The sequence below is a fragment of the Leucobacter sp. wl10 genome (assembly GCF_003569785.1).
Taxonomy (GTDB): Bacteria; Actinomycetota; Actinomycetes; order Actinomycetales; family Microbacteriaceae; genus Leucobacter.
The window spans coordinates 1-56,698 of record NZ_KZ984004.1; the positions used below are offsets into that span (position 1 = coordinate 1).

54 protein-coding genes, 1 tRNA gene, 1 pseudogene and 1 riboswitch (1 of these 57 cut by a window edge) are annotated in these 56,698 nt (G+C 71.7%); of the genes and pseudogenes, 22 read left to right on the forward strand and 34 right to left on the reverse strand.

Features of this window, described 5'->3' with window-relative positions; genetic code table 11:
• Positions 1-444: 444 nt before the first annotated feature.
• The gene (locus D1J51_RS13910) at positions 445-681 is read right to left on the reverse strand and encodes a hypothetical protein (RefSeq protein ID WP_119076155.1); all 237 of its coding nucleotides are present in this window, start codon (positions 679-681) and stop codon (positions 445-447) included.
• Between the two features lie 132 nt (positions 682-813).
• Here D1J51_RS13910 and tgt point away from each other — a divergent pair, with 132 nt between their 5' ends.
• Entirely contained in the window at positions 814-2,109 is a 1,296-nt protein-coding gene (gene tgt / locus D1J51_RS13915) for a tRNA guanosine(34) transglycosylase Tgt (RefSeq protein WP_119076157.1), read from the forward strand.
• 7 nt (positions 2,110-2,116) lie between these two features.
• Here tgt and D1J51_RS13920 read toward each other — a convergent pair whose 3' ends face one another.
• The 5 genes from D1J51_RS13920 to D1J51_RS13940 are packed head-to-tail and all read right to left on the reverse strand — an operon-like array spanning position 2,117 to position 7,614.
• Positions 2,117-2,863, reverse strand: a complete 747-nt coding sequence (locus D1J51_RS13920; RefSeq protein ID WP_240423293.1) for a queuosine precursor transporter — start codon at positions 2,861-2,863, stop codon at positions 2,117-2,119.
• 19 nt (positions 2,864-2,882) lie between these two features.
• Complete coding sequence (locus D1J51_RS13925) at positions 2,883-3,875, reverse strand: NAD(P)/FAD-dependent oxidoreductase (RefSeq protein WP_119076160.1); 993 nt, start codon at positions 3,873-3,875, stop codon at positions 2,883-2,885.
• Positions 3,872-5,407: a glutamate--tRNA ligase gene (gene gltX / locus D1J51_RS13930; protein WP_119076162.1), complete on the reverse strand. Its 1,536-nt coding sequence runs from the start codon at positions 5,405-5,407 to the stop codon at positions 3,872-3,874. Before gltX ends, D1J51_RS13925 begins: the two co-directional genes overlap by 4 nt.
• A gap of 6 nt (positions 5,408-5,413) precedes the next feature.
• Positions 5,414-6,667: an MFS transporter gene (locus D1J51_RS13935; protein ID WP_119076164.1), complete on the reverse strand. Its 1,254-nt coding sequence runs from the start codon at positions 6,665-6,667 to the stop codon at positions 5,414-5,416.
• Positions 6,664-7,614, reverse strand: a complete 951-nt coding sequence (locus D1J51_RS13940; RefSeq protein WP_119076166.1) for a LysR family transcriptional regulator — start codon at positions 7,612-7,614, stop codon at positions 6,664-6,666. The genes D1J51_RS13935 and D1J51_RS13940 overlap by 4 nt, the downstream gene beginning before the upstream one ends.
• 65 nt (positions 7,615-7,679) lie before the next feature.
• Between D1J51_RS13940 and D1J51_RS13945 the strand changes: the two are divergent.
• Positions 7,680-8,156, forward strand: a pseudogene (locus tag D1J51_RS13945) (aminotransferase class V-fold PLP-dependent enzyme); the annotation flags it as partial.
• A gap of 121 nt (positions 8,157-8,277) precedes the next feature.
• On the forward strand, positions 8,278-9,177 hold the full coding sequence (locus tag D1J51_RS13950) for a hypothetical protein (RefSeq protein WP_119076168.1): 900 nt from the start codon (positions 8,278-8,280) through the stop codon (positions 9,175-9,177).
• Positions 9,178-9,207: 30 nt separating this feature from the next.
• On the opposite strand, the gene rlmN is transcribed toward D1J51_RS13950, so the two are convergent.
• The 11 genes from rlmN to D1J51_RS14005 all read right to left on the reverse strand — a co-directional run bounded on the left by rlmN (position 9,208) and on the right by D1J51_RS14005 (position 21,485).
• Positions 9,208-10,524 (reverse strand): dual-specificity RNA methyltransferase RlmN, encoded by a 1,317-nt coding sequence (gene rlmN, locus D1J51_RS13955; protein WP_119076274.1) that lies wholly within the window; start codon positions 10,522-10,524, stop codon positions 9,208-9,210.
• 45 nt (positions 10,525-10,569) lie between these two features.
• Positions 10,570-11,400 (reverse strand): aldo/keto reductase, encoded by an 831-nt coding sequence (locus D1J51_RS13960; RefSeq protein ID WP_119076170.1) that lies wholly within the window; start codon positions 11,398-11,400, stop codon positions 10,570-10,572.
• A gap of 34 nt (positions 11,401-11,434) precedes the next feature.
• Positions 11,435-11,923, reverse strand: coding sequence for a DUF779 domain-containing protein (locus D1J51_RS13965; protein ID WP_119076172.1), 489 nt, complete (start codon positions 11,921-11,923; stop codon positions 11,435-11,437).
• A complete protein-coding gene (locus tag D1J51_RS13970; protein WP_119076174.1) occupies positions 11,923-13,446 on the reverse strand; it encodes an acetaldehyde dehydrogenase ExaC in 1,524 nt (507 codons plus the stop codon). The genes D1J51_RS13965 and D1J51_RS13970 overlap by 1 nt, the downstream gene beginning before the upstream one ends.
• 85 nt (positions 13,447-13,531) lie before the next feature.
• Complete coding sequence (locus D1J51_RS13975) at positions 13,532-14,851, reverse strand: sigma-54-dependent transcriptional regulator family protein (protein WP_240423295.1); 1,320 nt, start codon at positions 14,849-14,851, stop codon at positions 13,532-13,534.
• Between the two features lie 115 nt (positions 14,852-14,966).
• On the reverse strand, positions 14,967-16,058 hold the full coding sequence (locus D1J51_RS13980) for a carboxylate-amine ligase (protein WP_119076176.1): 1,092 nt from the start codon (positions 16,056-16,058) through the stop codon (positions 14,967-14,969).
• A gap of 90 nt (positions 16,059-16,148) precedes the next feature.
• Entirely contained in the window at positions 16,149-16,952 is an 804-nt protein-coding gene (locus tag D1J51_RS13985; protein WP_119076178.1) for a fumarylacetoacetate hydrolase family protein, read from the reverse strand.
• Positions 16,949-18,064: a branched-chain amino acid aminotransferase gene (locus tag D1J51_RS13990; protein WP_119076180.1), complete on the reverse strand. Its 1,116-nt coding sequence runs from the start codon at positions 18,062-18,064 to the stop codon at positions 16,949-16,951. Before D1J51_RS13990 ends, D1J51_RS13985 begins: the two co-directional genes overlap by 4 nt.
• A 32-nt stretch (positions 18,065-18,096) precedes the next feature.
• A complete protein-coding gene (locus D1J51_RS13995; RefSeq protein ID WP_119076182.1) occupies positions 18,097-19,161 on the reverse strand; it encodes a 3-isopropylmalate dehydrogenase in 1,065 nt (354 codons plus the stop codon).
• 654 nt (positions 19,162-19,815) lie between these two features.
• Positions 19,816-20,391, reverse strand: a complete 576-nt coding sequence (locus D1J51_RS18210) for a hypothetical protein (protein WP_205547913.1) — start codon at positions 20,389-20,391, stop codon at positions 19,816-19,818.
• Positions 20,392-20,471: 80 nt separating this feature from the next.
• Positions 20,472-21,485 carry a helix-turn-helix transcriptional regulator gene (locus D1J51_RS14005; RefSeq protein WP_119076184.1) on the reverse strand — a complete coding sequence of 338 codons (1,014 nt, stop codon included), beginning with the start codon at positions 21,483-21,485 and terminating at the stop codon, positions 20,472-20,474.
• Between the two features lie 60 nt (positions 21,486-21,545).
• Between D1J51_RS14005 and D1J51_RS14010 the strand changes: the two genes are divergently transcribed.
• Together D1J51_RS14010 and D1J51_RS14015 are read left to right on the forward strand one after the other, a co-directional pair.
• Positions 21,546-22,688, forward strand: a complete 1,143-nt coding sequence (locus D1J51_RS14010; protein ID WP_119076186.1) for an epoxide hydrolase family protein — start codon at positions 21,546-21,548, stop codon at positions 22,686-22,688.
• Between the two features lie 54 nt (positions 22,689-22,742).
• Positions 22,743-23,396 carry a hypothetical protein gene (locus D1J51_RS14015; RefSeq protein ID WP_162903850.1) on the forward strand — a complete coding sequence of 218 codons (654 nt, stop codon included), beginning with the start codon at positions 22,743-22,745 and terminating at the stop codon, positions 23,394-23,396.
• 359 nt (positions 23,397-23,755) lie between these two features.
• Here D1J51_RS14015 and D1J51_RS14020 read toward each other — a convergent pair whose 3' ends face one another.
• Complete coding sequence (locus tag D1J51_RS14020; protein ID WP_119076190.1) at positions 23,756-24,466, reverse strand: hypothetical protein; 711 nt, start codon at positions 24,464-24,466, stop codon at positions 23,756-23,758.
• 107 nt (positions 24,467-24,573) lie between these two features.
• Here D1J51_RS14020 and D1J51_RS14025 point away from each other — a divergent pair, with 107 nt between their 5' ends.
• Positions 24,574-24,786 carry a hypothetical protein gene (locus tag D1J51_RS14025; RefSeq protein ID WP_119076192.1) on the forward strand — a complete coding sequence of 71 codons (213 nt, stop codon included), beginning with the start codon at positions 24,574-24,576 and terminating at the stop codon, positions 24,784-24,786.
• Positions 24,787-24,901: 115 nt separating this feature from the next.
• Positions 24,902-25,927: a tyrosine-type recombinase/integrase gene (locus D1J51_RS14030; RefSeq protein WP_119076194.1), complete on the forward strand. Its 1,026-nt coding sequence runs from the start codon at positions 24,902-24,904 to the stop codon at positions 25,925-25,927.
• Positions 25,928-25,992: 65 nt separating this feature from the next.
• Here D1J51_RS14030 and D1J51_RS14035 read toward each other — a convergent pair.
• From D1J51_RS14035 to D1J51_RS14060, 6 genes are all read right to left on the reverse strand, one after another.
• A tRNA-Glu gene (locus D1J51_RS14035) sits at positions 25,993-26,065 on the reverse strand.
• A gap of 150 nt (positions 26,066-26,215) precedes the next feature.
• A complete protein-coding gene (locus tag D1J51_RS14040) occupies positions 26,216-27,763 on the reverse strand; it encodes a hypothetical protein (protein WP_162903851.1) in 1,548 nt (515 codons plus the stop codon).
• Positions 27,760-28,428: an ABC transporter ATP-binding protein gene (locus D1J51_RS14045; RefSeq protein ID WP_162903852.1), complete on the reverse strand. Its 669-nt coding sequence runs from the start codon at positions 28,426-28,428 to the stop codon at positions 27,760-27,762. Before D1J51_RS14045 ends, D1J51_RS14040 begins: the two co-directional genes overlap by 4 nt.
• An 11-nt stretch (positions 28,429-28,439) precedes the next feature.
• A complete protein-coding gene (locus tag D1J51_RS14050) occupies positions 28,440-29,633 on the reverse strand; it encodes an AI-2E family transporter (protein ID WP_119076198.1) in 1,194 nt (397 codons plus the stop codon).
• 96 nt (positions 29,634-29,729) lie between these two features.
• On the reverse strand, positions 29,730-31,160 hold the full coding sequence (gene thrC / locus D1J51_RS14055) for a threonine synthase (RefSeq protein ID WP_119076201.1): 1,431 nt from the start codon (positions 31,158-31,160) through the stop codon (positions 29,730-29,732).
• 125 nt (positions 31,161-31,285) lie between these two features.
• Positions 31,286-32,791: a GMP reductase gene (locus D1J51_RS14060; protein ID WP_119076204.1), complete on the reverse strand. Its 1,506-nt coding sequence runs from the start codon at positions 32,789-32,791 to the stop codon at positions 31,286-31,288.
• Positions 32,792-32,963: 172 nt separating this feature from the next.
• On the opposite strand from D1J51_RS14060, the gene D1J51_RS14065 reads away from it, so the two are divergent.
• Positions 32,964-33,518, forward strand: a complete 555-nt coding sequence (locus D1J51_RS14065; RefSeq protein ID WP_162903853.1) for a hypothetical protein — start codon at positions 32,964-32,966, stop codon at positions 33,516-33,518.
• 41 nt (positions 33,519-33,559) lie between these two features.
• Positions 33,560-34,003 (forward strand): large conductance mechanosensitive channel protein MscL, encoded by a 444-nt coding sequence (gene mscL, locus D1J51_RS14070; RefSeq protein WP_119076208.1) that lies wholly within the window; start codon positions 33,560-33,562, stop codon positions 34,001-34,003.
• Positions 34,004-34,064: 61 nt separating this feature from the next.
• On the opposite strand, the gene D1J51_RS14075 is transcribed toward mscL, so the two are convergent.
• Both D1J51_RS14075 and D1J51_RS14085 read right to left on the reverse strand, forming a co-directional pair.
• Entirely contained in the window at positions 34,065-35,510 is a 1,446-nt protein-coding gene (locus tag D1J51_RS14075; RefSeq protein WP_119076210.1) for a dipeptidase, read from the reverse strand.
• Between the two features lie 265 nt (positions 35,511-35,775).
• A complete protein-coding gene (locus tag D1J51_RS14085; RefSeq protein ID WP_119076212.1) occupies positions 35,776-36,813 on the reverse strand; it encodes a YihY/virulence factor BrkB family protein in 1,038 nt (345 codons plus the stop codon).
• 139 nt (positions 36,814-36,952) lie between these two features.
• Between D1J51_RS14085 and D1J51_RS14090 the strand changes: the two genes are divergently transcribed.
• From D1J51_RS14090 to D1J51_RS14110, 5 genes are read left to right on the forward strand one after another with little or no spacing between them, the layout of a single operon-like run.
• Positions 36,953-38,548 (forward strand): ABC transporter transmembrane domain-containing protein, encoded by a 1,596-nt coding sequence (locus D1J51_RS14090; RefSeq protein ID WP_119076214.1) that lies wholly within the window; start codon positions 36,953-36,955, stop codon positions 38,546-38,548.
• Positions 38,545-40,293, forward strand: coding sequence for an ABC transporter ATP-binding protein (locus D1J51_RS14095; protein WP_119076216.1), 1,749 nt, complete (start codon positions 38,545-38,547; stop codon positions 40,291-40,293). The genes D1J51_RS14090 and D1J51_RS14095 overlap by 4 nt, the downstream gene beginning before the upstream one ends.
• Positions 40,290-41,183, forward strand: a complete 894-nt coding sequence (locus tag D1J51_RS14100; RefSeq protein WP_119076218.1) for an ABC transporter ATP-binding protein — start codon at positions 40,290-40,292, stop codon at positions 41,181-41,183. The genes D1J51_RS14095 and D1J51_RS14100 overlap by 4 nt, the downstream gene beginning before the upstream one ends.
• 56 nt (positions 41,184-41,239) lie before the next feature.
• A complete protein-coding gene (locus D1J51_RS14105) occupies positions 41,240-42,244 on the forward strand; it encodes an ABC transporter substrate-binding protein (protein ID WP_162903854.1) in 1,005 nt (334 codons plus the stop codon).
• Positions 42,241-44,331, forward strand: a complete 2,091-nt coding sequence (locus D1J51_RS14110) for an iron ABC transporter permease (protein WP_119076222.1) — start codon at positions 42,241-42,243, stop codon at positions 44,329-44,331. The genes D1J51_RS14105 and D1J51_RS14110 overlap by 4 nt, the downstream gene beginning before the upstream one ends.
• A 41-nt stretch (positions 44,332-44,372) precedes the next feature.
• Here D1J51_RS14110 and D1J51_RS18010 read toward each other — a convergent pair whose 3' ends face one another.
• The 6 genes from D1J51_RS18010 to D1J51_RS14135 form a co-directional block, all read right to left on the reverse strand.
• Complete coding sequence (locus tag D1J51_RS18010) at positions 44,373-44,591, reverse strand: hypothetical protein (RefSeq protein WP_162903855.1); 219 nt, start codon at positions 44,589-44,591, stop codon at positions 44,373-44,375.
• A gap of 51 nt (positions 44,592-44,642) precedes the next feature.
• Positions 44,643-45,155: a mycothiol transferase gene (locus D1J51_RS14115; protein WP_119076224.1), complete on the reverse strand. Its 513-nt coding sequence runs from the start codon at positions 45,153-45,155 to the stop codon at positions 44,643-44,645.
• Positions 45,156-45,253: 98 nt separating this feature from the next.
• On the reverse strand, positions 45,254-45,469 hold the full coding sequence (locus tag D1J51_RS14120) for a cupin domain-containing protein (protein ID WP_119076226.1): 216 nt from the start codon (positions 45,467-45,469) through the stop codon (positions 45,254-45,256).
• Positions 45,466-46,245 carry an ABC transporter ATP-binding protein gene (locus tag D1J51_RS14125; RefSeq protein ID WP_119076228.1) on the reverse strand — a complete coding sequence of 260 codons (780 nt, stop codon included), beginning with the start codon at positions 46,243-46,245 and terminating at the stop codon, positions 45,466-45,468. The genes D1J51_RS14120 and D1J51_RS14125 overlap by 4 nt, the downstream gene beginning before the upstream one ends.
• On the reverse strand, positions 46,242-47,048 hold the full coding sequence (locus D1J51_RS14130; protein WP_119076230.1) for an ABC transporter permease: 807 nt from the start codon (positions 47,046-47,048) through the stop codon (positions 46,242-46,244). The genes D1J51_RS14125 and D1J51_RS14130 overlap by 4 nt, the downstream gene beginning before the upstream one ends.
• Positions 47,048-48,085 carry an ABC transporter substrate-binding protein gene (locus D1J51_RS14135; RefSeq protein ID WP_119076232.1) on the reverse strand — a complete coding sequence of 346 codons (1,038 nt, stop codon included), beginning with the start codon at positions 48,083-48,085 and terminating at the stop codon, positions 47,048-47,050. Before D1J51_RS14135 ends, D1J51_RS14130 begins: the two co-directional genes overlap by 1 nt.
• Before the next feature lie 30 nt (positions 48,086-48,115).
• A riboswitch (TPP riboswitch) is annotated at positions 48,116-48,225 on the reverse strand.
• Positions 48,226-48,278: 53 nt separating this feature from the next.
• On the opposite strand from D1J51_RS14135, the gene D1J51_RS14140 reads away from it, so the two are divergent.
• The 7 genes from D1J51_RS14140 (at position 48,279) to D1J51_RS14165 (ending at position 54,008) form a co-directional block, all read left to right on the forward strand.
• On the forward strand, positions 48,279-48,947 hold the full coding sequence (locus D1J51_RS14140; protein WP_240423297.1) for a Ykof family thiamine-binding protein: 669 nt from the start codon (positions 48,279-48,281) through the stop codon (positions 48,945-48,947).
• 4 nt (positions 48,948-48,951) lie between these two features.
• Positions 48,952-49,617: an LLM class flavin-dependent oxidoreductase gene (locus tag D1J51_RS14145; protein WP_240423299.1), complete on the forward strand. Its 666-nt coding sequence runs from the start codon at positions 48,952-48,954 to the stop codon at positions 49,615-49,617.
• Positions 49,614-49,889 carry an LLM class oxidoreductase gene (locus D1J51_RS18460; RefSeq protein ID WP_240423301.1) on the forward strand — a complete coding sequence of 92 codons (276 nt, stop codon included), beginning with the start codon at positions 49,614-49,616 and terminating at the stop codon, positions 49,887-49,889. Before D1J51_RS14145 ends, D1J51_RS18460 begins: the two co-directional genes overlap by 4 nt.
• A gap of 81 nt (positions 49,890-49,970) precedes the next feature.
• Complete coding sequence (locus D1J51_RS14150) at positions 49,971-51,074, forward strand: type III polyketide synthase (protein WP_119076236.1); 1,104 nt, start codon at positions 49,971-49,973, stop codon at positions 51,072-51,074.
• The gene (locus D1J51_RS14155) at positions 51,071-51,784 is read left to right on the forward strand and encodes a methyltransferase domain-containing protein (protein WP_119076238.1); all 714 of its coding nucleotides are present in this window, start codon (positions 51,071-51,073) and stop codon (positions 51,782-51,784) included. The genes D1J51_RS14150 and D1J51_RS14155 overlap by 4 nt, the downstream gene beginning before the upstream one ends.
• On the forward strand, positions 51,781-52,989 hold the full coding sequence (locus tag D1J51_RS14160) for an FAD-dependent oxidoreductase (protein WP_119076280.1): 1,209 nt from the start codon (positions 51,781-51,783) through the stop codon (positions 52,987-52,989). Before D1J51_RS14155 ends, D1J51_RS14160 begins: the two co-directional genes overlap by 4 nt.
• Before the next feature lie 113 nt (positions 52,990-53,102).
• Positions 53,103-54,008, forward strand: a complete 906-nt coding sequence (locus D1J51_RS14165) for an SDR family oxidoreductase (protein WP_119076240.1) — start codon at positions 53,103-53,105, stop codon at positions 54,006-54,008.
• A gap of 40 nt (positions 54,009-54,048) precedes the next feature.
• Here the strand turns inward: D1J51_RS14165 and D1J51_RS14170 are convergent, their stop codons facing one another.
• Entirely contained in the window at positions 54,049-55,329 is a 1,281-nt protein-coding gene (locus D1J51_RS14170; protein ID WP_162903856.1) for a nucleotide disphospho-sugar-binding domain-containing protein, read from the reverse strand.
• A 50-nt stretch (positions 55,330-55,379) separates the two neighbouring features.
• On the opposite strand from D1J51_RS14170, the gene D1J51_RS14175 reads away from it, so the two are divergent.
• Positions 55,380-56,075 carry a TetR/AcrR family transcriptional regulator gene (locus D1J51_RS14175; protein ID WP_119076244.1) on the forward strand — a complete coding sequence of 232 codons (696 nt, stop codon included), beginning with the start codon at positions 55,380-55,382 and terminating at the stop codon, positions 56,073-56,075.
• 72 nt (positions 56,076-56,147) lie between these two features.
• Here the strand turns inward: D1J51_RS14175 and poxB are convergent, their stop codons facing one another.
• Positions 56,148-56,698: the end of a ubiquinone-dependent pyruvate dehydrogenase gene (gene poxB, locus D1J51_RS14180; protein WP_119076247.1), read on the reverse strand. The gene runs 1,174 nt beyond the window's last position; the window shows 551 of its 1,725 coding nt (coding positions 1,175-1,725); its start codon lies beyond the right edge, outside the window; its stop codon occupies positions 56,148-56,150.

Here is a 56,698-nt window from a genome sequence, read left to right on the forward strand (position 1 = left end):
CCCCCGGCACACACCGAAAGACCCCGAACAGCAACCTGCCTAACTTACCACTCTGATTCGCTCTCCGCAAATCCGCTCACCCGCAACGAGTGAGCGCGAGAAACCTGACCTCTTCGAGGAAGTGTCTCAGTGGTGAGATCGAGAGTCCCACTTTACCCACCAGGACAGAACCTTTCAAGCCCCATCCGGGTGATCTTCGTGAGATCCGATTCGCAACCGATCCGGGCCGCTTTCGCGTCCCGCTTCGTCGCGCTGACAAGGGAATACGTTACGCGGATCCAGACCGCCCCGCAACACGGGGCGGGATCCCGGGCGTGTCCCCGCAGAATTCAGCAGATCCAGCGATCCAGCGTCTTCACACGGGGTCGCCGAGATCGCTCACTCGCCGTACTCCTCGGGCCCCGGTCCGCCCGCAGTCGCCATCGCGCTCTTCATCACGGCGCCTCACCCCCTCCGAGCTTCACGCGCGCCTCGCCCGTACTTCTGATGCGCGGCCTGCTTCGAGACGCCGAGCACCGCCGCGATAGCGACCCAGCTCTCCCCCGCGTTGCGCGCCCGCCGCACCAGCACCGCCTCCTGCCGCTCGAGCTCGCGTCGCATCCGCATCACCGCGTCGAGCGCGATGAGCACGTTCTCCTTCTCGCTCGCCTCCGCGAGTTCCCGCAGCCTGTCCGTGTCCATGCGTCAATTCCGATTGACGTGACCTCAGGAAGTCAAGCAAGGTTGACGGGGTTCGCTCGGCGCGGAGCGGCCGAAACGGGCCCTCGAGGGGACCGATCCGAACGCACGGCCGCAGGGTGCTTAGATGGACGGGTGAACGAGAGCCCCGCACCCGCGCAGCACCTGCCCTCCCCCGCCGACTTCGGCTTCGAGATCGTCGGCCGCCTCGAGCGCGGCGGGGCCCGCGGCACCGGCGACAAGCCGCTCGGCCGCGCGGGCACGATCCGCACCCCGCACGGCGACATTCAGACCCCCGCGTTCATCCCGGTCGGCACCAAGGCGACGGTCAAGGCGCTGCTCCCGGCCACCGTGCACGAGCTCGGCGGCCAGGCGGTGCTCGCCAACGCCTACCATCTCTTTCTGCAACCGGGCAGCGACCTCGTCGACGAAGCGGGAGGGCTCGGCGCGTTCATGAACTGGGACGGCCCGACCTTCACCGACTCCGGCGGCTTCCAGGTGATGTCGCTGGGCGTCGGCTTCAAGAAGGTGATCTCGATGGACGAGAACGCCCACCAGAGCGACGAGGTGATCGCCGAGAACAAGGAGCGCCTCGCTCACGTCGACGAGGACGGCGTCACCTTCAAGTCGTTCCTCAACGGGGATCGACACCGCTTCACCCCCGAGGTGTCGATGCGCATTCAGCACCAGCTCGGGGCCGACATCATCTTCGCCTTCGACGAGTGCACGACCCTCATGAACACGCGCCGCTACCAGGAGGACTCCGTCGACCGCACCGCGCGCTGGGCCGTGCGCTGTCTCGACGAGCACGCCCGCCAGACCACCGCGCGCGGCCACCGCCCCTACCAGGCGCTCTTCGGGATCGTGCAGGGCGCGCAGTACGAGGACCTGCGGCGCAGGGCGGCGCGGGGCATCGCCGAGATGACCGGCGCCGAAGCCGAGGATCTGCGCTTCGACGGCTTCGGCATCGGCGGCGCGCTCGAGAAGCGCGAGCTCGGCACCATCGTCGGCTGGGTCGGCGACGAGCTGCCCGAGGACAAGCCGAGGCACCTGCTCGGAATCTCGGAGCCCGACGACCTCTTCGCCGCCATCGCGGCCGGCGCCGACACGTTCGACTGCGTCGCCCCGTCACGACAGGCCCGCGGCGGCACCCTGTACTCGAGCACCGGGCGGATCAACGCCAAAGCGGCCGCACAGCGACGGCGCTTCGAGCCGCTCGATCCCGAGTGCGACTGCTACACCTGCGAGAACTACACCGCGGCGTACCTGCACCACCTCTTCAAGGCGAAGGAGATGCTCGCGTCGACCCTCGCCACGATCCACAACGAGCGCTTCATCGTGCGGCTGGTCGACCGGATCCGTCAGTCGATCATCGACGACGCCTTCGCCGAGTTCCGCGAGGAGACCCTGGGACGCCTCAGCGGGCGCTGACCCGGGCTCAACGGGCGGCCGCGCGCTTCTCCGCGTCTCGGACCGCCCTGATCACGCGGGTGGTCACCGGCAGCAGCACCACCTCCGCGAGCACCTTCACCGCGTACCCGAGCACCACGTACATCACGAAGTCCAGGCCGGTGATGATCCCCGCGAACGCGATCGTGCAGAAGAGCAGCGTATCGATGAGCTGACCGGCGACGGTCGACGCGATGAGCCGGGTGCGCAGCAGACGGCCCGAGGTGCGTCGGCGCATGCGGTCCAGCACCCACGCGTTCAGCAGCTGCCCCGCGAGGAACGCGACCAGGCTCGCGGCGACGATGCGCGGCACGAAGCCGAGCACCACCGCGAAGGCCTCCTGGTTCTCCCACCCGTCGGCCGGCGGCGACACCTGCACCGCGAGGATCGTGAGCGACGCGAGCAGCGCCAGCCCGAACGCGGTGAAGATGGCGCGCCTCGACGCCCTCAAACCGTAGACCTCGGCGATCACGTCGCCCAGGATGTAGGCGAGCGGGAAGAGGAACACACCGCCGTCGAACACGAGCGGCAGCGAGAAATCGCCGAAGCCGACGGCGCCGAACGCGATCGGCTTCACCGCGACCACGTTCGAGATGAGCAGGATCCCCACGAACACCGCCGATATGGCCGCGTATCGGCTGCCCGAGGCAGCCGCGCGGGCGCCCGGCGTCAAACGGGCCATGTCGTCGTCGGTCCGCGCGTCCATCGTGGTCACCACTTCGTCCGTCCCCCTCATCTCGCCCACTGTAGCCGGTTCACGCGTCGATCAGCCCGACGCCCAGCGCGCCGCGGATCATGTCCATGTTGAGCTTGGCCGCAACCCTGGCCCCGCTGCCCGCGGCGATGATGAGCTGCTGAGGCCCCGGCGGCACGATGTCGCCGACGGCGTAGACGCCCCGGATCGAGGTCTCGCCGCGGTCGTCCGTCACCACCAGCCCCCAGTCGTCGCGATCGATGCCGAGGTCGCCCAGGAACTCGACGGGCGCGTGCCACCGCGGGCGCACGAAACCGCCGACGCGCGGGATCACCTCGCCGTCAACGAGCCGCACGCCCGTCATCTCCGCCCGCTCGCCCACGATGTCGTCGATGGGGCGCCGCTCGACGCGGATGCCGACGGCGGCGAGCTGCCGCTCCTGCGGCGGCGTCACGGTTGCGGCGGCGTTGGTGAACACGACGAGATCGGAGCTGAAGCGGCTGATGAGCAGCGCCCGCGCGAAGACATCGCTCGTCTCGCCGATGAGCGCGAGCGGCTTGTCGGTCTTCTCGAATCCGTCGCACTCCACGCAGCTGTGCAGTGCCGTGCCGTAGTAGGCGCGGATCATGGGGAAGGGCGGGAGCTCCTCGGTGAGCCCCGCGGCGATGAGCACGCGGCGTGCGACGAACTCGGCGTCGGTCGAGCCGCGGATCCCGGTGCCGCGCACGCGGAACCCGATGCCGTCGGGGAAGCCGGCCGCGAGCGCTTCGCCGCGGTCGAGCGGCGCGACCTCCCGGGTGACGGCCTGCGCGTAGATCGAGGTGGGGTACGACTCGAACTCCTCGCGGCCGAGTCGGCGCAGTTCGAGCGGCGGCGCGCCGTCGCGGGTCAGGAAGCCGTGGGAGCGGAGGGTCGCGGAGTGCCTCGGCCGGTTGCTGTCGAGGATCGCGACGCGCCGATTCGCCCGCACGAGCTGCAGGCCCGCCGAGAGCCCGGCGGGGCCGCCGCCGATCACGGCGACGCCTATCGGGGCTTCGCGGTCCTCCGCCGTCATGCCGGCTCCGAGTCCTCCGCGAGGCGGGCAGCCAGGCGCCGCAGCCGCGCGAGGGACTCCTCGCGGCCGAGCAGTTCGAACGACTCGAACAGCGGCGGCGACACGCGGCGACCGGAGGCGGCGACACGCAGCGGCCCGAAGGCGAGCCGCGGCTTGAGACCGAGCCCGTCGACGAGGGCGGCCTGGAGGGCGGCCTGGATCGGCTCCGTGCGCCACGACTCCTCGGGCAGCGCCTCGAGCACGGCGATCCCGGCCTCGAGCGTCTGCGGGGCGTCGTCCTTGAGCGACTTCAGCGCGTCGTCCTCGTAGACGAGGGCCTCGGCTGCGGTGAACAGGAAACCGAGCATGCCCACCGCCTCGGAGAGCACCGTGATGCGGCTCTGCACGAGCGGCACGGCCCTGCGAACCGTCTCGCGCTGCGCCTCGGAAGGCTCCACGGGGAGCGCGCCGCCGGCGATGAGATAGGGCAGGATCCGCCGCCCGAAGTCGTCCTCGGCGAGCAGCCGGATGTGGTCGGCGTTGATGGCGTCGGCCTTCTTCTGATCGAAGCGGGCGGGGTTCGGGTTGACGTCGGCGACGTCGAACGCCGCCACCATCTCCTCTCGCGAGAACACGTCGCGATCCGGGGCCAGCGACCAGCCCAGCAGCGACAGGTAGTTGATCAGCCCCTCCGGGATGAAGCCGCGCGCGCGGTGGCCCAGCAGGTTCGACTCGGGGTCGCGCTTCGAGAGCTTCTTGTTGCCCTCGCCCATCACGTAGGGAAGATGGCCGAACTGCGGTATCTCCCGCTCGATGCCCAACTCGACGAGGGCGCGGTGCAGCGCGATCTGCCGAGGCGTTGATGAGAGCAGATCCTCGCCGCGCAGCACGTGGGTGATGCCCATGAGCGCATCGTCGACGGGATTGGTGAGGGTGTAGAGCGGCGCGCCGCCCGGGCGCACCACCACGAAGTCGATCGTGGAGCCGGCGGGGAAGGAGATGTCACCGCGCACGAGGTCGGTGAAGGAGAGATCGGTGTCGGGCACGCGGAAGCGCAGCGCCGGCGTACGGCCCTCCGCGCGGAAGGCCGCGCGCTGCTCGTCGGTGAGGTCGCGGTCGTGGTTGTCGTAGCCGAACTGCTTGGGCCGGCCGGCCGCCTCGTTGCGGGCGTCGATCTCCTCCGCGGTCGAGTAGCTCTCGTAGAGGTAGCCCGCCTGCTCGAGCCGGGCGGCGACGTCGCGGTAGATCTCGCCGCGCTGCGACTGCCGGTAGGGCCCGTGCGGACCGCCGACGTCGATGCCCTCGTCCCAGTCGAGGCCCAGCCAGCGCAGCGAGTCGAGGATCTGCGCGTAGCTCTCCTCGCTGTCGCGCGCCGCGTCGGTGTCCTCGACGCGGAACACGAAGGTACCGCCCGTGTGCCGGGCGTACGCCCAGTTGAACAGGGCCGTGCGCACCATGCCGACGTGCGGGACGCCCGTCGGCGAAGGGCAGAAGCGCACGCGCACGTCGCCGCCGGTGGCGCTGGAGAACTGGGGAGAGGCGCTAGTTGACATCGCCCCCTAGTCTATCGATTGGCGCCGCCCGCGCAGGGACACCGCGGCGGAGACGCCCAGAACGACGAGCGCCCCCGCGACCGCCGCGAGCACCGGGAATCCCCCGATCGCGAAGACAAGGCCGGAGGCCCCGCCGGCCGCCGCTCCGGCGGCGTTCATCGCGGTGTCGGACTGCCCCTGGCGCCTCGGGCGCGCCTCCACCGGGGTGACCTCGGTCAGCAGCGCCGATCCGGCGACCGTCACCATGCTCCACCCGATGCCGAGCAGCACCAGCGCGACCTGGACCACCGGCATCGATTCGCCGCCGAGGCCCGCCCCGAGCACGGCCAGCGCCAGCACGGAGAACCCGAGCAGCAGCACCGGCCGCGCGCCGATCCTGCCCGAGAGCATGCCGAACACCGGCGAGAGCGCGTACATTCCCGCGATGTGCAGGCTGATGGTGAGCCCCACCAGCGTGATGCCGCCGCCGTGCTGCGCGATCTGGAGCGGGGTCATCGCCATGACGGACACCATCGTCGCGTGAGCCAGGGCGATGAGCGCGATCGCCAGGAACTGCGGCGCCCGCCCGCCCGGCCCGCCGCCCGTCGACGACCGCCGCGGGGAGGGGCCGTCCGCGGCGGCCGCCTCGGCGAGCCGCCGGGACTCGAGCAGCGGATCGGGCCGCAGGCCGCACCAGACGACGATCCCCGCGGAGAGCTGCGCGCCGATGGTGAAGATGAAGATCCCCGCGAGGCCCGGCAGGCCGAGCGCCTCGCCCAGTATCTCGCCCGGTGTGATGAGGTTCGGGCCGATGACGGCGCCCACGGTGATCGACCAGACCACCAGCGAGAGGTCGCGCGCCCGGTTCTCGGGTACCGCGAGGTCGGCGGCCGCGAAGCGCGACTGCAGTTGCACCGCGCTCGCGACGCCCAGCACCGCGAGCCCGGCGAAGAGCAGCGGGGAGAAGCCGGCCGCCGAGGCGGCGATGATGGCGACGGCCCCCAGCACCGCGACGGCGTTGCCGGACGCCAGGGCGACGCGACGCCCCCGGCGGGCCGCGAGCCGCGCGAGCGGCATGCCCGCCAGCGCCGCCCCCACCGCGTTCATCGTCGACCCGAGGCCCGAGAGCGCGTCGTTGCCGGTGACCTCGGCGATGAGCAGCGCGCCCGCCGACAGCGAGGCGCCGACGCCCAGGCCGCCCAGCACCGTCGCCAGGGAGAGGATCGCGACGATGCGGCGCTGCGCGCCGTTCTCGACCGCGCGCCCGGAGACCGCGCTCAACCGACGGGCTCCAGCCCCCAGCGCGCACCGTCGACGCCCGCGAGCAGGCGCTTCGCGAGGCGCACCTGCGGGCTCTCGTTCGCCGTGACCATCGAGACCAGGCCGATGGTGCGGTGGCGCGCGGGCTCGAGCGGCAGTGCGCTCGCGCCCTCGGGCAGCGTGCGCGCCGCGGCCAGGGCGAGGCCCGGCACGAGCGCGACGGCACCGCCGGCAGCCGCCATCGCGAGCATAGCGGGCACGTTGTCGGTCTCCTGGATGATGTCCGGCTCGAAGCCGGCCTCGCCGGCGGCCGTGAGCAGGTGCCCCCGGCACTTCTCGCAGCCCGCGATCCAGTGCTCCGCGGCGAAGTCCGCGAGGTGCGCGCTCTCGCCGCGGTGATCGCGCTCGTCGGAGACGACCAGTCGCACCTCCTCGCGCCAGAGGGGCAGGAACGCGCTGCCCGCCGGCAGCTCGGCCGCCCCCGCGTAGTCGAAGACGAGCGCGCAGTCGACATCGCCGTCGCGCAGCATCGCGGTGGCGGCCGGCGGCTCGGCCTCGCGGTACTGCAGCGACACGTTGGGGGCCTCCTCTGCGAGCTCGCGCATCAGCGCGGGGACGATGGTCGCGCTCGCGCTCGGGAAGCCGACGAGCCGCAGGGTGCCCGCCCGCTCGCCGCGCAGATCGTCGATGGCCGCGATCGCGGCGTCGATCTCGGCGACCACCGTACGGCCGTGACCGGCGAGGATGCGACCGGCGGAGGTGAGCCGGATTCCCCGCCCGCTGCGCTCGATGAGGGGCACCGCGAGCTTCGTCTCGACGCGCTTGATGCGCTGGCTCACGGCCGGCTGGCTCAACCCGAGGCTCGCAGCTGCGGCGGTCAGCGAGCCGGTGGTGGCGAGGGCGTGCAAGATGCGCAGCTCGGTCGAGTCGATCGAGCCGAGCGGATCGGCGTTGCGCAGCGTCGTCATGCCACCGATGGTAACGCCAACATAACCTCAAATGAAACAAAGCACAGGAATGATTCTGTTTCATTATGCGTCGCGTTCTCCCAGTCTGGCTGCATGACCGCATCCGCACTCGGCACCTCGCCGGCCGACGCCGCAGCGTCGCCCTTCACCGAGCTCGGCTTCGCCGCGGGGCGCGGCTACCTCTCCGCGTGCACCGCCGGCCTCGCGGGAGTGGCCCCCGATCGCGTTGCGCTCGGCTCCCAGGTGTCGCAGCTGGTCTCCGTGGTCGCGGGGTGCGCGTGCGCTACGCTCCGGTCGACCGGCTCGCGGAGCAGCTCCGGCCGGAGACGGCGCTCGTCGCGTTCTCGCTCGTGCAGTCCGCGAGCGGTGAACTCGCCGACGCCGAGGCGGTCCGCGCCGCCGCCGCGCGGGTGGGCGCCCGCACGCTCGTCGACCTCACCCAGGCGCTCGGGTGGTTGCCCGTCGGCGCCGGATCCTTCGATTTCACCGTCTGCCACGCCTACAAGTGGCTGTGCGCGCCCCGCGGCACGGCCTTCCTCACCGTGCGGGCCGGCCTCGACGAGCAGCTCGTGCCGCTCGCCGCGGGCGCCGGGCGATTCGACGTCTCCCCCGCCTGGCCGGCGATCGGCGGCACCGAGGCCGCGCTGCGTTACTGTGGCACTTGTGACCGACGGATTCGAGCGCTACCCCGAGCGCGGCAAGAAGAAGTACCCGACCGTGCAGGCGATGATCGTGGGGATCCTCATCCTCGCACTCGGCGTCTACGCCTCGGTCGGCTCCGCCCGCGAGGGCGAGTGGCTCACGGCGGCGGGCACCGTCTGGCTCGCCCTCACGTTGGGACTCGGAGGCGTCGGCATCGGCCTCATGGGGCGCCCGGCTCGCGCGCCGTTCCGCTTCCTCAACGCCGTCGTCATGACTCGGGCCGAGCGCGCGCCCGTCGACTCATGGGTGCACGTCGCACCGACGAAGGCGCTCCCCTGGCCTCTCCTGCTCGGCAACGTGCTCTTCACGCTCGGCATGTGCGTCGGCCTCGTCTTCGCGGCGCTGCAGCTCATCGGCACGATCCCGCGGCTGAACGCCGAGACGACCCCCGCCGCGCTGCTGATCGCGATCGTCGCGTGCCTGCTCTTCGCGGTCGTCAGCGGCGCGCTCGCCTATCTGAACGTCGCGCGGAAATGGCGCAACGGGCGCTTCGGGGCGCGCCCGAGCGGTGTCGCGCTCGGCGAGAAGACCGTGAGCATCCGCATGCCGGGTCGCGACAGCGAGATCACGTGGGAGTACATCCGCACCGTCCGCCCCGAGATCATCGGCAGTCACCGCCGGCCGACCGCCGCGATACGGCTCGAGCTCGACCCCGCGGCGGGCGTTCCGGGGAACGTGCAGATGCTCGCGGCCGAGGGGTACACCGTGCCGATCGACGCGCTCTACTCCGCGCTGCGCTGGTACGCCGCGCACCCCGGTGCTCGGCGGGAGCTCGGCCGCACCGAGGGCGAGCGCCGGATCGAGGGCTGGCGGCGCGACGCCCTCGCGGTCGAGGTGCCGCAGACGTCCGGCCGGCTGTGACGGCCGGCGGCTTCCCGCGCCGAGGAACCGTCAGGACGCCGCGAACGCCGCCGCCTCCGCCCTGTCCTGCTCGGTGGCGACGAGCTGCCCGCAGGCGCCGTCGATCTCCTTGCCGCGGGTGTCGCGCAGCGTGGTCGGGATCCCGGCCGCGTTGAGGCGGTCGACGAACTCGCGGGTGACCTCGCGCGTCGACGCGGTCCAGATCGAGCCGGGCGTCGGGTTGAGCGGGATCGGGTTGACGTGCACCCACCCGCGGCCGCGCGCGTTGAGCTTGTCGGCCAGCAGATCGGCGCGCCAGCCGTGGTCGTTCATGTCCTTGATGAGGGCGTACTCGATCGAGACCCGCCGGCCCGTCGTCTCGTAGTAGTGGTAGGCGGCGTCGAGCACCTCCTCGACCTTCCAGCGGCTGTTGACCGGGATGAGGTCGTCGCGCAGTTCGTCGTCGGGCGCGTGCAGCGACAGCGCGAAGGTGATGGGAATGCGCTCGTCGGCTAGCTTGCGGATGGCGGGCGCGAGCCCCACGGTCGAGACGGTGATGCCGCGGGCGGACATGCCGAGGCCCTCGGGCGCCGGGGCGATCATGCGGTGCACCGCGTTCATGACGCGCTTGTAGTTGGCGAGCGGCTCCCCCATGCCCATGAACACGATGTTGTTCACGCGCTCGGGCTCCGCGCCGTCGCCCGGCTCGCGCGCGCGCCCGAGACCGCCCTCGGCGATCACCCGGTTGGCCTGAACGACCTGGTCGAGGATCTCCGCGGTGGACATGTTGCGGGTGAGGCCCGCCTGACCGGTCGCGCAGAACGGGCAGTTCATGCCGCAGCCGCACTGGCTCGAGACGCACAGCGTGATGCGGCCCGGGTAGCGCATGAGCACCGATTCGACGAGCGCCCCGTCGAAGAGGCGCCACAGAAACTTGATCGTCGCGCCGTCGTCGGTGACGAGCCGTTTCACCTCGGTGAGGAGCGGTGGGAAGAAGGCGCGCGCCAACTCGTCCCGGCGATCCTTCGGCAGATCCGTCATCTGCTCGGGATCGGTGGTGCGGTGCTCGAAGTAGTGCTTCGACAGCTGCTTGGCCCGGAACTTCGGCAGGCCCATCTCGACGACCCTCGCCTCGCGCTCCGCGAGCGTCATGTCGGCGAGGTGGGTGTCGGGCTGCTGCACCCGGGGCGACGCGAACTGCAGCGTCGGCCGGCCATCGGGGTTCGTGATCTGCTTCCAGCCCTCGGCCTTCGGGCGGATCTGCGGGCGGGCCCCTCCGGAGGGTCGCGTCTTGATCAGCTCGCCCCGCGGCGCCTGCTGGGAAGGGCGCGCGGGCTGCGCGTCGTGGTTGAGCTTGTTCGGATCCATCGCTCCCATTGTCTCATCCGCCGGCTGTGCGCCCCGGCGGCGAGCTCAGAACTCCTCGTAGACCGCGGGATCCTGACCCTTCAGGCGGCCGTCGGGGCGGCCGAGCGCGGTGATCGCCGCAACCTCGTCCGGCGCGAGCGAGACCTCCGCCGCGGCCAGGTTCTCGCGCTGGCGGCCCGGATCGGCCGACTTCGGCAGCGGCACGACCCCGCGCGCCACGTGCCAGGCGAGAATCGCCTGCACCGGCGAGACGCCATGCGCGGCGGCGATCTCGCCCACCACGGGCTGCGCGGTGACGTCGTTGCCGCGCCCGACGGGGCTCCAGGCCTCGACGATGATGCCGCGCTCGCGGTGGTACTCCACGGCCTCGGCCTGCGGGAAGTAGGGGTGCAGCTCGATCTGGTTGACCACCGGGCGCACGCCGGTCTCAGCCTCGAGGCGCTCGAGATGCTCCGGCAGGAAGTTGGAGACGCCGATGTGGCGCACCAGCCCGCGATCGCGCGCCTCGACGAGGGCTCGCCAGGCCTCGTCGTACCGGCCGACAGCGGGGTTGGGCCAGTGGATCAGGTACAGGTCGATCGCGTCGAGCCCCGTGCGGTACACGCTCTCCTCGACCGTGCGCAGGGCGGCGTCGAACTCGTGATGGCGGCCCGGCAGCTTGCTGGTGACGATCACCGACGCGCGGTCGGCGTCCGCGTCGCGCACCCCGCGACCCACGGTCCCCTCGTTCTCGTAGTTGAAAGCCGAGTCGACGAGCCGGTAGCCGGCCTCCACGGCTGATCGCACCGAGGCCGCCCCGGCGATCCCGTTCAGCCCGTAGGTGCCGAGCCCAATGGCCGGCAGTGCGAATCCGTCGTGTGCGCGCTGTTCGATCATGCCCTCCACTCTAGGCCCGTGAGGCGACGGAGCGTTAGAGCAGCCTCGAGCGGATCAAGAAGCGCTGCCCCTCGGGCGCCTCCAGCGAGAAGCCGCTCCCCCTCCCCGGCACCGCGTCGACCGTGAGATGGGTGTGGGCCCACACCCCGAACTGCTCGCGCGACATCCAGAAGCCGATCTCCCGGTTCGCCTCGGCACCGCCGGTGCCGGAACCGGCCGCTCCCGGGAGCGGGGGCAGCTCGAGGGTGCCGAGCAGCACGTCCTGCCCGCCCGTCCTGAACTCGCCGTCCTGGTAGCACATAGGAGAACTGCCGTCGCAGCAGCCGCCCGACTGGTGGAACATGAGCGGTCCATGCATCGACCACAACCGCTCGATCAGCTCGAGCGCCGCCGGCGTAAAGGCCAGCCGGCTCTCGATCTCACCCTCCACCTCCGCTCTAGCGTCCACCGTGCCAGGGATCGGGGCGCTCCCCGAGGGGGCCGGAGCCCCCGCGGGGAGATCGCAGCTGTCGCCGGCACTCATCAGAAGAAGCCCATCGGATTCTCGTCGTAGCTGACGAGCAGGTTCTTCGTCTGCTGGTAGTGGTCGAGCATCATCAGGTGGTTCTCGCGCCCGATGCCGCTCGACTTGTAGCCGCCGAAGGCCGCGTGCGCGGGATAGCTGTGGTAGTTGTTCACCCACACCCGGCCCGCCTCGATCGCGCGCCCCGCGCGATAAGCGGTGTTGCCGTCGCGGCTCCAGACGCCGGCGCCGAGACCGTAGAGCGTGTCGTTGGCGATGCGGATCGCATCGTCGAAGTCGGCGAAGGTGGTCACCGACACAACCGGCCCGAAGATCTCCTCCTGGAAGATGCGCATCGAGTTGTCGCCGCGGAAGATGGTCGGCTGGATGTAGAACCCCTCCGCGAACTCGCCCCCGAGCTCCTCGATCCCGCCGCCCGTGAGCACCTCGGCGCCTTCCTGGCGGCCGATGTCGAGGTACGACCTGATCTTCTCGAACTGGTCGTTCGACGCCTGCGCGCCCACCATCGTGTCGGTGTCGAGCGGGTTGCCCCGCGTGATGCGCTCGGTGCGCTCCACCACGGCGTCGAGGAAGTCGCCCGCGATCGACTCCTGGATCAGCGCGCGCGACGGGCAGGTGCAGACCTCGCCCTGGTTCAGGGCGAACATCGCGAAGCCCTCCTGCGTCTTGTCCCAGTAAGCGTCGTCCTTCGCCATCACGTCCTCGAAGAAGAGGTTGGGGCTCTTGCCGCCGAGCTCCAGCGTGACGGGGATGATGTTGTCGGAGGCGTACTGCATGATGAGGCGGCCGGTCGTGGTCTCGCCGGTGAACGCGATCTTGCGGATGCGCTTGTTCGACGCGAGCGGCTTGCCCGCCTCCGCGCCGAAGCCGTTCACGATGTTGACGACGCCGGGCGGCAGCAGATCGCCGATCAGCTCGAACAGGAACATGATCGACGCCGGCGTCTGCTCGGCGGGCTTGATGACGACGGCGTTGCCCGCGGCGAGCGCCGGGGCGAGCTTCCAGGTGGCCATGAGGATCGGGAAGTTCCACGGAATGATCTGCCCGACGACGCCGAGCGGCTCGTGGAAGTGATAGGCGACCGTGTCGTGGTCGATCTGCGAGATCCCGCCCTCCTGCGCGCGGATCGCGCCGGCGAAGTAGCGGAAGTGGTCGATGGCGAGCGGGATGTCGGCGGCCAGCGTCTCGCGCACCGCCTTGCCGTTGTCCCAGGTCTCGGCCACCGCGATGGCCTCGAGGTTCTGCTCGATGCGGTCGGCGATCCTGTTCAGGATCACCGCGCGCTCGGCGACGCTCGTCCTTCCCCAGGCAGGCGCGGCGGCGTGGGCCGCGTCGAGAGCGACCTCGATGTCCTCCGCGGTGCCGCGGGCGACCTCGCAGAAGGCCTTGCCGGTCACCGGCGACACGTTCTCGAAGTACTGCCCCTTAACGGGCGGCACCCACTCCCCGCCGATGTAGTGCTCGTAACGGCTCTTGAAGCTCGCGGGCGAGCCGGGCTGGCCCGGTGCTGCGTAGACGGTCATGGCTGTCTCCTTCGACGTCGCTGTCAGGACCCCTCATCCCTCGTCGGGATTCGGTTACGGGCAGGTTACGCGCGCCGACGTTGCATCAACGTTGCAGGGTCTCGAGCCTCGCGACGACCCGGGCTCGCTTCGGGGAGAGCGGCGGCAGCACCTGCAGCAGCGTCTCCCACACCTCCGCGTCGTCGGCGGCCCAGTTCTGGGCGTACTCGAACAGCGGATCGGCCGCCGCCGACTGCAGCACCGACTCCCGCAGCGTCCCGTCGACCTCGGCGCGCAGCCGCTCGGCGACCGGAGCATCGGAGGCCGGCAGCACCGGCCCCTCGTAGGCGGCGAGCGCGAGCCGGTGCGCTCCGCGCCCGAGCGCCTCGAGCGTCTCGACCGCATCGATGCGCAGCGCGCGGTCGAGGCGGTAGGGGCGCGAGAGCAGGCCGATCCCGCGCTGTCCCAGCCACCTGCGCAGCCGCACCATCTCGGCGCGAAGGGTCTGCTCCGACGCGGCGTCGCCGTAGACCTGTTCGGCGAGGGCGGCGGCCCCGAGCCCCTGCGGGGCGCCCGCGAGGGCGAGCAGGATCTCGGCGTGCCTGCCGCTGACGGGCATCGATCCGTCGGCGTGCTCGAGCAGCGCGGGATCGCGCCCCAGCAGCACCAGCCGCGGCGCGATCGGCGCGGCCCGGCGCCTCGGCCGCTCGCTCTCGATGAGCGAGCGCAGCGACTCGAGCTTCAGCTCGGCCTCGACCGCGGCGAGCGTCGCCTCCACGAGCGGGAGGATGTGCGGCGACGCGGCGACGTCGCCGCCCGTGACGTCGATGACGCCGATGATGGCCCCGCTCGCCGGGTCGTGCACGGGTGCGGCGGTGCAGCTCCACTGGTGCACGGCGCGGTTGTAGTGCTCGGCTCCGAGCACCTGGATCGCGTGGTCGAGCGCCAGCGCACTGCCGGGGGCGCTCGTGCCCACCGCCGCCTCCGACCAGTCCATCCCCGCACGGAATCCCATGTCCTCGGCCCTCGACCGCAGCCCCGGATCGCCGTCGAGCCACAGCAGTCGGCCGGCCGCGTCACCCACGGCCACGATGAGTCCCGAGTCGCCGGCCTCCTCGAAGAGCAGCCGCTGCACGACGGGGAGCACCCGCGCGATGGGGTGGACGCGGCGCAGCTCCGCCAGCTCCTCGCCGGTGAGGGCGGGCCCCTCGGGTGCGCGGAACGGATCGATCGTGCCCTGCTGCGACCTCAGCCAGGACTCCACGACCACCGGGCGCAGCTCGGCCCGGGCGGCGAATCGCTCGAGCGAGGCGGGATCGTCGGCCGATACCGCCCCGGCGATGAAGGCCTCGTGCGCCTGTGCGAGACGTCGGCGCCGCTCACGGGCCGACTCGCCGCTGCGCAGTGCGCGCCACTCGCTCGCCACTCCGGCTCCTCCTTCGCAGCCCGTCCCCCGCCTCTTCCGAGGGTAGCCGAGAACCGCGCCGGCCACGACCGTCGCGCGAGGCGGATCCGCCCCGGGGCGCAGAGTCGTCGGCGCGCTACGATCCCGAGCGGTAGAGCGCCAGCAGCCCGGCGACGCCGTCCGACTCCCAGGCCTCGAGCTGCTGCTGCGCCGGACCGCGGTCGGCTCGCCGCCGCGCGACGAACCGCTCGACCAGTTCGGCGTCGCCGGCTGCGCTCAACTCGTCGGCCGCGTGCTCGAGCATCGCGTCGACCAGCTGGAACGCCGGACGCGGCTCGCCGTCCAGTGGATCGAAGAGCCGGCCCCGCAGCCCGTCCCGGGCGGCCAGCCAGTGCGCGCCGCGCAGCAGGTCGGGCTGCGGGTACGTCGGGAGCTCGCCGAGCTCGTACTCGCGCAGGCCGCGAGCCGCGAGTGCGCGAAAGATCATGGCGAGGGCGATCGCGTCCTCCGACTCGAGCTGCGCATCGGCCGTGCGCAGCTCGATCGTGGGGAATCGCTCCGAGAGCCGGATCGACCAGTTCACGAGCGCCGTGTCGACGAGCGCCCCCGCCCGCACGAGTCCGGCTACCACGCTCCGGTACTCGGAGCCGTCGGCGAAGGCGGGCGGGTAACCGGAGGTGGGCCACTGCTGGGTGAGCAGATAGCGCCAGCTGGCGTACCCTGTGCGCTCGCCCAGGTAGACGGGCGAGTTGGCGGCGAGAGCGGCGAGGGTCGGCGACCAGCGGGCGAAGCGGGCGATCGCCTGCACGCCGGCGTCTCGCGAGGGAACCTCGACGTGCACGTGGGCGCCCGTCGAGTAGTAGCGCGCGACCGATCCGCGCGCCGAGTCGGCGATCTCGAGGTAGCGGGGCTTCGCGACGACCCGGCCGGGCTCGTCGCCGCCGACGGGGGGCAGGCCGGTGCCCGCGAGCACCAGTCCCAGCTCCTCAGCCGCGGCCGCCGCCGTCGCGCGGAACCCGCCGAGAGCGTCGCGCGCCTCGTCGGCCCGCTCGCAGACAGGGGTGGCGGTCTCGAGCTGGCAGTGGAAGAACTCGTGCTCGGCGCGCAGTCCCGGCAGCGCCTCGATCAGCTCCTCGGCGCCGTCGCTCGGGAGCCCCGACTCCGCGTCGAGCAGCAGGTACTCCTCTTCGACACCGAACCTCGGCGCGCGGGTGGAAGCTGCGACCATCGCACCACCTGCCCTTCTCGCAAGAGTTCCAGTGTGGCACAGGCCGCCCTCCGCGATCGCCACTGTTACGGCGGCGGCGCGGAGGCCGCATCACAGCACGGGGTTGCGCAGGATCCCGACCCCCGCGATCTCCACCTCGACGGTGTCTCCGGACTCGAGCGGGCCGACCCCCGCGGGCGTGCCCGTGAGGATCACATCGCCGGGCAGCAGCGTGAAGGCCTGCGAGGCGTGGGCCACGATGCGGGCGAGCGAGTGGATCAGCTGCGAGGTGCGGCCCTCCTGGCGCACCTCGCCGTTCACGCGCGTGACCAAGCGGGCATCGGCGAGATCCGGATCCGTCTCGATCACCGGGCCCAGCGGGCAGAACGTGTCGAAGCCCTTGCCCCGCGCCCACTGCCCGTCCTTGATCTGCAGATCGCGGGCCGTGACGTCGTTGGCGCAGGTGAATCCGAAGACGTACTGCAGCGCCTCCTCCTCCGGCACGTCCTTGGCCACCGCGCCGATCACCATGGCCAGCTCGCCCTCGTGCTCCACGCGGTCCGAGATCGCGGGCCGCACGATCGGCTCGCCCGGCCCGATCACCGAGGTGTTGGGCTTGAGGAACAGCAGCGGCTCCTCGGGGGCGTCGCCGCCGGTCTCCGAGCGCATCTCGGCCACGTGATCGGCGTAGTTCTTGCCGACGCAGACCACCTTCGAGCGGGGAATCACGGGCGCGAGCAGCCGCGCCTCCTCGAGGCGGATCCGACGGCCAGTGGTGTCGAAGCCCGAGATCATCGGATCGCCGCTCAGCTCGACCAGTTCGAGGCCCCCGCCCCGGCCGTCGCCGTTCCCCTCGGCCTCGTCGAGGATGCCGAACGAGATCTCGCCCTCGAACTGGAAGCGCGCGACCTTCACGCCTGCGCCCCCGCGGGCTGAGCGGCGGGCACGATCACGTCGAGCCAGCCGTGGCGATCCTCCCGGGTGCCGCTCTGGATGCCCGTGAGCTCCTCCCGCAGCGACATGGTCAGCTCGCCGGGAGCGGCGTCGCAGAAGTCGATGTCGAGGCCCTCGCCCTTCAGCTGCCGGATCGGGGTGATCACGGCCGCGGTGCCGCAGGCGAACGCCTCGGTGATGCTGCCGTCGGTCACGCCCTCGCGCCACTCGGTCACGGTGAGGTCGCGCTCCTCCACCTCGTGGCCGCGATCCTTCGCGAGCCGGATCAGGCTGCGGCGGGTCACGCCGTCGAGGATGTTGCCGTTGAGCCGGGGGGTGAGCAGCGTGCCGTCGGCGCGCACGAGGAACAGGTTCATGCCGCCGAGCTCGTCGATGGTGTCGACCGTCGCGGAGTCGGTGAACAGCACCTGCTGACAGCCGTTCTCGGCGGCGACCCGCTGCGGCAGCAGCGAGGCCGCGTAGTTGCCGCCGCACTTCGCAGCGCCCGTGCCGCCGCGGCCCGCGCGGGCGAGATCCTGCGACAACCAGATCGACACGGGCTGCACGCCACCGCTGAAGTACGGCCCGGCGGGGCTCGCGATCACGAGGAAGCGGGCGCGCTCGGCCGCGCGCACCCCGAGGAAGTTCTCGTCGGCGATCATGAACGGCCGCAGGTAGAGGCTCTGATCCTGCCCGCCCGGCACCCAGTCGGCGTCGATGCGCACGAGCTCGCGGATGGCCCGCACGAAGAGCTCCTCCGGCAGCTCGGGCAGCGCGAGCCGGTGGGCCGACTCGTTGAGGCGCCTCGCGTTGGCCTCCGGGCGGAAGGTCACAATCGAACCGTCGGGGCGGCGGTACGCCTTGAGCCCCTCGAAGATCTCCTGGCCGTAGTGCAGCACCGAGGAGGCCGGATGCATCGCGATCGGCCCGTAGGGGATGATCTCGGCGTCGTGCCACCCGGCATCCCGCGTCCACACGATCGAGACCATGTGGTCGGTGAAGCGGTTGCCGAAGCCGGGATCGCTCAGGATCGCCTCGCGATCGGCGGCGGGCAGCCTCTCGGCCTCGGTGCGGGTGAATGCCAGGTCAGTCATGGGTGTGCTCTCTTGCTTCGAGGGGCTGGAGGTCAGTCGCCGCGGCGCGGCAGCCGCGCGATCACGGCATCGCCGATCTCGGCGGTGGAGCGCCGAGCGCTGACGCGAGCGGCGAGGTCCGCGCGCACGGCGTCGCGCACGCGATCGCCCTCGGCTCCGAGGCCGAGGTGGTCGAGCATGAGGGCCGCGGAGAGGATCGCCGCTGTCGGGTCCGCCTTCTGCTGCCCCGCGATGTCGGGCGCAGATCCGTGTACGGGCTCGAACATGCTCGGGAACGAGCCGTCGGGATTGATGTTGCCGCTGGCCGCGAGCCCGATGCCGCCGCCGATGGCGCCGGCCAGGTCCGTGAGGATGTCTCCGAACAGGTTATCAGTGACGATCACGTCGAAGCGAGCAGGATCCTGCACCATGAAGATGGTGGCCGCGTCGACGTGCATGTAGTCGACGGCGATCTCGGGATACTCCGCGGCAACGGCCTGCACGATGCGCTGCCAGGCGGCGCCGGCGTGCACGAGCACGTTGGTCTTGTGCACCCAGGTGAGCCTCTTGCGCGGACGATTCCGCGAGGTCTCGAAGGCGTAGCGCACCACCCGCTCGATGCCGAGAGCCGTGTTGACCGAGACCTCCGTCGCCACCTCGTTCGGGGTGCCGGGCCGCAGCCGACCGCCGTTGCCGGCGTACGGGCCCTCGGTGCCCTCGCGCACGACCACGAAATCGACCTCGCCCGGGTTTCTGAGCGTCGACTCGACCCCCGGGAACAGCGTGCAGGGGCGCACGTTCGCGTAGTGCTCGAAGTCGAAGCGCAGCTTGAGCAGCAGGCCCCGCTCGATGTTGGCGTGCTTGAGGCGCGGGTCGTTCGGAGCGCCGCCGACCGCGCCGAAGAGGATCGCGTCGTGCTGTGCGATCGCGGCCTGCTCCTGGGCCGGCAGCGTGTCCCCCGTCTCGAGGTAGCGCTCCGCCCCCAGCTTGAACTCCGTGCGGTCGAGCGCGACGTCGCCGCCCGCCAGCACCGCGTCGAGCACGCGATTCGCCTGCTCGATCACCTCGGGTCCGATACCGTCGCCCGGGATGACGGCGAGCCTGATGGTGCGGGTCACTGAACGCTCCTCTTCGTGCTGGGACTGAGCGCCTCCAGCTTACTCGCGTCTCGCCCCCGGGCCGCCCCCGGACTTCACGCTCGGCAGGGTTCTGGGCCCGGTTCTCGGCACTTCTCCGATCCGTGTGCGCCTTTCTGCCGCTTCGGCTCGTGTGAACCCCCCGAAAGGCGCACACGGATCGGCTCGACGGCCGCGCCGACCCCGGCGGGCGGCGGGCGGCGGGGCCGGATCGGTGCCGGGGCGGGGTCTGCCGCCCGAGGCTGCGGGACACCGGCGCTTGACGGCACGAATGCGAAAACACCCGCCTGAGCGGGGGTTTTCGTTCCGGTGACCCCAGCGGGATTCGAACCGGCGTTACCGCCGCGAGAGGGAGTTCAGAGTGCCCGAATCGACGTGATCGCCTCGGGACTTGCCTGTGTTTCAGTGCTTCCCGAGTGTGTCGAGTGCGGCGCGAAAGTTCTCTTCGTCGGGGTTCGTTGCCAAAATGTTGCCACTAGATGTTGCCGATGCGCAGGTCGTTTACAAGCCAATCCGCGACATGAGAACGAACTGCGGCCTCATCCGAGAGGTCGACTGACTTATAGATCATTCCCACAAAGTCGGTCGGCATCTTCTCGATCGATCCGTCCTTTAGGAGTGCAACACGACGGCCTGTCATAAGCATCGCCCCAACCTCCGAGATTTCGGTACATTCACCACCATTTCCGCGAACCGCGGCGACCCACGCCGTCCATGACCGGGCAGGCGCGGCTTGCCCATCGACTCTCCCGTGAGCGGATTCGTCCAGTCCACCCATTTCGCATATTCGTCCGAGGTCAGTCCAAGCTCGCCAATCACACGGCCCTCGGCGTCGACTGCGGTGAACTCCGCCAGAGCGGTTCCGCCCTCCAGGTAATAGTCGTCGGCTCGCGATCGGTCGGACTCCAGGTAGCGACGGGCATCCGCGCCGGAGCCCCGGAAGAGGATCACGCCGCCCTTCATGCTCCGACCTTTCACTATCTCATGTTCTTGCAAATACCTACGGTAGCATACGTTCATTCGGAGGAACAGGGGCAAGAGCGCTCGAGGCATCAGTGGAATCGGCTGGTGTGGTTGTGTGTCGCTGTCGCCATGCGGCTCAACGGTAAGGATGACGTTACTGGTGCCTTCCGCCGTCGGAGACGCGGAGATTTCCTTGCTGCCGCAGCATTCAGGGTCGATGTAGACCGAACCGGCATTGTCCGAGATCACCCCAGCGCCTGGACACCACAGGATCACAAGATCACACGGCGTTGATCTGACGTGTAGTGCGCAGTCACGACCCCTAACGGCTATGCGGTCGCGACGGCTGCAAGGTAGCGGCGGCCCAACGTCCGCATATGCTCCACTAACTCCGGCGGCTCGGTCGCCTCGAAGTCGAGACCGAGCATGCCGACGTACACCGCGATAATCTCGAGGCTGTCCGCGCCGGTGACAAGAACACAGCTCGATTCGTCAATCGCCTCAACCACGCCCACAGTTGCGTTGATCCGCGACAGCACTTTTTCGGCCGGTGCATGCACGGTGATCCGCGCGTGTACTCGCCAGCCTGCGGCCGCCACGTCGCGAAGCACAAAACTGGTGAAGTCTCCGCCCGGCAGCTCGACCGGAACGAACTTCCGCGCGGTTGCCAGTTTCAGAGTCATCCAGTCGACGCGGTAGGTGTTCCATGCTCCGGTCTCAGGGCCGCGGGCGACGAGATACCAGTGTCGCTCCCAGCTCACTAGCCGGTACGGCTCAACGAGGATCGGCCAGTCGGAGAACTCCGCCGAGGCATCGTTGCGCACCGGCCCGTCTTCGGGACGCATGGGAGCGGAGTAGCCGAACCGGAGTAGGTGCTGGTCGCGGATTGCTGCGGCAATCACAGCAAGAGTCTCAGCGCCCACTTCGGGATCCGGCACATTGCTGCCGGTGTTTGTTGGCCCGTCTGTCGTGGTCTCGTGCAGCGCGGTGACCATGCGGCGGAGTCGATGCGGAAGCACCTGTTCCAGCTTGGCAAGAGCTCGTGAGCTGCTCTCCTCGATCCCAGTCACCCCACGGCCTGCGCGGAGCCCGATGGCGACCGCCACCGCTTCCTCGTCGTCAAGGAGCAGAGGCGGCATCTTCCCTCCCGGCCCGAGCCGGTAACCCCCGGTCGCGCCCCGTGTCGCCTCAATCGGATAGCCAAGTTCGCGCAGTCGGTCGATGTCGTTGCGGATCGTACGTCGGCTCACACCCAGACGCTCCGCCAACTCGGCCCCGGGCCACTCCGGCCGAGACTGTAAGAGCGCCAGCAGGGCGAGCAGCCGGGAGGACGTTTCTAGCATGGAAAAATCATACGCGATTTAGGAATCTAATCTTCCTATATGACCTCTAGCGTCTTAGTCATGACGAAAAATACCGCAAACACCACCATCCGCCCTTTCCGAGTCGAGGTACCTCAGGCCGACATCAACGATCTTGCTGACCGCCTCACGCGAACCCGTCTCCCACGCCCCGCGCCGACCGACGACTGGGAGTACGGCACCCCGAACAGTTACCTCGCTGAGACCGTCGAGCAATGGCGGACACGGTTCAACTGGCGCGAATGGGAGGCGCGGATGAACGCTTACCCGCACTATCTCACCGACATCGACGGTCAGACTGTGCACTTCATCCATGTGCCATCGAAGGAGAAGGACGCCACGCCTCTGCTGCTCGGCCACAGCTACCCAGGGTCATTCATCGACTTTCTCGACATGATCGGCCCGCTGACCGATCCGGTCGCCCACGGGGGCAAAGCTGAGGATGCGTTCTCGATCGTGCTGCCGTCGATCCCAGGCATGGGATTCAGCACACCGGTGAACGGTCGAGGCTGGACGATGCGTCGGGTGGCCGAGACTTTCGACAAGCTGATGCGCCGACTCGGCTACGACTCCTACGGGGCGCATGGCAGCGACAGCGGTGCGATTATCGCCCGTGAGCTGGGAGTGCTGGAGCCGAAGGGGTTCCTCGGGCTGCATGTGCTGCAACTGTTCTCGTTCCCCTCCGGTGAGCCCTCCGAGTTCGAGAAGCTGACTCCCAAGGACTATCAAGGACTCGAACACATGAAGTGGTTCCAGTCCGTTGGCGGCTACAACCAGATCAACGCCTCAAGGCCGCAGACCGTCGCGGTCGGCATTGCCGACTCCCCTGTCGGTCAGTTGGCGTGGAGCGAACTCTTCAACAACTTCGGCAATGGCACGAGCCTGGTCAGCAGAGACCAGATTCTCGCGCAGGTCTCGCTGTACTGGTTCACCAACACCCAGGCGACGGCCGGGCGATACCACTTCGAGGAAGCGCGTGCAGGCGCCGACGCGGCGGTCAACCGTTCCCGCACCGGGGTCGCCGTGTTCGCGGACGACTTCCAGACGATCCGGGCCTTCGCCGAGCGAGACAACAGCAACATCGTGCACTGGTCGGAGTTCCCCGACGGCGGGCACTTCGCGTCCCTGGAAAGGCCCGAGGCGCTGGTCGAGGATCTGCGGATCTTCTTCCGCGCCGAACGGTAGTCCAATGCACACCAGGCGTGCTCATCGGGCATGCCATCGTGAGGGAGGGAGACGGTGGTCACACTTCTACTTGAACAGCCGGAGACCACACCGGCCGACACCGCGCCGGGACGAGCGACCGCGCCGAATCAGCGCTCGCCGTCCTATCGGGGAGCGCTGGCACCCTTTCGATGGGTCGCCGCGCACAGGGTGATGCATCGGCAAGTCGCGGAGTCGGTGACGGTCTACGACTGCGTGCGGTTCGTGTTCGTCTGTGATGGGTCGATTGTCTTGCGCGGCGATGCGGAACCTCGCCCCGTGTCGTCGGGTGATGTGGTGCTGGTCACGACGGGTGTGGCGTTCGGTTGGGAACCGGAGGGCCGCACGGTAGTCACGACGGTGCCGCTGGATACCGGCTATCTGCTCGGGGTGTTCTTCTGGCAGCACCTCGAACACGCCGCCGACCTCGCAGACGCCGCCGAGCTTGCTGCCCGCATGTATCCCGACCCGATCCAAGTACTCCGCCTGGGCGAACCTGCCGTCGAACGCCTCGGGCCGGTGCTGGACGACCTCACCGCGCTCACCGCTGAACTGCCAGAGGCGGCGGGTTTCTTCCGGCTGCAAAGCCTGGTTGACGAGGTGCTCTCAGCTATCGCCCCGCACATTCGTACCGCGCCGGGCGTCCAGTGGCCGGTTTCGCTCGGCCCGCGCGCGCGAGTGCCACGGTGACGCGTGTTTCACCCTGCCCCGTTGCTAGTCGCGGAGACCGCGGCGATGATGTGCGCGAACCTCGGAAAGAGGTGGCGGCACCACCCCGAGCGGGTATCGCCGCTACGGGCCTGCGACGGCGTCGGCTGGAGGGCCGGGCCTCGCCGTTGGCACCGCACACGAAGCCGACTTCTCCAACTGAATCAGGCAGGAGCGGGGCGCATTTCATGTGCTAACTCATGTGCTACCGACCCTGCTCGGTCGTGGAGCGCGGTGCAGGTATCCACAGGCGAGCCTCGCGGAAGCCGCGGAATCATGCGGCAGAACGCCGATTCATGATTTCGTGTGCGAGGGGGAACGGATGAGTTCAGAACTCCCAACTAACCGGCCCGACCCTGCCTTCCAGGCGGGAGCAGTCCACGGGCGCGGGCGCGAGTGACCCAGCCCTGTGCAGTAGAGAGAGCAACGCCGCTTATCTCGGCCATCGTTGCTGACGGGTTGGGATCGCCCTTGGCAGTGAGTCGGCCGTGCTGGAGTGCGACCAGCTCGTAGAAGTCTGGGTCTTTCTTCGGGTCGCTGAGCGGCTTCAGCAGGTCTCGTTCTGCAACCTTGCGACCGGAGGGCAGGACGATCTTGCCGCCAGTGATCGTCTCGGTGCGCCTCATCGCGAACAGGCGCTTGTTGATCGCTGCCTCGATTCGAGCGGTCGGCAGTTCACGCAAGAGCTGGCTGGTGATCGGGTCGCCAGGTCGCCACGGCAGGTAGATGACGCCGGTGATCCGTACTTCCTCGGGTACCGCGAACGTCTGTCGCTGAAGGCGGATCATCACGCGGGTTGCGGTGGCGGTGTGCTCGATGTAGCGCCAGCGTCCGTCGATAGTTTCGTTGGTCTCCGAGTCGAGCTGCGTTTGCCGGTCGGCCTCGGTGCTGGACTGATCGTTGTAGCCGAGGATCGCGTCGATTTGTTCGCTGGCGTCGTCGTCGCGTTCGCCAGGGAATCGGCTCGGGAGGTACCACCCATCGGGCAGGTCTGACTGGACAATCAGGCCGTCGTAAGACTGATCGCCGGTGCGCTGCGGGGATGGGTGCATGGATTGAGTCTATCGAACCAGAGAGTTATCTCAGATACTTGCGGTTATCTTTGAGACTTAGTATGCTCAAATATCAGCAAATATCTTAGCTAGGAGGAGACGAGGCGATGGACGAGAACAGCAAAGCCGCCGCGCCTTCCACTTCTCCGCGCTTGTTCTACTCCGAGGTGGAGACGGCGGCGCTACTCGGCATCCACCGCACGACGCTGCGCACTCTCGCTTTGGAGGGGCGCTCTCCGGAGGAGCCGATTCGGCTCACCCAGCACAAGCGTGTCTATCGCCGTGTCGATGTCGAACGCCTCGCCGGGCTGAGGCAGTAGGCGAGGCAGCGATGGGAAGTGTCGAAACCTTACGAGACGGCCAAGGGTCGTCGCTACCGTGCGCTGTACCGACGGCCGGATCGGAAGCAGACGCAGAAGCGCGGTTTCAGAACCAATGAAGGCAGCCGATCTGTTCCTGGCAACCACCGAGGTGGACATCGCTCAGGGTCGTTACCTCGACCCTTCTCTCGCCCGAGTGACCGTGGCTGACTGGTTGGACATTTGGCTCAAAGCTCGGGGCGATCTGCGCGCGACGACTCGGAGCCGTGTCGAGAACATCATCGAGAAGCACATCGTGCCCGAACTCGGCTCGATCCCGATTGGCAACCTCACTCGCCTGCGGGTGCAGGAGTGGGCCTCGGCGCTGCCCGGTGCTCCCGCTACCGTGCGGAAGATCGTCAACGTGCTCTCTGGCGCGCTGCGGTTCGCGGTCGAGGATGGACGGCTACCGTCGAACCCGGCACAACGGCTGAAGCTCCCGAAGCCGACGAAGACGCGCAAGCGTTACCTGTCTCACAACGAGGTCGCCGCGCTCGCTCAGGCGATCGACGCGGCAAAGGATGGTCGGCAACACGGCTACGGCCTCGTCGTGCTCGTGCTGGCCTACTGTGGGCTGCGATGGGGTGAACTGTCGGGGCTTCGCATCTGTGACCTCGACCTCGACGCCAAGAATCCACGGCTGACGGTTGAGCAGACCGTCGTGGCCGACAAGGGCTTTCAGCGCATCGAGCCGCCGAAGGACTACGAGCACCGGAGCATCCCGATCCCGGCGTTCCTCGTCGCCCTGCTCCGCACACAGATCGCCGGACGCCCCGCCGACGCTCCCGTGTTCTACGGCATCCGCACGGGAACCTGGCTACGGAACCACGTCTACCGAGTCGGGTGGTTCGATCTTGCGCCTACAGCGGTCGACCTCGATGGACTCACGCCCCACGAACTGCGGCACACGGCTGCCTCGCTCGCCGTGAGCGCAGGGGCGAACGTCAAGGCGGTGCAGCGGATGCTCGGGCATGCCTCGGCCGCTGTGACACTCGACGTGTATGCCGATCTGTTCGATAACGACCTCGACGGTGTTGCCACGGCCCTCAATCAGGCAGCGATGCAATCGGATGTTGCCAATCTGTTGCCAAAAGCCGCGTAGCGCCATTTCGACACCCACCGCCGGATATGCGAAAACCCCCGCCTGAGCGGGGGTTTTCGTTCCGGTGACCCCAGCGGGATTCGAACCCGCGTTACCGCCGTGAGAGGGCGGCGTACTAGGCCGCTATACGATGGGGCCGGGCGCTTCCAGGCCTCGGGATATCACCCCCGCTGCCGTGGCAACTCATACATCTTGGCACATCCCCCCGCCCGACGCCAAATCGGGGCGCGCGTCTCGGGTGTGTCCCGGGCGCGGAGCGCACCGGGACGGCGCGGGCGCTGGCACCGCTCACCGCTCGAGACGCGCGGCCGCCCAGGCGAACAGCGCGGCGACGAGCAGCGCGGATACGAGCAGGGCCGGGACGGGCGTCGTCGCGATCCCGAACCACCAGAGCGCCCCGAGCGCCGCACCGGCGAGGAGCGCGCTGACGGGGCCGTCGAACGTCCACAGGAACACGTTCACGCCGGCCAGGTCGCCCGCCGGCGTCGGTACCGGCGCCAGCAGCTTCATCGGGATCGGGCCCTTGAGCGCGGCGACGACCCGCAGCAGCAGCGCGATCGCGATCGCGAGCGGAACGGAGAGCAGCACCCATCCGGTGGCGCCCCCGCTCAGCGCGGAGACGACGGAGGCGACACCTCCGAATGCCGCGCAGGCGAGCGCCCCGGGCACGACGAGGTGGCGCGAGATGAGCGCCCACCCGGAGACCGGCAGCAGCGGCGGAGACCCGGCGGCGGCGCAGGCCGTCGCCATGCCGCGGCACCACGGCGCCAGCGCCAGGTAGGCGACGAGCAGCGCGGTCGCACCGCAGAGAGCGGCCGCGACCGGCCCCGACGCCGGCGCGGCCGCGAGCCCGGCTCCCCATAAGGCCCCTGCCGCGAGCATTCCGGCGCACCCCGCGAGGCTGCGGCCGGGCGCGCGCACGAGGCCCAGCAGATCGCGCAGCACCAGCGAGACCGTGAGCCGCGAACCGACGCGCAGTCGGAGCCGGCGCCCCACCCGCACGGGTGCTCCGAGTCGCGACAGGGCGGCGCCCGGATCGCCCGAGACCGCGAGCACCCGCACGGTGTCCCAGAGCGCCGACTGCTCGCGCATAACCTCCCACCGCAGCCGCCCCGCCACCGCTCGCACCAGCAGCGCGACGGACAGGGCGGAGAGGATCAGCGCGCCGGCCGCGGACAGCGGCGCGGCCGGATCGGCCATCGCCGACCACCCCGGTGCCGAGGGAGTCGCGCCGCTGTCCTCGGCGTCGCTCTCGCCGAGGAGCGCGACCACTCCCTGCGCCGCAGCGGCAGTGCCGAGCAGTGCGGCCGCCGCGAACCGCGCGCGGATCCCGATCTGGCCGATGAGCGGGACGCTCGCGAGCAACAGACCGACGCATGCGCCGCCCAGGACCAGCGCGGCCCCCTGCGCAGCGCCGGTGTCGCCGCGCAGCAGCCCGGCCGCTGCGAAGACGCCCCCGACGACCGCGCCGACCGCGGTGCCCGCGGAGAGCCACCGGAGAGCGCCTGCGCTCAGCAGGCGTGCGCGCGACAGCGGGGCAACGAGCAGCAGATCGAGCTGCGGCAGCGACGCCCGTAGGGGGCCGGTGCGGGCGCCCGCGAGCACCAGCAGCGCCGCGCCGGCCGTGAGCGCAGCCGCAGGCCACGGGCCGGTCGCCCACGTCGGCGGAGCCTCGGCGAGCCGCAGCACCACCGCCCGCACCACCGGCGCGCCGACGATGATCGCCAACATGATGACCAGATAGGCGCGGTAGGCGACCTCGCCCGCCTCGATGCGCTCTCCCCGGCGGCGCAGCACCGCGCGCACGTCGCGCAGGCCAGGCCCCGCCGAACTCACTCGGCGCCCACCGCGATCTGCGCGCCGGCGACGCGCCCCACCAACTCCTCGTCGTGCGAGGCGAAGGCGATCGCGACGCCCCGCTCGCGAGTCGCCCGGATCGCCCGCCCGACGAGCGCGCGCCGGTCGGGGTCGAGCCGCTGCTCGGGCTCGTCGAGCAGCAGCACCGAGCAGGGTCGCGCGAAGGTCACGGCCAGCGAGACCAGCTGCCGCTGCCCGCTCGACAGCTCGTGCGGGAACCGGCCGGCGAGGCCCTCGATGCCGAAGGCGGCGAGTGCCTCGACTCCCAGGCCGTTCCACACGGGGATCCTCCCGCCCGCGCTCGCTCCGACCCAGGCGGCCTCGATGAGCGCGAGCTGGTCCCGGAGCGTGAGGTCCGGGTAGAGGGTCGGAGGCCCGATGAGCGCGGCGACGTGCCGCCGCACCTCGGGCCGGCGTTCGTCGATCGGGACGTCATCGCCAGCCACCGCGAGCGCAGCCGATCCCGAACTCGGCCGCAGCCGCCCCGCGAGCACGCGGAGCAGCGTGGTCTTGCCCGCCCCGTTCGGCCCTCGCACCGCCACGCACTCGCCCGGCGCGAGCCCGATCGACGTCGGGCTGAGCAGTGTCGCCCCGTCGATCTCCACGGAGACCCCCCGGGCCTCGAGCACCGCTCCTCGCCTCACGAGCGCTCCCCTCAGCCCGCACGCTCGCCGGGCTTCGGCCGGAAGGCCCTCGCCGGCAGCTCGGGGCCGTCCCACACCTGGATGACTCCCCAGGCGACCGCCGCGATGGGCACGGCCAGCACGGCGCCCAGGATGCCGCTCACCACGGTGCCGATGGTCAGGGCGAGCAGGATCACCAGGGGGTGGAGCTTGAGCGCGCGCCCCATGAGCACCGGCTGCAGGAAGTTGCCCTCGAGCTGGTTGACGAGCACCACGATGCCGATCACGATGAGAGCGTGGACCGGGCCGTGCGTCACCAGGGCGACCAGCGCGGCGAGAATGCCCGCCACCGTCGCACCGACGAGCGGGATGAACGACAGCAGGAACACGAGCACCGCCAGCGGCAGCGCCAGGGGGATCTGCAGGATCGCGAGACCGATCCCGATGCCCACCGCGTCGACCGCGGCGACCGACGCCGTGCCCCGCACGTACGAACCGAGCGTTTCGACGGTCTTGGCGCCCGCCCGCTCCGCACGGTCCCGGTACCGGCCCTCGAAGGGACGCAGCAGGAAGCGCCAGATCTGCGGCCCGTCCTTGAGGAAGAAGAACAGCACGACGAACATCAGCACGAGCCCGGTCGCGAAGCTCGTGACGGCTCCGACCCCCGCCAGCGCGCCCGAGCCGAACTGCGCGCTCGTGAGGAAGTCGGTGCCGAAGCTGATGACGTTGTCGCGCCACTCGAGCAGCTGCGCCTGATCGTCGACGAACGGCAGCGTCTCCGCCCAGGAGACCACCTGCACGAACCCGTCCTGGGCCTGCGCCGAGAGCTCGTCCCACTGATCGCGCACCGCCCACACGATCAGCCAGCCGACTCCGCCGAGGATCAGCAGGATCCCGAGCAGCACGATCACGGTCGCGAGCGCGGACGGCACCCGCCGCGCGCGCAGCCAGGCCATGACCGGTGCGAAGGTGCTCGCGAAGATCAGCGCGAGCAGGATCGGGATCACGACCGTGGTCAGCGTGCGCATGCCCCAGATCGCGCCGGCCGTGAGCACCAGCACGATGATGATCTGCAGCGAGCGCGTCGCGAGCAGGCCGAAACCGTCTCCCCAGGCCCTCCTGGACTCACCCGTTCCGCCCGGCGCACCGCCTCCTCGCGTGCGCCCCTCGGCCTCCAGCCGCGCCACGCGATCCTCGAGTTCGCGTCTCCCCCACCATCCGAGCATCCCGGACCTCCGTTCGTCCCTATTCAGACTAGGATCTCCCACCGACATTCCGGTGATCCGGCGTCGGCCCGCCGCGACAAGCCCCTCAGACCCCGGCTACCTCCGCACGCCGTGAGACGCGATGAAGAAGCGCAGCCTCGCCTCGTCGTTCTCCATCGCGGTGACGTGCTGCGGCAGTTCGAGCAGACCGGCCAGGTGCTCGGGGATGCCGACCCGCTCACCCGTCGCCTCGAGCACGATCTCGGGGAACTTCGCGGGTTTCGCCGTCTCGAGCACCAGCATGGGCACCCCGGGCTCGGCGTGCTCGCGCGCCACCTTCACGCCGTCGGCCGTGTGCGGGTCGATCAGCACGCCGCTGCGCTCGTGGACCGAGCGGATCGTCACGACGCGGTCGGCGTGGGTGCTCGTACCGCTCTGCAGGCCGAACTCCGACTCGAAGCGGGGCAGCTCGGCGGTGAGGTCGACTCTGCCCGTCTCGTCGAGCTCGCGCCAGGCGGCGGCGAGCCGCTCCGGGTCACGACCCAGCAGGTCGAAGACGAAGCGCTCGAGGTTCGACGCCTTGGAGATGTCCATCGAGGGGCTCGAGGTCGCGTGGGTCTCGGCGGCGGCGCGAGGCGCGTAGACGCCGGTGCGGAAGAACTCGTCGAGCACATTGTTCTCGTTGGCCGCGAGCACGAGGCGGCGGACCGGCAGCCCCATCGATCTGGCCAGATGACCGGAGAGGATGTTGCCGAAGTTGCCCGAGGGCACCGTGAACGACACCTCGAAGCCGGCGCGCTCCGCCTCGGGCAGCGCGTCGGTGGCCCGCAGCCACGCCCAGAAGTAGTAGACCATCTGCGCGCTGATGCGCCCCAGGTTGATCGAGTTGACCGTGCCGAGGTGGTGCTCGCGCTTGAACCCGAGGTCGGCCGAGAGCGCCTTCACCAGGTTCTGGCAGTCGTCGAAGACGCCCGCGACGGCGATGTTGTGGATGTTGTCATCGACGAGCGAGTACATCTGCGCGCGCTGGAAGTCGCTCATGCGCCCCTGCGGAGAGAGCATGAACACCGCGATGCCGTCCTTGCCGCGCAGCGCGTACTCGGCCGCCGATCCGGTGTCGCCCGAGGTCGCCCCGATGATGTTGAGCGCGCGGTCGCTGCGTGCCAGGACGTACTCGAGCGACTGACCGAGGAACTGCATCGCGATGTCCTTGAACGCGAGGGTCGGCCCCTCCGAGAGGCCCACGAGCGCGATCCCGTCGCCGATCGGTGTGAGCGGCACGACCTCGTCGGCCACGAAGTTCTCGGGGCTGTAGGCGGCGCGGCACATGCGGGCGAGGTCGTCGCGCGGGATGTCGGTTGCGTAGAGGCTCAGAATCTCGGCGGCGAGCTCGGGGTAGGCGAGCGCCCGCCAGGCCTCGAGCCGCTCGGGCGAGACACGCGGCACGGTCTCGGGCACCACGAGCCCGCCGTCGGTGGCGAGACCCTCCAGCAGGATCGCGCTGTACGGGGCCGGCTCCATGCCGCCGCGGGTCGAGATGTACTTCACCGGTGCTCCTCAGTCAATTAGCCGACTCCTCCATCCTATTCGGCGCGGACGCCCCCGGGTCCGGTCGTCGGCGTCCTCGGGGCATTTCACGGGTAGCCCTCACGGGCGGCGCCCGCCCGTGAGGGCTACCAGCTCACCGGCAGCGCCTTGCCCTCCTCGTATCCCGCAGCCGACTGCAGCCCGACCCGGGCGCGCACGTGGAACTCGCGCAGGTTCTCGGCCCCGGCGTAGGTGAACGAGGAGCGCACGCCGGACGTGATCATGTCGACGAGGTCCTCGATGCTCGGCCGCTGGGGGTCGAGGTAGATCTTCGACGACGAGATGCCCTCGGCGAAGAGCTCCTTGCGCGCCCGCTCATAGGCGTCGAGCGCGCCGAAGCGCCCCTGCACCGCCTTCGTCGAGGCCATGCCCCACGACTCCTTGTACTGGCGCCCGTCGGCGTCGGTCCGCAGTTCGCCGGGCGACTCCGCGGTGCCCGCGAACCAGGATCCGACCATCACCGATGCGGCTCCCGCCGCGAGCGCGAGCGCGACATCCCGCGGGTAGCGCACGCCGCCGTCGGCCCAGACGTGCGCGCCGAGCTCGCGCGCGGCCTGCGCCGTCTCGAGCACGGCCGAGAACTGGGGGCGCCCGACGGCGGTCATCATGCGGGTGGTGCACATGGCCCCCGGGCCGACGCCCACCTTCAGGATCGAGGCCCCCGCGGCGACGAGGTCGTTGGCCCCGTCGGCGGTGACGACGTTGCCGGCGACGACCGGCAGCCCCAGCCGCAGCTCGGACACCGCCCGCAGCGCCCGCAGCATGCCGTCCTGATGGCCGTGCGCCGTGTCGACCACCAGCACGTCGGCGCCGGCGGAGGCGAGCGCCCGGGCCTTCGCGGCCGCGTCGCCGTTGATGCCGACCGCGGCCGCGACCGCGAGACGTCCCTCCCCGTCGAGCGCCGGGCGGTAGATGGAACGGCGCAGCGCGGACCGCCGGGAGAGCGTGCCGACGAGAACGCCGCCGTCGACCGCGCACACGGCTTCGGCGCGATGGGCGTCGGCGCCGCCGGCTGCCGCCCGCTCGCCCGCCGCGGCGGCCGCTTCGAACGCCGCACGCGGATCCTCGAGCTCCGCGGCCTCGATCACCGGAGGCGCGCCGTGCACGAGATCCCCCAGCAGCGCATCGGCGGGAACGGACGCCAGGCGGTTCGCCGAGAGCACCCCCAGGATCGACGCGGCCGGGATCCGCTCCCCCGCCTCGACCGCTCCGCCGCGAGCGACCACGACGGTCTGCCCGTCCGCGCGCGGGATCAGCCGCAGCGCGTCCGCCGCCGTCGCCTCGCCGGGGAGCACGACGGGCGTGTCGAACACGGCCGACTGCCCCTTGACCCACCGGATGGCGCGCTCCATCTCGTCGAGCGCCATGTCCTGCGGCAGCACGGCGAGGCCGCCGCGGCGGGCGAGCACTGCTGCGAGACGCGGGCCCGTGACGGAGTTCATGTTCGCCGCGACGAGCGGCAGCGTCGCCGGAGTGTCGTCGACGGGCGCCAGATCGACGGCGAGACGGCTGCCGACATCCGAGTGCCGCGGCACCAGGAAGACGTCGGAATAGGTGAGGTCGACCGTGGGCATCGCACCGATGAATTCCATGCCTCCAACGCTACCGCCCCACCCGGGCCTCCCCGCGTCGTCGGGTGACCGCAATAGGATGGCTGCGGCGCGCGTCGTGCCCGACGCGCGCACGGAGAATCCCGGATCCATCGCCCAGCCCCCGGGCGCAGCACTCGGGGACGCCGAGAAGTCAGAGGAGCTAGAGCCGGACATGTCCGATCCGAACGCCCCGGGCCGCGATACGCCCCGGCAGCCGACCACCCCGCTGCAGCCGCCGCCCGCGGTTCCGCCGCCGCCCGCGAGCGCCGTGCCGGCCGGCGCGTTCCCGCCCCAGGCGACCGGCTATGCCGCCCCTCAGCGGTTCGGACCCGTGCAGCCCAAGGGCCTCGCGATCGCGGCCCTCATCGTCGGCATCGCGAGCCTCGTGCTCGGCTGGTTGCCGTTCGTCGGCAACGCCATCGGCATCGGCGGCGGTATCGCCGCCGTGATCCTCGGCATCGTCGCGGTGAAGAAGGCGCAGTCGAAGGGGATGTCGGTCGCCGGCATCGTCACCGGCGCTGTCGCGATCGTCCTCTCCATCATCAGCATCGTCATCTGGATCCTGATCTTCGGCTTCGCGACCACCGCGGTCCGGACCGCCGTCACCGGAATCGAGCAGCTCACCGAGGATCTCGGGTCGTCGTCTCCCGGCATCCCCGAGGCGGTCGAGCCGGAATCACCCGGGGCCCGGTCCTGTTTCGCTGGCGAGCCGGGCCGGATAACGTAGAGCTGCGGTAAAGCGCCGTCCGACCCACACGAGGAGAGTACATGTTCAAGGGTTTCAAGGAGTTCCTGCTGCGCGGGAACGTCATCGACCTCGCGGTCGCCGTGGTCATCGGGGCCGCGTTCAACTCCGTCGTCGAGCGCGTCGTCACCTCCCTCATCAACCCGGTCATCGGCATGGTCTTCAGGGCCGACTCCCTCGACGGGGCGATGCGGGTCGCCCTCCCCGGCGGCGGCACCCTCGCGTTCGGAGCCGTGCTCGGCGCGATCATCAACTTCGCGATCGTCGCCGCGGTCGTCTACTTCGTGTTCGTCCTCCCGATGAACAAGCTGCGCCGGCCCGAGCCCGAGGAGCCGCCGGTGGCCCCGACCGAGACCGAGCTGCTCACCGAGATCCGCGACCTGCTGCGCGCGCAGGGCGGCCGCGACGTCGACGCGGTGCCCGCGGCCGGCGAGGAGTCGGGCGAGCCGCCCCAGCACAGGCACTGACCAGCACAGGCACTGAGCTCGGGCATCGGCGGATGCCGGGAGCCCCGGACCCCGCCCGCCGTTACCCCGGCTCCCGCGAGCGCTCGTCGAGGCGCGCGAGGAACAGCGCCTCGGCGAGCACCGACTTGCGGAACGACTCCACGTGCAGCGACTCGTTGGGGCTGTGCGCGCGGCCGTCGGGATCCTCGACGCCCGTGACGAGGATCTGCGCGCCCGGGAACTCCTCGACGAGCTCGGCGATGAACGGGATCGACCCGCCCACCCCCATGTCGACGGGCTCGCGCCCCCACGCGTCGGCCATCGCCCGGCGCACCTCGGCGACCGCCCAGCCGCTCGTGTCGACCAGGAACGCCTGCCCCAGCCCCGCGTCCTCGAACGAGAGGCGCGCCCCGAACGGCGCGTGCGCGAGCAGGTGCCGCTTGAGCGCCGCGAACGCCTCGGCGGGATCCTGCCCCGGCGCGATCCGCGCGCTGATGCGCACGCGGGTGCTCGGGATCAGGGTGTTCGATGCGTTCGCCACGTCGGGCGCGTCGATGCCGGTGATCGAGACGGCGGGCTGCGCCCAGAGGCGGCTGAGGATCTCGCCTCGCCCGATGGGGCTCACCCCGTCGAGCAGGCCGGCCTCGCGGCGCAGCCGGTCCGCTCCGTACTCGGGGGTGTCGAGCTCGGCGGTGACGAGCCCCTCGACCGCGACGGAGCCGTCGGGGTCCCAGAGCGTGTCGAGCAGGCGCACGGCCGCCAGCATGGCGTCGGGCACCGCCCCGCCGAACATGCCCGAGTGGGAGGCGTGATCCAGCGTGTCCACGCGCAGGTTGAAGGCGACCGCCCCGCGCAGGGCGACCGTGAGCGCCGGGGTCCGCTCGTCCCAGTTGCCGGAGTCGGCGACGATGATGGCGTCGGCGGCGAGGATGTCCCGGTTCTCGCGCAGGAAATTGCCGAACGACCGCGATGCCCACTCCTCCTCGCCCTCGATAAAGACCGCGATGCCGACGTCGAGCTCGCGCCCCTCGGCTCCCGCCGCCGCGGCGAGCGCGCGGATCGCTCCGAGGTGCGCCATGACGCCCGCCTTGTCGTCGGCCGCGCCGCGACCGTAGAGGCGCCCGCCGCGCAGGGTCGGCTCGAAGGGCGGGGTCTCCCAGTCCTCGTCCCTACCGGGCGGCTGCACATCGTGATGGGCGTAGAGCAGCACGGTCGGGCGGCCGTTGCGCGGCTCGCGGCGGGCGACGACCGCCGGCTGGCCCGGCTCGGGATCGGCGTCGCCGCTGTCGCCGACGGGGGCGCGGCGGATGTCGACCGAGTCGAAGACTCCGGTCTCGCGCAGCAGCTCGGCGATGGCCGCGGCGCTCGCGGCGACGTGAGCCGGATCGAACGCCGGCCACGACACCGAGGGGATGCGCACGAGGCGCTCCAGGTCCCCCATCGTGCGCTCGAACTGCGCGTCGACCATCGCTCGCAGCGCCGCCTCGCGCGTCGTCGCCCGCCCGTTCTGCTCGGCCCGCTCGGCCATGCGCGATCCTCCGTCCCCTGTGCGCGGGCCCGCTCCGGGCCCGGTCCAGCGCTCAGCCTACCGCGCCTCGGTTCCCGCCTCCCCGGAGCTGCGGCGATCCCCTCTGGGGCCGCGACGCCGGCGGGTAGCACGGACCTATGTCATTAGAGGTGAGCACCGTGCTGGAGCCCCGGGGGCCCGCCACGGCGATCGAGTTGAGCGACGCCCAGGTGGAGCGGCTCGGCGGCGGTGGACCGGGTGCGCGAGACGCTCCGCTGATCCGGCGTCAGCGCTTCGCCGCGCCGCGATTCCCGGCGCCGCTGCGCTCCTCGGCCTCCGCCTCCTCGGCGGCCCGCAGCTCGCGGGTGGCGGCGCGCACGAGATCCTCGGCCCGCCGGCGACGGTGCTGCACGAGCGTCTCGGCGCCGTACCGCTCGCGCACCCGGTCCCTGGCCTCGGCCGTCGCGGTGACGATGTAGCTGCTCGCGAGCAGGATCACCTGCGCCGAGAGGTTGAACCAGAGCAGCAGCGCGATGAGCGCCGCGAAGGAGGCCAGCAGCGGGTTCGAGGTCGCGCCCCGCACGAAGAGCCCCGAGAGCTCCTGCAGCACCGTCAGCCCCAGCCCCCCGAACAGCGCGCCGCTCCAGAGCGCGCGCGCCGGCGCCGCCACGCCCGAGAGCAGCCGGAAGACGAGCGCCACCGCCAGGGTGTCGATCGCGAACACCACGGCGATGCCGAAACCGCGGGTGAGGCCGGAGGCGACGCCGCCCGAGCCGAGCCCCAGCCAGGACGCCGCGGCTTCGATCCCGACCGATCCGACGACGCTCAGCGCCGCGGCGAGCACCAGCAGCCCGCCGAACGCGACGCCGACCAGCAGGTTGCGCAGCAGCACCCACACGAAGAACCCGTCGTCGTGCAGCTCGTCGGCGAGCACCCGCAGGGCGGTGCGCAGGCTGCCGATCGCGCTGATCGCGGCGCCCACCAGGCCGGCGAGCGAGACGACGCCCACGACGGTGAAGCCCGCCGGGGCGTCGATCCGCGTCGGGTCGATGATGTCCGTGAGGCCGGGCAGGACGCGCCCCAGGGCGTCGACGAGCGCCCGCATCGCGTCGGGGTTGCCCGAGAGCCAGAGCGCGGCGATCGAGAAGCCCAGCAGCACCGCGGCGAAGACGCTGAACAGCGCGCGGTACGTGATGCTGTCGGCGAGCATGGCTCCGCGGTGCTCGGAGTAGCGCAGGTACGCGCGCACGATGCGCCGCTCGAGGGCCCAGGCGATGGCGCGCTGCGCGACTCCCGCAACTCCTGGTTTCGCTTCGTTCCCCATGCCAACAGACTACGGCCGGGCCGCGGCGGGCCCGCTAGGGGTTCCCGACGCGCCGCGCATGCGCTATAGCTCGGCGTCGCGCCCGCCTCGCTAAGTAAGGTTTGCCTCATCTTTATCTGATGTATTAGTGTTGCGGGCGATGAGTACAGGGATCACCTCCAACGCGCCCGCGCGCCGGCTCCTGCGAGAGAGCCTGCACAGGCGCCGGGGCTCGATGATCGGCGCCGCCCTCTTTCTGGCGGGCCACCAGACCTGCGAGGCGCTCATCCCAGCCGCGATCGGCATCGCCCTCGACGCGGGCTTCGGCGGCGAGGGAGCCCTCCCGCTGCTCGCCTGCCTCGCCGGCCTCCTCGCCCTCTTCGCGGTCCTGACCCTGTGCTGGAGGTGGTTCGCGCGCATCGGCGAGGGCGCCGCTCTCGACGAGATGCACCGGCACCGGGTGCGGGCGTCGCGGAGACTCGTCGAGCCGGTCGACGAGGGACGGGGAGCGGACTCGGCGGAGGCGATCAGCGTGCTCACCGGTGACGCCGATGCGCACGGCCGGTGGATCGTCGTGGTCCCCGCCATGGCCGGCTCGCTCGCCGCGATCGCCGTCAGCAGCGCGATACTGATCGTCACGGACCCGGTGGTGGCGGCGGTACTGATCGCCTCCGCGGTCGTCGTCAGCCTCGGAATCCTGATCGTCTCGCCGCGACTGGCGCGTCGCGTCGAGCGGCAGCAGCAGACCCTGGCCGAGACTCTGGCCATGGGAGCGGACCTCACCGCCGGGCTCGCCACGATCCGGGGCCTCGGCCGGGTTCGCGCCGCGATCGACCGCTTCGGGAGGCGGAGCGACGCCGCTCGCGACAGCGCGATCGCCGCCGGTGATACCGCGGCGGTGCAGTCGGGCCTCACCGCGCTCGGATCCACCGCGGTCGTCGTGGTCGCTCTCGGATTCGGCGGTCAGCGCTGGCTCGAGGGCGACCTGACCATCGGCGGGCTCGTGACCGTCATCGGCCTCGCGCAGTTCATCACCGAGCCCCTCACCTCGCTCGGACGGCAGGCGCAGTTCGCGGCCATCGCCTGGGCGAGCACCGGTCGCTTCGCCTCGCTCGACGACGCCGCCGCCGCGACGAGCGGCCCCGCGCCGGAAGCCGCCGCCGACGCCGCCGACGACGACGCCGTCACCGTCGAGCCGGGCGAGGTGCTCGCGATCGCCGCCCCGGCCGGCAACCCGCCGCACCTTCGCTTCCGCACCGAGCGGGTCCTGCGCGAACCCGCTTCGCCCTACTTTTTCCGCGGCACCGTCAGGGAGAATCTCGCGCTCGGCCGAGCGGGCGATCCCCCCGGCGAGGGCGAGCTCGGCGCCGCGCTCGAGGCCGCCGACGCCGAGTTCGTCGCCGCGCTTCCGGGCGGCCTCGAGACTCGACTGGAGGACGGCGGCCACACGCTCTCCGGCGGCCAGATGCAGCGGCTCGCCCTCGCCCGCGCGCTGCTGACCCGCCCCGAGGGACTCGTCCTCATCGAGCCGACCTCGGCGGTCGATTCGGTGACGGAGCGGCGGGTGGCGGCGCGCGCGACGGCGTACCGGAGGACGGACCCCTCGAGCGCCACCGCGATCCTCACCCTGAGCGGCATGCTGCTCCAGCGAGCGGACCGCGTCGTCTTCGTGCGCGAGGACGGCACCCGCGTGAGCGCGCCGCACGCCCGGCTGCTGGAGACGGAACCGCTCTACCGCGAGGCGGTGGCGGGGTGACGGCGCTACCGCTGGCGCGCGGCAGGGCGCTCGTCTCATCGCTCGGCCGCGACATGAGACCGGACCGCGCCCGATGGCTCGCGGGCGTCGGGCTCACGATCGCGGCAGCGCTCGCCGGGCTCGTGCTCCCCTTCGGGGTGGCCTACCTGGTCGACGGCGCGCGCGGCGGGGGCGAGCCGCGGCTCGGGACCGCGCTCCTCCTGACCGCGGGGCCGGTGATCGCGAGCGCCGTGCTGAGCACCCTCGGCAGCATGGCGATGAATCGCGCCATCCATCGAGGCCTGGCGCGCATCAGGATGCGCGCCGTCGAGAGGGCCCTCGAGCTGCCGGCCGAGGCCGTCTCCGGGGCCGCCGTGCGCGCAGACCTGCTCAGCCGCATCGGCGACGATCTCGCGGTGGCCTCCCGCACCGCGAGCGCGCTGCTGACCCCCTGGGTGCTCGCGTTGACGACGGTCTCGGTGACCATCGGCGGGCTCGCGCTGCTCAATCCGTGGCTGGCGCTGGCGGGGCTGGCGGCGGCGCCCGTCTACGTCCTCGCGATCCGCTGGTACCTCCCCCGCTCGGCACCGCTGTACCGGGCGGAGCGCGAGGCGTCGGCCGAACGCACCGGGGCCTTCGTGGCTCTGCACGACGGAGCAGAGACCATCCGCGCCTACGCGGGCCACGAGGCCGCTGCCGATCGGGTCCGGGGCGCCTCGGATCGAGCCAGGGTCGCGGCGAGGACGGCTCTGTGGTTCTCGACCGCGTGGGGGAAGTGGATCAATTTCGCCGAGTTCGCGGGACTCGCCGCGATCCTCGCCGCGGGGTACGCTCTGGTCGGCGCCGATGCCGCCACGATCGGGCAGGTGTCGGCGGCGACGCTGTTCTTCCACCGGCTCTTCAATCCGATCGGCGTCATCGTCATGAGCTTCGACGACATGCAGGTCGCGGCGGCCGCGCTCTCGCGCGTGCTCGGGGTGCCCGAGGCCGACGCGGCACGGGAGGTCGGCGGCGCGAAGCTCCTGCCGGGACTCGTGGAGCTGCGAGACGTCGGCCACCGGTACGACGGGACCTCCGTGCTCGACGGGATCTCGCTGACGATCGAGCCGGGCCAGCACGCGGTGCTGATCGGCCGGAGCGGATCGGGCAAGTCGACGCTCGCGAGCATCATCGCCGGCGCACGACGACCCGCCCGGGGGGCGGCTCTCATCGACGGGGAGGAGGCCGACGACAGGCGCGAAGGCGCCTCCCTCGTCTACGTGCCGCAGCGCTCCCACCTCTTCCGCGGAACGGTCGCCGACAACCTGCGCCTGGCATCCTCCGACGCCGATGCGGCGTCGATGGCGCGGGCTCTCGAGCGGACGGGGGCGGGCTGGGTCATGGAGCACCCGCTCGGGCTCGACCAGGTCGTGGATCACCGGCTCAGGTCTGATCCGGTGCGCCGCGCGCAACTGGTGCTCGCGCAGACCGCCCTCGCGAATCCGCGGCTCCTCATCGCCGACGAGATCACGGCGGGCCTCGGCCGGCGCCAGGCGGAGATCGTCGAGAACGCCTTCGCCGGCATCGCCGCGTCGGCCACGACGGTCAGCGTCGCGCATCGGCTCTCGCAGGTCCGCCTGGCTGACCGCGTGCTCGTGCTCGATTCGGGCCGCGTCGTCGAAGACGGCAGCCACGAGCGCCTGCTCGCCGACGGCGGGCCCTACGCCCGGTTCTGGCGGGCCTGGGAGTCCGCGCACACCGGTGATTCGAGTGAGGAGTCGCGATGACCGACCCGGGTGCCTACGGGACGACCGCGTACGCGCCGGAGCCGCCTGCCGCGACGGGACCCGCCGCGAGCCTCCGGGGCACCGGCATCTCCGTCGCGTTCGGCGGCGCCACCGCCCTCGACCGCGTCGGGATCGCGATGAGAACGGGAGCCGTGACGGCGCTCGTCGGGCCCAACGGGTCGGGCAAGTCGACGCTGCTCCGCACCCTGGCCAGGCTGCTGCGCCCGAACGCGGGAACGGTCGGCCTCTCCGATGTCGATGACGCCCAGCTCCTCTCGCCGAAGGCGTTCGCCCGTCGCGTCAGCATGCTGGCGCAGCAGCGGCCGATCCCGGCCGGCATCACCGTGGAGGACCTCGTCGGCTACGGGCGGCACCCGCACCGATCCGGCTGGCGCGGGCACGACGAAGCCGGCGCCTCGGCGATCGAGCGAGCGCTGCGCCTCACCGGGCTCGCCCCGCTGCGCGCGGAGACGCTGGAGACGCTGTCCGGCGGGCAGCTGCAGCGCGCCTGGCTGGCGAGCGCGCTCGCCCAGGACACCGAGGTGCTGCTCCTCGACGAGCCCACCAACCATCTCGACCTGCGCTATCAAGCCGAGACGCTCGACCTGATCCGGGCGCTCGCCGACGAGCACGGCGTCACCGTCGGCGTCGTCCTGCACGACCTCGCCCACGCGGCGGAGATCGCCGATGTCGTCGCGATCATGCACGCCGGGCGGGTGGTCGCGAACGACAGCCCGCCCCGCGCGCTCACGCCGGAGCTCCTCAGCGAGGTCTACGAGATTCCGATCGAGGTCGACGAGGACCCGATCGACGGCACGCTCGAGATCCGCGTTCGGCGCAACCGAGCGAGGCGCGAGCGCCTGACGCCGGCGGAGGGCGCCGGGCGGTGACGCCCGCCGCCCTCCGATTGCCGCTCAGACCCGATACCACGATGAGAAGGAGCACGATGCAACTCAGACGGAAACTGATGGCCGGCGCCGCGGCCGCGGTCATCGCGACGGCGCTGACCGGGTGCGGCACGACGGAGGCCGCGGTGGAGCCGGCGAACGAGGCCCCGGCCGGCCAGGCCATCACCGTACTCGATTACCAGGGCCAGGAGGTCACCCTCGAGAACGGCCCCGCGAAGCGGGTGGTCGCCCTCGAGTGGGAGCAGGCCGAGATCTTCACGAGCCTCGGGATCGATCTCGTCGGCGTCGCGGATGTCGCGGGCTACACGAGCTGGGCGGGCAACTCCGTCCCCCTGAGCGGCAAGCCCGCCGATGTCGGCACCCGTGGAGAGCCGAGCGTGGAGGCGATCGCCGAGCTCGAGCCCGACCTCATCGTGGGCAGCGCGAGCTCTGTCCCCGACGCGGTCCGCGGGCAGCTCGACCGGGTGGCGCCGATCCTGCTGCTGGGGGCCTCGGCCACCGGCACGGACGACGGACCGCTTGAGCGGATGAAGTACGTGGTCGACACCTTCGCGAAGACCGTCGACCGGGCCGACGAGGGCAAGAAGCTCTTCGGCGACTTCAGCGACAAGCTCGACGCGAACGCCCGGCGCATCGCGAAGGCGGGGGCGGCGGGCACGCCCGCGACCTTCACGTCCATCTACGAGAGCGGGGGCAGCATCGTGTTCCGCCTCGAGGGCGAGGGATCGCTGACCCAGGGGGTGCTCGACCGGCTCGGCCTGCAGGCCGCCTACACGGGCAAGGTCGAGGAGTACGGCCTCGCCTCCTCGGACATCGAGGGGCTCACGGAGTTTCCCGATGACGCCTGGCTCTTCTACTGGGCCAATGCGGACTCCGACGACCCGGTCGCCACCCAGCTGAAGGGCAACGGCGTCTGGGACGGGCTGCCGATGGTGCAGGCGGATCGCGTTCGCGGCGTGGCCGACGGCGTCTGGCTGTACGGCGGGCCCGTATCCCTCGGCCTCTTCAGCGATGAGATCGCGAACGTCATGACGGCTCGATGACCCGTCAGGCGAGCGGGGCCGCGGCGGTCGCGGCGCCGGAGCCGAGGACCGGGACCGGGAGGCGACGAGGACCGGTCCTCGTCGCCTCGGCCGCGATGCTCTGGCTTCTGCTCGCCGCTTTCGCGCACCTGCAGCAGGGCACGGCGTCTCTCGACCCGAGCACGCTGTGGAGCGCGGCGTTCGGCGGCGACGTTCCGCGGGCCACCGCGATTCTGCTGGAGTCGCGCATCCCGCGCCTGCTGGCCGCGCTCTTCGTGGGGGTCGCCCTCGGAGCATCAGGGGCCGCGCTGCAGTCCGTGCTGCGCAACCCGCTCGCCTCCCCCGACACGCTCGGCGTGGGCGCCGGAGCGTCGCTGGCGCTCACGCTCTCCGCCGTCGCCGGGCTGTCGGCGGGGCCGATCGGCGGGATACTGACGGCGTTCTTCGGCGGCCTCCTCGCCGCCGTCGCGGTCATCGGGCTCACCGCGGGAGGCGCGCTCACCCCGATGCGGCTCGTGCTGGCCGGTTCGGTGCTCGCCCTCGGGCTCTCCTCGGTGTCCTCCGCCCTGCTGATCCTCTTTCCCTGGGAGACCCAGGGGCTCTTCGCGTGGGGCGCCGGATCCCTCGCGCAGAACGGCTCGGGCGCGCTCTCGAGGCTGCTGCCCGTACTGGTGGCGGCGTTCGCCGTGCTGCTCGCGCTCGCCCGGCGGCTCGACCTCATGCAGCTCGGGGACGACGCCGCGGCATCGTTCGGCGTTCGAGTCGCGCGCACGCGCCTCATCGTGATCGTCAGCGCGGTCGCGCTCACCGCGGCGTCGGTCACGGTCGCCGGGCCGATCGGCTTCGTCGGCCTCTGCGCCCCCGCGCTCCTGCGGGTGCTGACGCCGGCGATACCGGGCCTGCGGCACCAGCGCGTCTTCATCGGGTTGAGCGCCGTCGTCGGCGTCGCCCTACTGCTCACCGCCGACGTCGCACTCCGCGCCCTCTTCGGGGGCGCGGCCGGTGTCGCGATCCCCACGGGCGTTCTGACGAGCGTGCTCGGCGCCGTCTTCCTGATCGTGCTCGCGCGGCGGCTCCCGTCGGGCCGAGGCGACGGCGAATCGCTCGCCACGATGCTGACGGGCTCGGCCTGGGGACGGCTGCATCCCCGCACGATCATCGCGATCGCGGGCGCGCTGCTCGTGGCCTCGGTGTTCGCCGCCGTGCTTCTGGGCGACCGGCTCGTGCTGCTCGGCGATGTCGCGAACTGGCTGCGCGGTTCGGCATCGGCGGTCATCGACATCACGCTCGGATCCCGGGTGCCCCGCGTCGCCGGAGCCGTCCTCGCGGGCGCCGGCCTCGCGCTCGCGGGAGTCTGCATGCAGTCGGTCACACGGAACCCGCTCGCCGAGCCGGGCCTCCTGGGCGTCTCGGCGAGCGCCGGGCTCGGGGCGGTCACCGTGATCACGCTCGTCGACGGGCGGTCGGACGCGCTGGTGTTCGCCGCGGCCGCCGTCATGGCCGCCGTCTCGACCGCGTTCCTCGCGCTCGCGGGCCGCGGCGGGCAGCTCAGGCTGGTGCTCGTGGGCGTCGGCATCGGCGCCGCGGCGAGCGCGCTGACGACGCTTGCGATCGTGAAGACGGACCCCTTCAACCAGGTGCTCGCCCTGACCTGGCTCGGGGGCTCGACGTACGGCACGACCTGGGCCGTGCTGCTGCCGCTGGCGCTGCTGGTGTCGGCGGGGACGCTGCTCGCCGCGAGATGGCACCGCGAGCTCGACCTCCTGCAGTTCGACGACGTCACTCCACGGGTGCTGGGCGTGCACGTGAGCAGGTACCGGCTCGCCTGCATCGCCCTCGCCGCCGGTCTCTCCGCGGCGGCGACGGCCGGCATCGGCGTGATCGGCTTCGCGGGGCTCGTCGCCCCCCACGCGGCCCGGCTGCTGGTGGGCAAACGGCACGCGACGATGACGCCGCTGGCCATGCTCCTGGGCGCGGTCCTCGTGGTGGTCAGCGACCTCATCGGACGCGCGGCCATCGCTCCCGCGCAGCTCCCCGCGGGTCTCATGGTCGCGCTGATCGGGACCCCGTACTTCCTGTGGCTGCTCCATCGGCTGCGCACGGTCTGAGGCGCCCCGTCGCGGGCGGGGCGAACCGCCGCACCCGGGTACTACGAGAGCTCGGCGTCGGCGTCCTCGTCGTCGAGCGGCACGGCCCGCTGCTGCTCGACCCAGTCGCCCTCGCTGACCGGCTGCTTCGCCGCCGCGAGCGGCTGCGGCGCCTCGTCGTCCTCGTTCGGGTCGACCGGCGCCAGCTGCTCCAGCCGGTCGGCCTCGGGGATCTCGGCCTCGGGGTCGTCCCCGCGACCATTGAAACGATCGGCGGTCATCTCCGCTCCTTCCGCTCGGCGCGTGTTCTCGGATCCGGGGGTACCGGCACCCTACTCGAAGGCCCCGGGGCCCATGCCTGCGATGTAGGCGGCCTGCGCCACGTGCTCCGCGGCATCGACCGAGATGCTCACGAGGCGCGAGGCCCGCGTGACGGGCGGGTCCCAGCCCTCGTCGACAACCTCCGCGAGCGCCGCATCGTCGAGCGATTCGAGGTAGGCGATCTGCGCACCGACGACGGCGCTCAGGTGCTCGAGCAGCAGCTCGGGATCGCCGACCTCGACGGCCCGCGCCTGCCGGGCGGTGTGGCCGTACCCCATCTCGTGCGGCCCGAGGTCGAGGGCGAAGCGGCGGTCGAAGCCGTCCGAGAGCCAGACGGTCTCGCGCCCCGACAGCGCCGCGAGCTGCTCGTCGAGCTCGCGGGCGGCGTGCCACAGCAGCCACGCGATGGAGTTGTCGTGGTGCGGATGCGCGTTCAGCAGCTCCGGGGTCAGCGATCCCCTCAGCATCTCGGCCGCCCGTCGGGGGCGGTCGGCCAGATCCTTGAGTATCTCGGTGGCGTTCATACCGGCCACGATAGGCGCGGATCGCGATCTTCGCCAGTGCCTGCGGGTCAGCCGCTCCCGCCATTGTCGTCGGGCTGCGCCGGCCGGGACCGGCGGCCCTAGTGCAGGACGAAGGTGAGCAGCAGCAGCGACTCCTCGTCTGCCTCCACGGCGCGCCTGGCGGCCGGAACCTCGAGCAGGTCGCCGGCGCGCAGCTCGTGCACCGATCCGGTGTCGAGATTCAGGAAGCGCACCGCGCCCTCGACCACCAGCAGCGTCGCCTCCCCCGGATTGTCCTGCTCCGGCAGCTCGCACGCGACGCTCCGCGGGGTCACAGGGTTCGTCCGGACGCCGCCGCGAGCAGCCCGTGCAGCCGCTCCTCGAGCGCCGGCACGCGCGGGTCGGTGACGAACCCGTCGATGCGCGAGATGCCGCGGTCGACGAGCACCTCTCCGGCCAGCGGTCCCGGAGCCGAGGGCAGCACGAGCACGCGGTCGGCGAGACGCAGGGCCTCGCGGATGTCGTGCGTGATGAGCAGGATGCTCCACTCGTTGAGCCGCCAGATGCCGAGCAGCCAGCGCTGCAGCTCGTCGCGGGTGATCGCGTCGAGCGCGCCGAAGGGCTCGTCGAGCAGGAGCACGGGGCGATCCTGCACCACGGCGCGCAGGAACGACACCCGCTGCCGCATGCCGCCCGACAGCTGCCGCGGGTACATCCGCTCTGTGCCGACGAGCCCGAACGGCTCGAGCAGCCGCGCCACCCGCTCTCGCGCCTCGCCTCGCGGCACCCCCGCCACCTCGAGGCCGACGCCCGCGTTGTCGACGATGCGGCGCCAGGGCAGCAGCACGTCGCGCTGCGGCATGTACGCGAAGGGGCGGTCGCGAACCGGCACCGGTGCGCCGCCGAAGCGGATCTCTCCGACGTCGGGATGGAGCGCACCCGTGAGGATCGAGAGCAGCGTCGACTTGCCGCTGCCGCTCGCGCCCACGAGCGCCACGATCTCGCCGGGCGAGATCCCGAACGAGACGCGATCCAGCACGCGCCGCGCGCCGAGGCTCACGCCCAGCCCGCGCACCTCGAGCGCCCCGCGCGCACGCGCCGCCGCGCTCACCGCTCGCCCCCCTGCTCGATGCGCAGCCAGGGCGCGCAGCACCGCTCGATCAGCACCACCGCGGCGTAGAGCGCGAGGGTGAGCACGGTGCTCATGAGCACCGCGGCGAGCACGAGGTCGGTGCGGAAGACGTTCTTGGCCGACTGCATGTAGACGCCGAGCCCGGCCGCCGCGCCCGCATACTCCGCGAAGATGGCGCCCACCACGGCGTAGGTGATGGAGATGCGCAGCGCCGAGAAGAACGAGGCCGTGGCGGCGGGCAGCCGGATCACGCGGAACACGATGGCGCGCCCGGCGCCCATCGAGCGCAGCAGGTGCTCGGCCTCGGGGTCGGCTGAGCCGAAGCCGCGCAGCAACCCGACCACCATCGGGAAGAAGGTGACGAAGGCCACGAGCAGGATCTTGGGCAGCAGGCCGAAACCGAACCACAGCACCACGAGCGGTGCGAGCGCGATGAGCGGCAGCGTCTGGCTGACGATGAGCAGCGGCAGCAGCGCCCGTCGCAGCGGCTCCGAGAAGTCGAGCAGCGCGGCGGTGGCGAACGCGACCGTCACCGACAGCGCGAAGCCGAGGAGCGTGGCGGTGAGGGTCGGGACCGTGTGCTGCAGCAGCGCGCCGCGCTCGGCGATGCCCGACGCGACGATGCGGGTGGGCGCCGGCAGCATGTCGGCCGGCACCAGACCCGCCGATGACACGGCCTGCCAGATAGCGAGCAGCGCGAGGGACGCGAAAACCGGGGGGATCGCCGCGCCCGCGAGGCGCGCGGCCGTCGACGCCCCCGGATCGGCCCCCCGCCTCCGCATCACAGGTACTCGTCGGTGTAGTACTCGGTCCAGTCGGGCTCCTCGGCGATCCGCTCCCCCCGGGAATCGGTGAGGAAGCCGCCCTCGAACAGGAACGCGCCGAACTGCTCCCAGGCCTCGGGGTCGGCCGCGCCGATGCGCCGATCCTTCGACACGAGGTAGCCGTCCTTCGCCATCAGCTCGGCGCTGCGCCGCACGAGCTCCTCGGCGGCGCCCAGCGTGTCGGGGTTGGCCTCGATGAGGATCTGCGCGGCCTCCTCAGGGTACTCGGCCGCGTAGGCGTAACCGCGGGCGACCGCCTGCACGAAGGCCTTCGCCTGCTCGGGGCGCTCGTCGAGGTACTTTCCGCTCGAGATGATGCCGATCGACTGCTGCTCGGGCACCCCGTAGTCCTGGTAGCGGAAGGCGCGGTACGGTCGGCCGTCGATCTGCGCCTGGATGTTCTCCCACGTCGACACCGACAGGGTGAAGTCGATGCGGCCCCGCGAGAGCGCCTGGTACGCGCCGGTGTCGAGCACCACCTCCTCGAACTCGCCCTCGCCTCCGTCGCCGCGGATGGTCGACGCGGCGAGCGCCGAGTACAGCGGCGCCCCGAAGCCGCCGAAGAGGCGCCCGTCGAGGTCGGCAGGGCGCTTGAGGTCTTCGCGGTCGCCCGGCACCACGAGCCGCCCCGTGTCGGTCTGCGTGACGCGGTACACCGAGATCACGTCGAGGCCCGAGGTGCGGGCCATCTGCACGCCCGACTGCCCGCCGATGCCGAAGTCGGCCTCGCCCGCCGAGACGAGCTGCGCGGCCGAGGTGGAGCCGTAGGGCAAGATCTTGACGTCGAGACCGGCCTCGGCGAAGTAGCCGAGCTTCTGGGCCACGTAGACCCCGATGTGATTGGTGTTGGGCGCCCAGTCGAGCGCGAAGGTGACGGGTGCGAGCTCGCCGGCGGCCTGCCCGGCGGGCGGCGAGCTCGCACATGCCGTGAGCGCGAGGGATCCGGCGAGGAGCGCGGCCGCGGCGGCCGTGCGGGTGAACGTGTGGTGGCGCATGAAGCGTGCCCCTTCTGTGATGGACGGGCACGGGTTCGTAGAGTGTCTCCCTGCGCTGGCATGATCCAGATCAGGTTCGACGGTCGAAGGTTGATGACCTTCCTCTCAGCCCGGCCTACCGGACTCCCGTGTGCCCCACATGCTAGCAACATTGCGTCGCGGCGCGCGACGCCCTTCCCCTATCGTGGTGGGCGTGACCACGCCGAACGAAGCCGCAGCTCCCGACCCCGCCGTCCCCGATCCGGCGCCGATGACCCCGCAGCAGTACGGCGTGGGCGCCCGCTTCACCCTGTCGGTGTACGACTCCGACTACGTCGCGATCATCCTCGGAGCCCTCGCGGCGGCCGACCCGAGCGGGCTGACCCTCGAGACGAACGACATCTCGACCTTCGTCGCCGGTGCCGAGCAGCGGGTGGTCGCATACGTTCTCGACGTCGTCGCGGGGGCGGCGCGCAGCGGGGCGCACCTGTCGGCGTCGATCCTGCTCTCACGCGGCTGCCCCGGCGAGCTGCAGTGCGCGCTGCCTCCCGGAACGGCGGCGCTCGCGGCGGATCCGGTGTCTCTCGAAGCGACCGGCGTGCGCGCCCGCGCCCACTGGTCGCTGTACCCGCTGCTCGACGCCGCCGCATCGCCGGACAGCGCGCCCGCCGACCACATGGCCCCGATCTACGCGGCGATCGAGCGCGCGAAGGCCGAGGGCGTGTACTCCGGATCGGACCACTACGCCACGCGACTCGACGGCGACCTCGCGGCGGTGCTGCAGACCGCGGCGAACGCCTGGATCGGCGTCGGCCGGAGGGTGCAGCACGTGGTGACGCACCTCACGGTCTCCGTCAACAGCCCGTCGCCGATCCGGGACTGACGCGATGGCGCAGCGGCAGATGCACCTCGTGGGCATGGTCAACCCGCCCACCAGCCAGTACGCGGAGAACTGGCGCGATCCGCTGGGACGCGCCGACTGGCTCAGCGGACGCTTCCACGCCGACCTCGCCCGCACGCTCGAGCGGGGCCTGTTCGACCTCGTGTTCTTCGCCGACGCCCTCGCGGTGCCGGAGGACCGGGAGGGCGGCTACGCCTCCACCCTGCGCACGGCTGGCAAGGGCAGCATCTACCTCGACCCGATCGCCCTCGTCTCGCTGGCGGCGGGCGCCACGAGCCGCATCGGGCTCGGCGCGACCGTCTCCACGAGCTTCGTGCCGCCCTACGCGATCGCGCGGCAGCTGCTCTCGGTCGACCATCTCTCCGGCGGGCGCGCCGCCTGGAACGCTGTCGCGCGGGCCGCTCACGCTGCCCCGCAGCCCGCAGGGGCACCCCGTGCTCATGCAGGCGGGGTCGTCGCCGCGCGGCCGGGCATTCGCGGCGCGCTGGGCCGAAGTGGTCTTCGCGATCGGCGACACCGAGGAGGGCATGCGCGAGCTGCGGAGCGAGCTGCGGGAGCGGGCCCGGCTCGACCACGGCCGCGATCCCGACTCCATCCGCGCACCGCGGCGCCACCGGCAGCGCGGGCTTCGAGGACATGCTGGCGTCGGTGAGCGATCGGCGCGGCTTCACGGTGGCCGACCTGGCGATCGAGCAGGCGCTCAACCAGCTGCACCCGCAGGTCGTCGGCTCCCCCGCCACGGTCGCCGGGCACCTCGAGCACCTCTTCCGGGGCGAGGCGGCCGACGGCTTCGTCGTGTTCCCGGCGCTGCACCACTCCTCCTTCGAGGACTTCGTCTCGGGCGTGGTGCCCGAGCTGCAGCGGCGCGGCGTATTCCGCTCGGCGTATACGGGTGCCACGCTGCGCGACCATCTGCGGGCCTGAGCCGGTCGCCGCGGCCCGCCGACCGCGGCCGGTCGTGTCAAGCCCCTCCCGCGCGCTCGGATTCGCGACGTATATTGAAGCATGCCCACCAGGATCCTCTCCATCGGCACCGCTGTGCCCTCCGCCCGGCTGGAGCAGCCGAAGACTCGCGACTTCTTCGCGTCGCAGCCCGGTGTCGGCCGGCTCACCGCCCGCCTCATCGGGGCGGCATTCGACCAGTCGGCCATCGACACCCGCTACTCGGTGATCGGCGAGATCGGATCGGGCGGCACGCTCTTCTCGGACGACGGCGAACTGCTGCGCGTGCCCAGCACCGGCGAGCGCAACGCCGTCTACCGGCGCGAGGCGCCGCCCCTCTACGCGGCCGCGGCTCGCGACGCGCTCGAGCGGGCGGGCTTCGACGCCTCCGAGGTGACGCACGTCGTCACCGCCTCTTGCACGGGCTTCTTCGCCCCGGGCCCCGACTACCTGCTGGTCAAGCAGCTGGGCATCCCGCCGACGGCCGAGCGCACCCACATCGGCTTCATGGGGTGCGCCGCCGCGTTCCCCGCGCTGCGAACGGCGACCGCGATCAGCGACGCCCGCCCGGGCGCGGTCGTGCTCGTCGTGTGCGCCGAGCTCTGCTCGCTGCACATCCGCTCGTCGAGCGACCCCGAGCAGATCGTAGCCTCGGCAGTGTTCGGCGACGGCGCGGGCGCCGCGATCGTCTCCTCGGCCGAGCCGAGGGGCGGGCGCGCGGCGCTGCGGGTGGACGGCTTCTCCACCGCCATCACCTCCGAGGGCGAGCGCGACATGGACTGGACCATCGGCGACAGCGGCTTCGAGATGCGGCTCACCGCCGAGGTGCCGCGCATCATCGGGCGCGAGATCGCGGCGGTGGTCGAGAACATGCTGAGCGGCGCCGATCCGCACGCCGACGTCGACGCCTGGGCGGTCCACCCCGGCGGGCGCAGCGTGCTCGACCGGGTGCAGAGCGGCGTCGGGCTGCCGGACGAGGCGATGGCCCACTCGCGCGCCGTGCTGCGCGACTTCGGCAACATGTCGAGCGCCACGATCCTGTTCATCCTGCAGCGCATCCTCGCCGACGACGCCTTCGCCGAGGGCGCCCGCGTGGCGGGGCTCTGCTTCGGCCCGGGGCTGACCGTGGAGACGGCGCGCCTCACGCTCGGCAGGGGCGCCGTGTGAGGCTCTCCGCGCGGGACGAGCGGCTCGCGGAGCTGATGGACGATCCGGACTGCGATCCGGATCGCCTGCGCCGCACGCTGCGGGGGTTCCGGGTGGTCAATCGCGTCGTCTCCCGCTGGGGGCGGGTCTACCGCTCGCACCTGCGCCCGGCGCTCGCGGGCGGCGGCACCGCGCGCATCCTCGACATCGGGTGCGGCGGCGGCGACGTGCTGCGGCGGCTGGTGCGGCTCGCGCGGCGAGACGGCTTCGGGGTCGAGGGCGTCGGCGTCGATCCGGATCCGCGCGCGCTCGAGGCGGCCCGGGCCGGTGAGCGCGTGGACGGGGTCTCTTTCCGGCGGGCCCTGAGCCGCGAGCTGGTCGAGGCCGGCGAGCGCTTCGACATCGTCGTCTCGAACCACCTGCTCCACCACCTGGGCGGGAGCTCCGCGGGCGCGGATCCGCTCGCCGGCGTGCTGGCCGACTCGGAGGCGCTCGCGACGCGGCTGTGCGTGCACTCGGACATCGCGCGCGGTCGCGTCGCATACGCCGCCTTCGCGGTGGGATCGGTGCCGCTCGCGCCCGGCACCTTCCTGCGGGTCGACGGGCTGCGCAGCATCCGTCGCAGCTACACCCGCGAGGAGCTCGCCGCGCGGCTGCCCGAAGGGTGGCGGGCGGAGCAGCCGGGCCCGTTCCGGCTGCTCGCGGTGCGCCGCGGCGGGGCGGCGATGTGAGCCCGGCGGTGCACGACGTCGTCGTCGTGGGCGCCGGGCCGGCGGGCCTCTGTCTCGCGGGCGAGCTCGGCCGCCGGGGCATCGACGTCGTGATCCTCGAGCGCCGCGGCGATGCGGAACCGGGTACGCGAGCCATCGGCGTCCACCCGCCCGCGCTCGCGGCCCTCGAGCCGTCGGGCGCCACCGAGCGCATCCTCGCCGCCGCCGCCCGCATTCCGCGCGGCATCGCCCGCTCGAGCGGGCGTACGATCGGCGAGGTGCGGTTCGACCGGATCGGCTCCCGCTTCCCGTTCGTCGCTGCGGTGCCGCAGGCGGTCACGGAGGCCGCGCTCGAGGCGACGGCGCCCCCTCCCGACCGGGGCTCCGAGGTGCGGGGCATCGCCGAGGTGCCGGGCGGCGCGGTGCTGCGGGTGCGCGCGAGCGGCTGCGGCGCGCGCGACACCGAGATGCGCGCGCGGATCGTCGTGGTGGCGGCCGGCGCCTCGGGACGGAGCCTGGTGCTCCCCCGGCTGGGCCTGCACGCCCGCGACTACACCGACCGCTACCTCATGACCGACCTGCCGCACGCCCCCGGTCAGCCCGAGGGCACCGCCGTCGTCACGCTCGACGCCGCGGGCGTGCTCGAGTCGTTCCCGCTGCCTCGGGGCGGCCGGCGGCTCGTCGCGTGGGACGGCGCGGGGGGCGGGCGCGACGCCGGAACCGGCGCGCATCGCGCCGAGCGCCTCCGCCGGGCGGTCGCCGGGCGGTCGGGAGACGCCGCGCTCGCGGAGCTGGTGGGGACGGCGACGGCCTTCGGGATCCGGCGCTCGCTGCTGCGGAGGATGCGCAGGGGACGCCTCCTCGCGATCGGCGACGCCGCGCACGAGGTGAGCCCGATCGGCGGGCAGGGCATGAACCTCGGGCTGCTCGACGCCGCGACGCTCGCGCCCGCCCTCGCGCGGTGGCTGCGGCGCGATGAGGGAGACTCGGAGGCCGAGCGGGAGCTCGCGCGGTGGGAGCGGGATCGCCTGGCGTCGGCGCGCGCGGCCGCGCGGCTCGCGGGCCTCAACACGGCGCTCGGGCGGCCGCGGTCGCCTCGCGCGCACGCGGCCCTGTGCGCCGCGATCGGAGCCGCCGCGCGGGGGCCCGGTGCGCGGCTGGCCGCCCGGGCCTACACGATGGGCTTCGACCGGGGCGCGGGGCGGGGCGGGCGCTGCGCCCGCTGATCCGGCGTCTCGCGTGAGGCTACGCCATGAGCGGCCGGGAATCCAGGCCCTTGCCGCACGCTCCGGGTCTCCGCAGCATGGTGGGGACGATCACCCGCAGAGGAGAGGACGACATGCACGAGAACTCGACCGATCAGCTGACATTCCAGAACCCGGTGACGCGGTTCCCCGATATCTCGCCGCCCGTGCAGGATCAGCCCGAGCCCGGCCTGGACCGGGAGCTCGTCCCCCGGACCGATCGCGGCCGGCGCTCGTACCGCGGCACCGGGCGGCTCGAGGGCCGGAGGGCGCTGATCACCGGCGCCGACTCCGGCATCGGCGCGGCAGTGGCGATCGCCTTCGCCCGCGAGGGCGCGGACGTGGCGCTCTCGTATCTTCCCGCCGAGGAGGCGGACGCGCAGGAGATCGGGGCGGTCATCGAGGAGACCGGGCGGCGGGCCGTGCTGCTGCCCGGCGACCTCTCCGACCGCGACGCCTGCGAGCGCCTCGTCGCCGACGCGGTGGAGGCTCTCGGCGGTCTCGACGCCCTCGTGAACAACGCCGGCAAGCAGATCTCGGTGGAGGACATCGCGGATCTCCCCGACGAGCAGTGGACGAAGACCTTCGAGACGAACATCCACGCGATGTACCGCATCACCCGCGCGGCGCTGCCGCACATGCCCTCCGGATCGACGATCGTGAACACGACGTCGATCCAGGCCTACAAGCCGTCCGCGCACCTGCTCGACTACGCCTCGACGAAGGCCGCGATCAACAACTTCACGAAGGGGCTGGCTCAGCAGCTCGCACCGCGCGGGATCCGCGTGAACGCCGTCGCCCCGGGGCCGATCTGGACGCCGCTGCAGGTATCCGACGGCCAGCCGAAGGAGGCGCTGCCGGAGTTCGGCAAGGATACCCCCCTCGGCCGCGCCGGTCAGCCGACCGAGCTCGCGCCCGCCTACGTCTTTCTGACCTCGCCGGAGTCGAGCTACGTGCTGGGCGAGACCCTCAACGTCAACGGCGGCACGCCGTCGCCGTGACCCGACGCCGAATCGCGGCGCGGCGGGGACGGCGGGGCCGTCACCCGATCCCGATCCGGGTGTCGGCGAGATGGCGGGCGATCTCGGCGAGCGCATCGTGCCCCGCCGCGTCCTCGGCGATGCGGCGGGCGTTCGAACGGTAAGACGGGTCGGCGAGCACCGCCTCGACGGCGCGGCGCACGGCCGCGGGATCGGGCGCCCCGGTTCCGAGGTCGACACCCGCGCCGGTCCAGGCGACGCGCGCCGCGACCTCCGGCTTGTCCTCGGTGTCGCCGGCCACGACGAGCGGCACCCCCGCCGCGAGCGCGGCCTGCACGCCGCCGAAGCCGCCGTTGGTCACGAAGACGTCCGTGCGCGGCAGGAGCGCGTCGTAGGAGAGGTAGCGCTCGGCCCGCGCGTTCCGCGGCAGCGGGCCGACGGAGTCGACGGGCCGGCCGCCGGCGGTGACCACGACGGTCACGTCGCTATCGGCGAGGGCCTCGAGCGTCGGCCGCACGAGGCGCCCGAAATCGTGATTATCGATGGTCCCCTGCGTCACGTGCACCACCGGGCGCCCGCCGTCGAGCTCCCCCCACCACTCGGGGATCGGCGCGTCCGACCCCGCCTGCGGGAGCACACCGACGAAGCGCGTGTTCGCGTCGAGGTCGGGCCGCCGGTACTCCAGGCTCGCGGGGCCCGTCTGCAGGAATCTGTCGAAGCGCCGCGAGGCGTCCATGATGAACCCGGAGAGCCGGGCATCGCACGCGCGGAACGCCCGCGCCCCCGCCCGCTGGGTGGGGCGGAAGATCACGCGCCGTGCGATCGCGTTCATCGCGGAGTAGCGGAGGCGGCCGACCGTGCCCTCGGCGGGGGGCAGGGCCATCCCGTGCGGACCGAGCACGCGGGACGACTGCGTGAGCGGCGTGACGCCGAGGCCGAGGATCGGCGGGCGCCGCCCCGGGCGCGCGAGCATCGGAAGCACCCCGCCGAAGGCGCTGTCCACGAGGATCGCGTCCGGCGAGACGGCGTCGATCGCCTGGCGGATCGTGCGGTGCTGATCGGGGATGGTCTCGACGAAGATCGTGCGGATGTCGTACTGGGCCCGCTGCACGCCCCGATAGCGCTCGCGGTCGGGAAGGTAGGTGTCGGGCAGGCGGTCGTCGTAGTCTGCCGAACCGAGCAGTGCCATGAAGCGGGATCCCGACGCCTCGACGCGCTCGCGAAACCGGCTCCCGGTCACGACGGTCACCCCGTGCCCCTCCCCCGCCAGGTAGGCTGCGGTTTGCAGGACAGGACCCGCGTGGCCGTGGATCGGGTTGGAGGCGAGCAGATACGTGGCCATACGGGCCTCCATTCGTTAGATTAATACTCTAACCATACTCGAGGAACCCCGTGACACCGAGAAAATACTCATCCCCCCTGCGCCGGGCCGAGGCCGAACGGACGCGACTGGCGATCCTCGACGCGGCCGCGGCGCTGTTCTCAAGCGAGGGGTATCCGGCGACCACGAAGAAGGGCATCGCCCAGGAAGCCGGCGTCTCGGTGCAGTCCGTGCACCTCGCCGGCTCGAAGGCGGCGTTGCTCGTCGCGGCCTTCGAGCGCACGTTCGCGGGCGACGAGGGCCGGCACAGCCTCAGCGAGCGCCCGCAGATAGCCGAGATCATGTCGCGGAGCGACCCCGAGGACGCCGTGCGGGGGTGGCTCGACTACGTCGCGCAGGCCAACGCGCGCACGGCCGGCCTCGTGCGGGCGATGACCGTCGCCGCCGAGACCGACGCGCTCGCCGCGGAGGCCGTGTCCGATCTCGAGGCTCGCCGGCGCTCCGACATCGGGCTGGCGGCCGGGTGGCTGGTCGAGCGGGGGATGCTCTCCGGCGACGAGATCGAGCAGGCGACGGACGAGCTGAACCACCTCGTCGGACCCGAGACGTACGCGTTCTTCGTCACCCGGTCGGGGTGGCACGAGGAGCGGTACCGCCGCTGGCTCGAGGTCACGCTGCGCGGCCTGCTCGAGCGGTGGCGGGGCGCCCTCGAGGCGTCGCCGGCCGCGCGTCCTCCGCGCGCGCGGCGCGCCGCCGCCCCCCCGTGAGCCGCCCCGTCGTGCGCCGCCCCGTCGTGCGCCGGCGCTCGCGGCGTGGCGCCCCGCCTCGCCTCGCCTCGCCTACAGGATCTGCCGCAGGTTCGTCTTCGCGAGATCCACGATCTCGTCGCCGCGGCCCGAGAGCACGGTGCGCAGCGCGTAGAGCGTGAAGCCCTTCATCTGCGCGGCCGAGATCGAGGGCGGCATCGAGAGCTCCTGGCGATCCGTCAGCACCTCGATGAGCGCGGGCCCCGGGTGCGCGAACGCGTCTCGCAGCGCGGGCTCCAACTCGTCGGACTCCGCGACCCGCACCGCGTGCAGGCCGATCGCGCGGGCGACGGCCGAGAGATCCGGATTCTTCAGCTCCGTGCCGTAGTTGACGAACCCGGCGGCCTTCATCTCCAGCTCCACGAAGTTCAGCGACGAGTTGTTGAAGACCACGATCTTCACGGGGAGCGGCGCATTCTGATCCAGCGTCAGCAGCTCGCCCAGCAGCATCGCGAGCCCGCCGTCACCCGCGAGCGCGATCACCTGGCGGTCGCGGTGCGCGGCCTGCACGCCGATGGCCTGCGAGACGGCGTTGGCCATCGACCCGTGGCTGAAGGATCCGATGAGGCGGCGGCGGCCGTTCA

Coding starts and splice junctions, on each gene's coding strand:
- D1J51_RS13910 (WP_119076155.1), bottom strand. CDS start 681: ATGGACACGGACAGGCTGCGGGAACTCGCGGAGGCGAGCGAGAAGGAG.
- D1J51_RS14010 (WP_119076186.1), top strand. CDS start 21,546: ATGACGAAAAATACCGCAAACACCACCATCCGCCCTTTCCGAGTCGAG.
- D1J51_RS18010 (WP_162903855.1), bottom strand. CDS start 44,591: ATGACCGCCGATCGTTTCAATGGTCGCGGGGACGACCCCGAGGCCGAG.
- D1J51_RS14060 (WP_119076204.1), bottom strand. CDS start 32,791: ATGGAATTCATCGGTGCGATGCCCACGGTCGACCTCACCTATTCCGAC.
- D1J51_RS13965 (WP_119076172.1), bottom strand. CDS start 11,923: ATGAGTGCCGGCGACAGCTGCGATCTCCCCGCGGGGGCTCCGGCCCCC.
- D1J51_RS13940 (WP_119076166.1), bottom strand. CDS start 7,614: ATGACGACGCTGCGCAACGCCGATCCGCTCGGCTCGATCGACTCGACC.
- D1J51_RS13990 (WP_119076180.1), bottom strand. CDS start 18,064: ATGACTGACCTGGCATTCACCCGCACCGAGGCCGAGAGGCTGCCCGCC.
- D1J51_RS14020 (WP_119076190.1), bottom strand. CDS start 24,466: ATGCACCCATCCCCGCAGCGCACCGGCGATCAGTCTTACGACGGCCTG.
- D1J51_RS14090 (WP_119076214.1), top strand. CDS start 36,953: ATGAGTACAGGGATCACCTCCAACGCGCCCGCGCGCCGGCTCCTGCGA.
- D1J51_RS14105 (WP_162903854.1), top strand. CDS start 41,240: ATGCAACTCAGACGGAAACTGATGGCCGGCGCCGCGGCCGCGGTCATC.
- mscL (WP_119076208.1), top strand. CDS start 33,560: ATGTTCAAGGGTTTCAAGGAGTTCCTGCTGCGCGGGAACGTCATCGAC.
- D1J51_RS14085 (WP_119076212.1), bottom strand. CDS start 36,813: ATGGGGAACGAAGCGAAACCAGGAGTTGCGGGAGTCGCGCAGCGCGCC.
- D1J51_RS13980 (WP_119076176.1), bottom strand. CDS start 16,058: ATGGTCGCAGCTTCCACCCGCGCGCCGAGGTTCGGTGTCGAAGAGGAG.
- D1J51_RS14165 (WP_119076240.1), top strand. CDS start 53,103: ATGCACGAGAACTCGACCGATCAGCTGACATTCCAGAACCCGGTGACG.
- D1J51_RS13960 (WP_119076170.1), bottom strand. CDS start 11,400: ATGATCGAACAGCGCGCACACGACGGATTCGCACTGCCGGCCATTGGG.
- gltX (WP_119076162.1), bottom strand. CDS start 5,407: ATGTCAACTAGCGCCTCTCCCCAGTTCTCCAGCGCCACCGGCGGCGAC.
- D1J51_RS14075 (WP_119076210.1), bottom strand. CDS start 35,510: ATGGCCGAGCGGGCCGAGCAGAACGGGCGGGCGACGACGCGCGAGGCG.
- D1J51_RS14145 (WP_240423299.1), top strand. CDS start 48,952: ATGGCGCAGCGGCAGATGCACCTCGTGGGCATGGTCAACCCGCCCACC.
- D1J51_RS14115 (WP_119076224.1), bottom strand. CDS start 45,155: ATGAACGCCACCGAGATACTCAAGGATCTGGCCGACCGCCCCCGACGG.
- D1J51_RS14050 (WP_119076198.1), bottom strand. CDS start 29,633: ATGCTCGGATGGTGGGGGAGACGCGAACTCGAGGATCGCGTGGCGCGG.
- D1J51_RS14170 (WP_162903856.1), bottom strand. CDS start 55,329: ATGGCCACGTATCTGCTCGCCTCCAACCCGATCCACGGCCACGCGGGT.
- D1J51_RS14025 (WP_119076192.1), top strand. CDS start 24,574: ATGGACGAGAACAGCAAAGCCGCCGCGCCTTCCACTTCTCCGCGCTTG.
- D1J51_RS14150 (WP_119076236.1), top strand. CDS start 49,971: ATGCCCACCAGGATCCTCTCCATCGGCACCGCTGTGCCCTCCGCCCGG.
- D1J51_RS14030 (WP_119076194.1), top strand. CDS start 24,902: ATGAAGGCAGCCGATCTGTTCCTGGCAACCACCGAGGTGGACATCGCT.
- D1J51_RS14065 (WP_162903853.1), top strand. CDS start 32,964: ATGTCCGATCCGAACGCCCCGGGCCGCGATACGCCCCGGCAGCCGACC.
- D1J51_RS13925 (WP_119076160.1), bottom strand. CDS start 3,875: ATGACGGCGGAGGACCGCGAAGCCCCGATAGGCGTCGCCGTGATCGGC.
- D1J51_RS14005 (WP_119076184.1), bottom strand. CDS start 21,485: ATGCTAGAAACGTCCTCCCGGCTGCTCGCCCTGCTGGCGCTCTTACAG.
- D1J51_RS13920 (WP_240423293.1), bottom strand. CDS start 2,863: ATGAGGGGGACGGACGAAGTGGTGACCACGATGGACGCGCGGACCGAC.
- rlmN (WP_119076274.1), bottom strand. CDS start 10,524: ATGGATCCGAACAAGCTCAACCACGACGCGCAGCCCGCGCGCCCTTCC.
- D1J51_RS14135 (WP_119076232.1), bottom strand. CDS start 48,085: ATGCGCCACCACACGTTCACCCGCACGGCCGCCGCGGCCGCGCTCCTC.
- D1J51_RS14100 (WP_119076218.1), top strand. CDS start 40,290: ATGACCGACCCGGGTGCCTACGGGACGACCGCGTACGCGCCGGAGCCG.
- D1J51_RS13970 (WP_119076174.1), bottom strand. CDS start 13,446: ATGACCGTCTACGCAGCACCGGGCCAGCCCGGCTCGCCCGCGAGCTTC.
- D1J51_RS14130 (WP_119076230.1), bottom strand. CDS start 47,048: ATGCGGAGGCGGGGGGCCGATCCGGGGGCGTCGACGGCCGCGCGCCTC.
- D1J51_RS14110 (WP_119076222.1), top strand. CDS start 42,241: ATGACCCGTCAGGCGAGCGGGGCCGCGGCGGTCGCGGCGCCGGAGCCG.